Raw genomic sequence first — 57671 nt, 5'->3', positions numbered from 1 at the left:
AGCAGCACAAAGGTGTAGAAATTTGTCTGGAACGTAAATCTGGAACCTAAAGTTGAACAGCTATTGCTACTGTAAGCAAAACCAGCAGCTGACGGCAATCAATCATACACAAAATAATAATCAAGGGGACCGCCGTGGAACGCGAATCAATGGAGTTTGACGTTGTAATTGTTGGGGCCGGACCGTCAGGCCTATCGGCAGCGATCCGTCTGATGCAGCAAGCAAAATCTGCTAATTCCGAATTAACAGTATGTGTAGTAGAAAAAGGCTCGGAAGTTGGCGCCCATATTTTATCCGGCGCGGTATTTGAAACCAAAGCATTAAACGAGTTGCTACCGGACTGGCAAGAGCTTGGTGCCCCATTGGGTACAGCAGTCAGCCACGATGATATCTATTATCTGCAATCTGATTCGCAGGCACGCAAAGTCCCGAATATGCTGGTACCAAAAACCATGCATAACAGCGGTAACTATATTGTTTCCATGGGTAACGTCTGCCGTTGGCTGGCCACCCAGGCTGAAAATCTCGGTGTAGAAATTTTCCCGGGGTTTAGCGCTGCCAGTCTGATCATTGAAGACAATGTGGTAAAAGGCATTGTTACCGGCGATATGGGCCTGGATAAACACGGTCAGCAAAAAAGCAGTTTTACCCCAGGCATGGAGCTTCGCGCTAAATACACCTTGTTCGCTGAAGGTTGTCGTGGCCATTTGGGTAAAGAGCTGATTAACCATTATCAGCTGGATGCCGGTAAATCGCCGCAGCATTATGCCATTGGTTTTAAAGAAATCTGGGACATTGACCCGAACAAACATCAGCCTGGTTTAGTGTTGCACTCGGCCGGCTGGCCGCTACAAAGTGACACCAGTGGCGGCGGTTATCTGTATCACGCTGAAAACAATCAGGTTGTGGTAGGCCTCATCATCGATTTAAACTACAGCAACCCCTATTTAAGCCCGTTTGATGAGTTCCAGCGTTACAAACATCACCCGGTGATCAGCCAGTATTTAACCGGCGGCAAAAGGGTTTGTTATGGTGCGCGTGCCATCGCCAAAGGTGGCCTGAATAGCTTGCCAAAAATGAGTTTCCCTGGCGGTTTATTGATTGGCTGTGATGCCGGTACATTAAATTTTGCCAAAATCAAAGGCAACCACACTGCGATGAAATCGGGCATGTTGGCTGCTGAAGCCGTATTTGCCAAACTCGCTGCGGATCAACAAGGTGGCAGCGATTTAACCTCTTTCCAAAGCTTATTTGAACAAAGCTGGTTATATGACGAATTATACCGTTCGCGTAACTTTGGCCCTGCGATGCATAAATTTGGCTCTTTGCTTGGTGGCGCTTTTAATACCCTGGATCAAAATTTGTTTGGTGGGAAATTACCTTTTACCCTCAAAGACAACACTTTTGACCATGCCAGCCTGAAACTGGCGGCGGACAGCGTGCAGCTGCAATACGCTAAACCTGACAATGTGCTGAGTTTTGATAAGCTGACATCCGTGTTTTTATCCAACACCAACCACGAAGAAGAACAGCCGTGCCATTTGCAGTTACTGGACGCCAGCATTCCAATTGCAGTGAATTACGCTAAATACGCGGAGCCAGCGCAGCGTTATTGCCCGGCCGGTGTCTATGAAGTAGTGGGCATTGAGACTAATGAACCCAGGTTTCAAATTAATGCGCAAAACTGCGTGCACTGTAAAACCTGTGACATTAAAGACCCGAGCCAGAATATTCGCTGGGTGACGCCAGAAGGCGCTGGTGGCCCTAATTATCCGAATATGTAATGACGACTGATATTTGAACTCTTCAGGCAGCCAAGTGCTGCCTGAATTTTTAGTCAGATGCTGCTGGCTGCAAAAAACATTCAGCGCACGACCACTCCAGTTAATCCCGACAAGCATTGTAATTTAGCAAAATGGCATTATCATCTGCGTTTTAGTTGCGTAGCTTTTTCCAGAGCTATTTGCAGAGTTCGTTGCATTGAGGTGTTCATGTCTATTGTTTCCCACACTTTCCCCGGCAAAATTAGCCTTGCCAGTTTACTGCTCCTTGGTTTGAGCGCTTGCCAGACCACTGTTCCTTCGAGTGCATCGAACCAGGTACAAGAGCAGCCTGCCGCACACAATAATTTTAACAGCGTATTGTGGTATCAAACTTCCGCAGAGTTTCGCGCTAACAGCATTCAGACCTATCGTCAGGCGACAGATTTATTAAGCAAAGCCAAAAATGACAATCAATGGACCGTATGGCCGCAAGCCAATGCCGCGAATTTACCGCCAGCCATTATCGTCGATATCGACGAAACCATTCTGGATAACTCACCTGCTGCTGCACAGGATATTTTAACCAATGCCGCTTTTAGTGATGCCAGTTGGGATCGCTGGGTGAGTCTGGCTAAAGCCGATGCAGTGCCGGGCGCAGTGGCTTTTGTGAATGCGGCTGAAGCCATGGGCATTAAAGTTTTGTACATCAGCAATCGGGCTTGTAGCAAACGTGCAAACACCCCTAGCGCGTGTCCGCAAAAAGATGACACGTTGAAAAATCTGCAAGCTGTTGGTATTCAACAAATTAGCGCGGCTCAACTCTGGCTGAAAGCCGAACAGCCAGACTGGAGCAGTGAAAAAGAAAGCCGTCGTCAGCTCGCGATGCAAAGCTATCGGGTGATTATGTCAGTAGGCGATGATTTTGGTGATTTTCTGCCAAATGTGAAGAAGAACATCACACCAGCGCAACGCGCAGCGTTAGTTGATCAATATCAGGCACATTGGGGCACTAAGTTTTTTATGCTGCCAAACCCAACTTACGGTTCTTGGGACACCATTTTAGACCAGCCAAAACAGCAATATCTGCGCGGTTTCTGATCATTTGTTAACTGTGGGGTCAGAGTCAATTATTAACATATCTGTTGTTAACAATTGACTCTGACCCCGGAATTAACATTTATTATGGTAACGGTTGGCCTCTGCTTGCTACATAAAGCGCATACCAATGCTCACGGCTGAGTTGAACATTTCTTGCCTCTGCACATGCTTTGATACGCATCGGATTGGTGGTGCCAATCACCGGTTGAATGCCGGCAGGATGGCGCATCAACCATCCCAGCACTATTGCTTCCGGTGAACACTGATACAGTGCCGCCAACTTTAATACCAAATCAGCAGTCTGCTGCTGAGCTGGAGTTTGAGGTGCTTTACCCCCGGTAAACAAACCTTGCGCCAAACTGCCCCAGGCCTGAATTTGCACCTGATGTTGCTGACAATATTCGACAGTGCCGTAGCCAAAAAAGTGGGCAGCGCCCTGCGTCATGCCCGTTAACACGTTTTGTTCCAGCCAATCGATTTTCGCCAGACTCATTTCCAGCTGATTGACCAGCAGCGGCTGCGACATGGCTGATTGCAGTAATTGCAACTGTGGCACGCCAAAATTGGAAACACCGACATTGCGAATTTTGCCTTCCAGCTGCAACGCCTGCAGTACCGCGGCAACTTCATGCACGTCCATCAACGGATCCGGCCGGTGCAACAACAACAAATCAATATACCCGCACTGCAACTGACGTAACGACAGTTCTACTTGCTGGCGAATGTAGCTTGCAGAAAAATCATAACGGCCAACCGCCTCATCGTCTTTAAAGCGAATGGCGCATTTGGTTTGGATCAGAATTTTTTCCCGTAAGCCCGGATGCATTGCCAGGTAGTCGCCGAATACTTGCTCAGCTTTGCCGCGGGTGTAAATGTCGGCATGGTCAAACAGGGTGAAGTTTTGCGCCAAGGCGCTATCAAGTGCCTGATACGACAAGCGGCGGGCTTCCGCACTAATGTCTGGCACATTCCAGTCACCGCCAAGCCCCATACAGCCAAATACCATGGTGCCGGCTGTTGGATAGGTTGTTAAAAGTGGTTGCATCAAAAATACCAGTTAAGATAAACAAAACAGCAGTGTAGCGAAAACAGCGAATCAGCCTCAAATATTTTTGGCATTTTGAAAGTTGTAAAGCTGCCGGGCAGATTTCGACTGAATGACACCCACATTAACAACAGGATTGCGGATTATATAAATCAACATTCTAAAAGTCGTTACAAAGCATAAATTTGTATCAAAACTTGCGGTAAAGTAGCGTCTGGAATTTGCGTCATCATTGGCGATGGCACTTAAATCTGGCAACTATGGAATTCAGATGAAAATTAACAGTTATTACCTGTTACTGGCCGGACCGGCGTTATTAATATTTACCTTGCTCACCGCCCCGCCGCTCGCCGGTATGTCTGCGCCTGCCTGGCATGTCACCGGTTTAATGCTATGGATGATCCTGTGGTGGATCAGCGAAGTGATGCCGATCCCGGTCACCTCCATTTTACCGATGATTTTTATTCCGCTGCTTGGCATCGACAAAATGGACGCCGCTACTGCGCCTTATGCCCATCCGTTGATCTTTTTATTTTTTGGTGGGTTCTTTTTATCGATAGCGATGGAAAAAACCGGTCTGCACCAACGCATTGCGTTAAAAGCCTTGCAGTTCACCGGCCAGAAGCCAGCGGCGCAAGTGGCGGGTTTAATGGCCGTAACAGCGTTTTTATCGATGTGGATGTCCAATACCGCAACGGCCGTGATGATGCTGCCAATTGGTTTATCGATGATTAAAATGGCGCATGCCAGTAATCAGGATGATTTTGGCAAAGCAGTGTTGCTGGCGATTGCCTATAGCGCCAGTATCGGCGGCATTGCCACCTTAATTGGCACACCACCCAATGCGCTGCTGGCGGCCTATTTAAGTAAAAGTTATCAAATTCAGATCAGTTTTGCTGATTGGATGCTCGTTGGTGTCCCCCTGGCACTGGTGATGTTGGCTGTATGCTGGATCTGGTTGTGTAAGTTTCACTTTAAATTACCAGCCAGCAGCGACGGGCAGCATAATTTTAAGCAGGAACTGGCAGCGCTGGGCCCGTTACGGCGTTCAGAAGCATTGGTGTTATTGGTATTCACCCTGGCGGCTGTGAGCTGGATCAGCCAGCAATGGTTGGTGAAATGGACAGGTTTGCCGCTGAGTGACACCATGATTGCGCTAATAGCCGCAACAGTATTATTTGTGTTGCCCGGGGAGCAACAACAACGCCTCTTAGTGTGGAAAGACAGCCAACAGGTCCCCTGGGGTGTATTGTTACTGTTTGGTGGAGGTCTTAGCATGGCCGATCAAATTCAGAAAACAGGCGTTTCTGAATTGCTGGCACAACAATTAAGTTTGCTGCAGGGCATTCCGCCGGTATTTATTCTACTGACCGTCACCACGCTGATTATTTTCTTAACCGAAGTAACCAGCAACACAGCCACGGCAGCAGCGTTTTTACCTTTACTTGGGCCTGTAGCGGTTTCGATGGACTTGTCACCACTGTATCTGGTGGTGCCAGCAGCATTGGCTGCCAGCTTTGCATTTATGCTGCCGGTAGCGACACCACCAAATGCGATTGTATTTGCCAGTGGCAAATTACAAATTAAGGATATGGTGAAAGCCGGTTTGGTGCTGAATTTAGTCGGGATTGTGGCGATTAGTATCGCCAGTAGTTGGCTGGGACCGATGTTGCAGTAAACTGCATTTAGTAACCAACATTTAATAAACAAAAAGCGGGATCAATGCGCGGCACTGATCCCGTTTCTATCACGAGGGTGAATTCTCGGCTTTGCGATCTTGCTTCAGATAACCATAAAGCCCAATCAGCGATGCCACAATCCAGAAGATTTCGATGACAAAACTGGCAAGATTAAAGTTAATACAAAGACTAAACAGCAAAAATAACGCGCCGGACAAATTCATCAGGTTATATAACAAACCTTTTGGCGACACTTTATTCAGTTGAAGTAAAAAGAACGCGCCAACGACCAGGCAGGTACCTGCCATGCCGACGATGTCTGCAATGATATTAAGCATAATGAGTAAATCCAGAACAAGCTGAAGTCGTCCAAAACAGGCTGGCCCTTTCCTTGGGAAGGACGGTTCTCAAAATCCATGAGACAGCTTGATTATGCCCTTCATCCTTGAAGCTGTAGGGGTGTTGCCTTCGCGCGTTCTCCCCAGTCACATAGAACTGCTATGCTCCTGGGGTTTCACTCGCTCGTCGCCTACCTACAACTTCAATGATTTTGGGCATCCCCTTCATCCTTGAAGTTGCGGGGGTGTTGGCCGCCTTTGCTTGCTGGGGCCTTTCTGCGACTTCAATGATGTTGGGATCAGGCAGCAATTATGCTGCTTCGTGCAAAAACAAAACGCCGCGATTAAGCGGCGTTTTGTTTATTCTTTTGTTCACCGAAGTCACAGCAAACTGCGATTCGATAAAGCCATTTTGGAGCGGGCAACGAGACTCGAACTCGTGACCTCGACCTTGGCAAGGTAGCGCTCTACCAACTGAGCTATGCCCGCATAAAACTTTTAGTAAATCTTCTTAATTTGCTGTTGCGCATTTACTTCTGCTTTGCAGGTCAGTAAATGGTGCCCGGGGCCGGACTTGAACCGGCACGCCCTTTCGAGCGAGGGATTTTAAATCCCTTGTGTCTACCGATTTCACCACCCGGGCAGACAACTTTCTTTACTCTTTTTTTGGCTGCTTCAAACAGCTTTTACAACATGGAGGCGGGTCCCGGAGTCGAACCGAGGTGGACGGATTTGCAATCCGCTGCATGGCCATTCTGCCAACCCGCCTGCGCTTTCTTGTCGTAAATTAGTGATTTGGAGCGGGCAACGAGACTCGAACTCGTGACCTCGACCTTGGCAAGGTAGCGCTCTACCAACTGAGCTATGCCCGCATCCAGAAAGGCTTACGCCCTAACACGAGACGCATTCTACTGAGTTTAATCAATCCGTCAACCAGAAACTTGCAGATTGCAAATCGTTTGCTCAATTTTTAACAGGCTTGCCGGATAAAGCAGCAAGCTGTTGATTATTGTTTTAAATCTTGCCAGGCCGCGCGTAAATAAACCACCATCGACCACAGCGTCAACACAGTTGCGAAATACAACAATGCCATGCCTAAATCAGTGATCCATGTGATCGGTTGCCAGATGAGGCCGATCAGAGCCAGCATCTGTACCGCAGTTTTCCATTTGCCCATGTCCGATACTTTGACCTGAGCACTGCGCCCTACTGCCGCCATCCACTCGCGCAAACCTGAAATAATAATTTCGCGGCTAATCATCAGAAAGGCCGGCACGGTCACCAACAAAGTTTGCATATCAACGGCAATCAACACCAGTGCAGCAGCCACCATAGTTTTGTCGGCAACCGGGTCAAGGAAAGCGCCAAAAGCAGTGGATTGTTGTAACTTCCGGGCAAGATAGCCGTCAAGCGCGTCGGTAATCGCCGCTAGCCAAAACACAAAAGCAGCCAGGAAACGGGCATGTTCATGGGTAGAATAAAAGCAAAAAACAAAAACCGGGATTAAAAAAATTCGAAACAAAGTGAGTATATTCGGCACATTCCACATCAACGGGCTCTCAGATATTTTTTAATTCTTATTATGACAAGCCGAGTATATAACTTCGGCCTGCACTTTGGAAATGCCGGGAACGGTCGCCAGTTCCTGAACTGTCGCTTTCATTACGCCTTGCAAACCGCCGAGGTATTGTAACAAAGCTTGTCGGCGTTTCTCACCTATGCCAGCAATATTTTCTAACGGGCTTTGCAGCAACTTTTTACCGCGTTTATTACGATGGCCGGTAATGGCGTACCGATGCGCTTCATCGCGGATTTGTTGGATAAGATGCAGCGCTGGTGCATCAGGCGGCAAACTCATTTCTTTCCCACCTGGTAAAATGAGCGTTTCTAGCCCTGGCTTACGACTGGTGCCTTTGGCAACGCCCAGTAACAATGGCTTTTTATGCAAGGGAAAGGTTTCAAAAAAGCTCACTGCCTGATTAAGCTGACCCAAACCACCGTCAATCAACACAATGTCAGGTACCCTGCTTTCGTCCTGCAATTTGCCATAACGTTTATTCATCGCAAACTGCATCGCGGCGTAATCATCACCGGGCGTAATACCTTCGACATTAAACCGTCGATATTCACTTTTATCCGGCCCTTCGCCATTAAACACTACACAAGAAGCAATGGTTTGTTGCCCCATGGTATGGCTGATATCAAAACACTCCATCCGCTGAATATCATCGAGTTGCAGCAACTTCTTCAACTGTGAATATCGCACCGCCATCTGCAAACCAAAGGATAACTTGCTATCACAGGCTGTTTTGGCATTTTTTTCGGCCAACGACAAATAACGGGCTTTTTCACCGCGTTTTACCGCCAGCAAGTTCACCTTGCGCTCGGCCAACTGCCCAATCGCATTGGCAATCGCTTCGGCATCCGGCAGCTCTTGTCCCAACACAATATCGCGCGGAATCGTCTGGCCACTGATGCCGTTTAAATAAAACTGTAGGATAAACGCCGGCAGAATTTCATCAGGATCGGTATCGGCAGGAACTTTCGGATGATAGGTTTTACTGCCCAGAATTTTCCGATCCCGCACAAACAGCACATGCACCGCCGCCACGCCGTGCGAATAGTGGTAACCAATGACGTCCATTTCATCCTGATCGCCACTGACCGTTTGCTGCTCCTGCACTTTTCGCAGCGCCGCAATTTGGTCGCGTAACTGCGCTGCCTGTTCAAACTCCAGGCCCTGGCTGGCTTTGTCCATTAAGGCGACCAAATCATCAATCACTAACTGATTTTTTCCGCTTAAAAACAGCCGGGTTAAACGCACTTGTTCGGCATATGCCTCATCACTGATTTTTCCAACACATGGCGCCGAGCAGAGTTTCAGCTGATATTGCAAACATGGTCGGGTTCTGGCGCGATAAAACCCATCTTCACATTGGCGCACCGGAAAGATTTTCTGTAATAGTTTCAGGCTTTCCCAAACCGCACCGGCACTTGGATATGGCCCAAAATACTGGCCGGCATTTTTACGCGGGCCACGATGCGACGTCAGTCTGGGGTGTTTATGATCGGTCAGCAGAATAAATGGGTAGGATTTATCATCACGCAGCAGCACATTGTATTTGGGCATGAACTGCTTGATCAGATTGTTTTCTAAAATCAGCGCTTCAGTTTCGCTGTGCGTGACAATCAGTTCAACGGCGGCAATCTGGCTGACTAAGGCTCGGGTTTTCACACCAGGTACATTGCTACGGAAATAGCTGGCCAGCCGCTTTTTTAAATCTTTGGCTTTGCCTACATAAATCACCACTTCTTGCTTATTCAACATCCGGTAAACCCCGGGTTGTTGCGGCGCGGTGGCTAAAAAAGCTTTGGCATCAAATGTGGTCATAGCAAAAACAACAACTTAAACACGCTTATATTAGACAATATCGATCATGCCGTGGCGCAGCGCGAGATGCGTCAGCTCGACATCACCGCTGATGCCGAGTTTTTCAAACATCCGGTAGCGATAAGAGTTTACGGTTTTAGCGCTGACGTTTAGCTGATCGGCAATATCATTGACCTTACCGCCTTTGGTGATCATCAACATAATTTGCAATTCACGTTCTGATAATTCATCAAACGGGTTTTGGCTGTTGGACTGGATTTTACTAAGCGCCATTTTTTGCGCTACTTCGTCCGAAATATAACGCTGCCCTGCTGCAACTTTGCGGATGGCATCAATCATTTCTTTTGGCGCCGCATTTTTTGAAATAAAACCAGCAGCGCCCATTTGCATCACTTTGGTGGGCACCGGCTCTTCAAACGACACCGATAGCGCCAGAATTTTAATATCCGGGCAATAATGCAAAATGCGTTTAGTTGCCGCCATACCGCCAATACCGGGCATATTCATATCCATCAGCACGACATCAGGTGGGATCACATCGGTGGTTTCGTTGCGACAATATTGCACGGCTTGCTCGCCGGAACTGGCTTCCGCCACGACCCGCAGGCCACGTTCATCTTTTAAAATGCGGCTGATCCCGGTTCGGACCAACTCATGATCATCAACCAACAAAATGTTAATCAATTGCAATACCACCGAAAGGGTCGAAGAAACGCAGTGAATCAATTGCGGCTAGCATAGCTGAGCAAACTACAGATTGCTATGGCAAAGTAGCACCGTGGAATATAGTAGCGGAGGAAGTAAAGGTTGTATCTTGCGGCTCGCATTTATTGAAATTCAACCGCCCAGGAACGACAAAACCACCCGAAGGTGGTTGAGTAGGAAGTGGCGGAGAGAAAGAGATTCGAACTCTTGAAGGGCTACTAACCCTCGCCGGTTTTCAAGACCGGTGCATTAAACCACTCTGCCATCTCTCCGCGATGGACGGCATAATAAAAACTCTGACAAAACTTGTAAAGCGCTTTTTATGACAACAACGTCTGTTTGCTCAGCTTTTCACCAGAGCGGGCTTAATTGGTGCTAAAAGCAGCGGATTACATCTCTGCTGCAGGAGAAAGCCAGTTTCGTGGTGGGAATGCCTGCGTGCATCAACCCGAAGGTGACTTTTCAAAAACTGTGCTGATGCTATTGTCGCTCATGATTTTGCTTACTAACCGGCCATTGCCATCATAGCTGTAGGTCGCGTTGCCGCTTTGCGCCAACTGGTCGCCTTGTGTGTAGCTGGCACTTTGGTTGTTAATCCCCCGCAGCAGGCTGCTAAAACCAATCCGGTTGCCATTGGCATCAAACTGATAAGCTTCCGTCACAGTGCCATTTTGTTTGACTTCGGTTAAACGGTATCGGTCGTCGTATGTGTAGTCAGACACCAGCGCGCGGCCATCTAACACACGCTCGGTTTTACGAACAATTTGCCCTACGCTGTTGTATTCAAGCTGATAGCCGGTACTTGCCAGGTTATCCAGCTGATACTGCACGCTGGTCGCTTCACCATAGCCATTCTACAACCAGCTTTGGCTGAGTTTGCCGTCCTTCAGCAGCGATGGCAGGCCGTTGTCGGCGCGGTAGCTAAAGCAAAAATCATGTCAACGAAACAAATCATTGTTTATTTTTAAAACGTCTATGTTGGACTTTTTCGCTCCTATTTTTAGACCCAGCCCAAGGTTTCCAATCTCCTCGAGCCTCTGTATTGGCCTGCTTTGTAAATTGTCCCTGCTTAAATCTCGCCATACAAAAAAATACATACATGAGGGCGATGAAAAATGATGGAACTTTTATTAGCAAAGCCAGGAAAAAAACAAAAGCACTCGCTGCACCAGCATCATATTGAACATACTTAGCTGATCTCAGTTGCATTATTTCTCCGAAACATAGCACCATGTAAAAATCAAACGAAAGAAACGCCACCAGAAATATACTTACAAACAAGAAAAATAATGAAGGTTTTCCAAAGATACCAATTAGATTTAGTTGCATGATGACATACCATCGTAGAAGTCCGAAGCGGTCTCTTTCATGTTAACGTCAAACAGATCAAGCCATGCGGCAACACCGGCCCCACCAGTCAGATCCCAAATTACTCCGCTAATAATTGGCCTATATTGACCTGCATTGGCAATTTTTTTGGCTCTGGTTTTTCTTGCAGTTTTACTATTTGTTCGCCATGCGTACGCTTTTTTTCTCGCGTGGTAAGTCAAATAGCCAGACCTTGCTGCCCCCGCCAAACTTACTCCCGAAGCATACCCCTCACCAACTTTTTTCGATGATTTATAATGAGAAGAATTTTTATTTACGGAACCATCAGTACCAAATTTTTCTCTTACAGTTCCTAAATCAACTAGGTCAAGAGTTACAGCTGACACAATCCCATCACCAAACCCCGCTGCAGCATCCACAGCACCTTGTGGTAGGGTTGCGCCGCCAGTTGCATTGTAGATTGCTCCCCACAGCCAATCCATCCCAGCCATGCCGCCTCGGTCCATGAAATTAACCGGATCCCCAAGCACATACCCATAAAGATTAGTATCCCCACCGGCAAAACCTATCGGGTCGCGGGCGGTCCAGCGTCCTGTCTCAGGGTCGTAATCGCGATAACCAAAACGAATCAGTTTGGTATCCGCATCAACCAAACCACCGGCAAAACCGAACGGCAGATTAAACGCCGGATGGCTGTCGCTAATGACGTTACCGTAGCTATCGTAGCGGATGGCTTTGACCACGACGCCACTGCTATTGCTGATAACCCGTGGGCTGCCTAAATGGTCGGTTTGAATGTAATAACGCTGGCCACTTTGGGTAAAACTGACCGGGGTGTGGCCTAAACCGTATTCAAACCGTTGTTTGACAGAGTCATCCGGGTTATACACCGCCAGCAGTGTGGTTAAATCCTGCCACAGGTATTTTTCCACGACGACGCCTTTGACCAGTTTGGCTACACGCTGACCCAGCGCATTGTGCCGGTAGGTGATGGCTTTCTCCGGGGTGGTCACTGCCAATAACCGGCCGCTGCTGCTGTACTGGTATTGGGTTGCTTTGCTGATGCTATTTTCAGTTGTGGTTTTACTGGCTAACCGGCCATTGCCATCATAGCTGTAGGTTGCATTGCCACTTTGCGCCAACTGGTCGCCATGTGTGTAGCTGGCACTTTGATTGTTAACACCCCGTAGCAGGCTGCTAAAACCAATCCGGTTGCCATTGGCATCAAACTGATAAGCTTCCGTCACAGTGCCGTTTTGTTTCACTTCGGTTAAACGGTATCTGTCATCGTATGTGTAATCAGACACCAGCGCGCTGCCATCTAACTCGCGCTCGGTCTTGCGAACAATTTGCCCTACGCTGTTGTATTCAAGCTGATAGCCGGTACTTGCCAGGTTATCCAGCTGATACTGCACGCTGGTCGCTTCTCCATAGCCATTCCACAACCAGCTTTGGCTGAGCTTGCCGTCCTTTAGTAGCTCGGGCAGGCCGTTGTCAGCGCGGTAGCTGATAGCAAAGCCATGAATGCCGGTCACCAGGCCGTCTTTATCGTAACTCAGGCTGGTGCTGCCACCGGCGTAACTTAAACTATTAACCTGTAAATCATTGTTGTAACCGTAGCTCAGGCTACTATTTAGCTCGCCGCTGTATTGCATCGATGTCAGCAGGCTGCCGTCGTAGCTGTAGTTGACCTTCTCAGTGCCTTCCTTTACTTCCTTCAACTGGTCGCCCTGCTGATACAGATACTCGCTGGTTCCCTCCGGCATTTGTGTACTGGCCAGACGGCCATTCTGATAGCCGTACTCAATCCGGTCACCCGCTGGCAGCTCAATTGCCGTCAGTTGCTTATCACGGTTGTAGACATAACGTGTGGTGCTGTTCACCGGCCGCGTTTCGCTGGCAGTGTTGCCAACGCCATTCACGGTAAAATCATGCTGCTCCAGGCTTGGTACTATCACCGCGACGGCGTTGCCATTGGCATCATACTGCGTTTGCGTGCTATGACCGTCCGGGTAAGTCACCCGGGTGATCCGCCCTAAGTCGTCATACTGATAGCTGGTTACCTTGCCGTCGGCTGCAGTGACCTTAAACACAAAGCCTTCATTTAGTGAAGGCTTTTGCAAAAACCAAGCTGAATTGACTACAGATCCTTTTACGAGAATCTGCTCTGACGTTTCCTCATCAATTTCGCCTAATTTGACTATTGCCAACGCTCTTTAACTTGCCGTGCTCGAAGTTAAATCGAGTGTCATGAAACCAAATGACATTCTCTTCCTTTGTAATGACAATCATCTCCGTCGGATGACGCTCTGCGTCGGCATGCAACTTCTCGAGCACCGCTTGCTCCGGCATGTCGATCCAAGCGTCGCCTAATAGCCTTTCCATCCTTCGCATCGCAGCGATCTCGACATCAGCACTCTGCCGCGCGTAGCTCAGCGATATAGAACGGTCAATCCACAGGTATGCAAGCACCACACATCCAACCAGTAATACAATTAACGTAAAAGTCATCATTTTAGTCTTCATAATTCCTCACTCACATTCCTGCATTAAAGGCGTCTTTAGCAAAGGTTCGACAGTGGTTTGCGCTCCATGGCTTCCAGTTATATTGGGGCCGACTTTCGCTTTCGGCAAAGCGCATTACATGTTCGTATACCTTATTTTGATTGACTGTGACATTACAACTCAGTTCAGCCTTCGTCCCCTTACCTGCGTCCCGCGACAACGCTGCCCGCAACATATCCATTGACTTAGATGTCGGTCGACCATCTTTACCTATTACAAGATTCGGCATAGGCACTCGACGGACGTTTCCGAGGTCAGCCGCCAAACCAACTCCAACAACTCCTGGCATATTTGGGTTGTAGCGGCCAAACTCGTAATACTTCGTTACACCTGATAAGTCATAGCCCACGACGCCTCCATGCCCACCTAGCCAAGTGCTTGTTTTTCCATCGATATATTCAATCGGGTAATCTGGAAAAAGAACTTTACATGCAGCCAATCCTTCAGGGTCAATCGAATTAACCGGATCCCCCAACACATACCCATAAAGGTTAGTATCGCCACCGGCAAAGCCTATCGGGTCGCGGGCGGTCCAGCGTCCTGTTTCCGGGTCATAATCGCGATAACCAAATCGAATCAGCTTGGTATCCGCATCATACAAACCACCGGCAAAACCGAACGGTATTCCAAACGCTGGATGGCTGTCGCTAATGACGTTACCGTAGCTGTCGTAGCGGATGGCTTTGACCACGGAGCCATTGACGCTACTGATAACCCTTGGGCTACCTAAATGGTCGGTCTGAATATAATACCGCTGACCACTTTGGGTAAAACTGACCGGGGTGTGGCCTAAACCGTATTCAAACCGTTGTTTGACAGAGTCATCCGGGTTATACACCGCCAGCAGTGTGGTTAAATCCTGCCACAGGTATTTTTCAGTAACAGCGCCATTGACCAGTTTCGCCACCCGTTGGCCCAGCGCATTGTGCCGGTAAGTGATGGCTTTCTCCGGCGTGGTCACTGCCAATAACCGGCCGCTGCTGCTGTACTGATATTGGGTGGCTGTGCTGATGCTATTTTCAGTTGTGGTTTTACTGGCTAACCGACCATTGCCATCATAGGTGTAGGTTGCATTGCCGCTTTGCGCCAACTGGTCGCCTTGTGCATAGCTGGCACTTTGGTTGTTAATCCCCCGCAGCAGGCTGCTAAAACCAACCCGGTTGCCATTGGCATCAAACTGATAAGCTTCCGTCACAGTGCCGTTTTGTTTGACTTCGGTTAAACGGTATCTGTCATCATAGGTATAATCAAACACCCGCTCGCTGCCATCGAACTCACGCTCGGTTTTACGAACGATTTGTCCAACTCGGTTGTATTCAAGCTGATAGCCGCTGCTGGCCTGGTTATCTAACTGATACTGCACGCTGGTCGCTTCGCCATAGCCATTCCACAACCAGCTTTGGCTGAGCTTGCCGTCCGAGAGCAGCTCTGGCAGGCCGTTGTCGGCGCGGTAACTGATTTCAAAGCCATGAATGCCAGTCACCAGGCCGTCTTTATCGTAACTCAGACTGGTGCTGCCACCGGCGTAACTTAAGCTATTAACCTGTAAATCATTGTTGTAACCGTAGCTAAGGCTACTATTTAGCTCGCCGCTATATTGCATCGACGTCAGCAAGCTGCCGTCGTAGCTGTAGTTGACCTTCTCAGTGCCTTCCTTTACTTCCTGCAGCTGGTCACCCTGCTGATACAGATACTCGCTGGTTCCTTCCGGCATTTGTGTACTGACCAGACGGCCATTCTGATAGCCGTACTCAATCCGCTCACCCGATGGCAACTCAATTGCCGTCAGTTGCTTGTCACGGTTGTACACATAACGCGTGGTGCTGTTCACCGGCCGCGTTTCGCTGGCGGTATTGCCAATGCCATTCACGGTAAAATCATGCTGCTCCAGGCTTGGCACTATCACCGCGACGGCGTTGCCATTGGCATCATACTGCGTTTGGGTGCTATGCCCATCCGGGTATGTCACCCGGGTGACCCGGCCTAAGTCGTCATACTGGTAGCTGGTTACCTTGCCATCGGCTGCGGTGACACTGCTGACCTGGCCGCGCGCTGCAGTGTCGTAGCTGTATAGCACCTGCCGCTCGCCAGTCGTGCTTTGCTTCAGACGGCCCCGGCTGTCATAGCTAAAGGTGCTGTCAAACAAGCTCGTCACACTTTGCTTGCTCAGCAGCAAGGTTTGCAGATCAAGATAGCTGGTGCTGGTTCGCCCTTCGGGTGATGTACTTTGTGTGATACCAGTACGGGCGTTAACTTCGGCGGTGCTGGTTTTGCCATTGCTTTGCGCCGTCAGGGTATAAATAGCGGTGTCAGCACCATTTTCTGCATAGGTTTTGCTAATACTGCTGGTATTGCTTAAACCACTGGGAAAAGTAGTGACTATCGTCTTCGGCATTGGCCGCAACGTTTTACTATCCAGCACATTCTTAACTAACGTCACCACGCCATAACTGGTGCTGCTTTCCGTCAGTTCGTCGGCACTTTGCACATACACCGTCTGGCCGCCACTTTCGCTGGTGGTACTGGTTTGAATGTCCCGGTTGGCAAGCACCTGTCGAATACTCTGGTAGGCATTGCCTTCAGCGGTCTGGTAACCATATCTGTTGACACCACGAGCGTCACGGTGATCAAAGAATTGCCAACTAGCGCCTTCAGGTGCAGTCACCTGCTCTACTCGTCCGGCAGCGTTATATAACCGCCCAAATACATATTCATTCGGATCGGTTTTTTCCTTTAACAAGCCTCTTTCGTTGTAGAAGAACTGGAAATCACTGCCATCTTCATACTTAACCTCGGTCAAGAAATTATTCTGATCGATCAATAACTGGGTTCGCTGGCCGTCTGGCGCGATAATCGCGGTGACACGGCCGGTACTATCACGTTCAATATTCAGCGTATTGCTAAAGCTGTCACTGATCTGGCTCAGTTTTCCGGCAACATTGTATTGGTAAAGGGTTAAGTCTTTACCTGCTGTACTATCAAAGGTAGCAACATGCTGGCCTTTGCTGTTAAAGCGAAATGGCATGCGTGACGAGGTGTTGTCCTGACGCACACAGCGCACATGATATATATCCGTTTTTTTGAAATTTTCACTGTTAAAGCTGTTGCTTTCAACCGCCCAGGCCTGGTCATCAACCTGTAAATTAGTGGTGCTGGTCCAGTAGGGGTTACGATGCGGCGCTTGAGGGTTCCATGACACACCCACTGGCAGAGTGGTGTAATGCTGGAACACTGCATTTGGCAAAGTGTAAAATAGCTCGTTCACGTTCGGCAGGCGCCAGTCATCAAAACCTGCATGCTCTGACGCTTCACAATGCGCAATGCTACCCTGCCAATCCCTTTTTACACTGGTGTTGTCTGCACTGTCTTGCCACATCAGACCGCTGTTTTTATCCACTACAACGTCCAGACTGGCATTACGGGTTAAGCCGGTAATGGTGCTGACATCCAAATCTTCACCACGGACACAGACTGCTGCAATAGGCCTGTTGGTTTCGTTCAGGGTATTCTGATGCCACATATCCCTTGCCTGAGTAATGCTGTAGATGATCTGGGTGTTGTTCGCCCCGGATTTATCAATGGTGTAGCCTACTTCTTTTGGTGTGGGTAAACGCCATCGCAAAGTGGTCTTAGTCGGCAAGGCTGCACAATATGCGGCTGCTTGTTCTTTGAACCGGAATCGCTCCGGTAACCGAGGATTCTGCCATTCAAGGCCGGTCACTCTATCGATAATGGTATTGTCACTGCTAATGGTGTAATCGATGTTGCGCCCGCCTGCCTGATAATGGCCGTCGTCTCCCACAACATGGCTATAAGTCTGACCGGTTCGCAAGATCAGTGATGAGGTTGCGACATCAGCTACAGTACCGCTACCTAAATAGACTTTACCTTTAGGGTCAAACTCGTGCACATTTGACAGTGACCAACCTTCAGCCAGTTGGCTGTCAAAGGTATTTTTAATACTGACACCACGCTGCTGCCAGGCAATCACATTTTGCCGACCTGGCACTTGCGTCACCACATCACTCAGTGTCGCCCAGGCTACCGGAAAGCTGGACAACGGTTGTCCGCTGGTGGCGGCATTACCTGAACTTAAATATACCGTTGGATATTCAAAACCGATGCTGACACGGCCGCTGACAATGCCTTCGGCACGCTTGCCATCAGGATGTGTACCATCCCAGATAAACTCGGCTTCCACATTTGGTGCCGGGTTAAATTCCTGCTCAAACACCCGACCGGCTATTTCAAAGCGGGCAATCATTTTCTCCAACGACGGTGGTATGTTATCGCCGCTGACCGCAACATGGATTTTATGTTGATAACCAAAGGTTCGCTGACTGGAATAATGCAGCCGTAAGTCGGTACCAGCGATTGCGATATCTTCGTGGAATGACTGTTGGTAAGGGTTGGCAAAAGACCCCGTCTTTGCATTCTCACAGTTCTTTTCATCTTCCTCGCCGGTATCCCCCTCAAGCAATTCAATAGCTTCCGGCCCTTCCGCATCGGCAGCCGACCAGTTCAAATCATAAGGTGTCATATGTTTAAACGCAGCGCGCCACAGCGTATCACCAGCGCGGTAACCTGCCAGGCCAATCGCTTCATCCGTGGAACTGCCATTGTTATTTACATCATCGGCATTGCCATCGTCGTTGTAGTCAATCCCATCAACAACACCGTCGCTGTTTTTGTCGAGCAGCTTAACCACCACACCATTGGGTGAGGCAATCCATTTGGACAGGTTGCGGTCGAAATATCCGACTGGCACTATTTCTCCCACCGGGAACTGCAGGAAATTGTCTAAATACAGCACCACATCAGCGTTGTAATGCACAGAGTCGGTGTAATGTGTGCCGGCAACATGTAAGTCGGAAGCCCAGGTAAAGGCAGTTTCTACCGGTAGCTCACCGGGCATTGATGCCGGAGTTTCAAATTCGGTTGCGCTAAAAGCAAACTGCTGCACCGGGCGTCTTGAGCCATCTTTGGAACGGATTTCGGCTGAGGTGATACCGTTAAAGACCACAGTGGCACGGCGTTCACCAAATTCATCACTGATCAGTGTCGACTGATGTACTTGCGGGGTGCCGGATGTCAGGTCGATAAAGCTTTGTTTGCTGTCTCGCTCCAGTAACATCACATCAGGCAAAGCCGCCCATTGACTGCTGGTTGCAATAACAGAGCGCTGCAGCACCAGATGATTTGTTTTCTGATACACCACCGTTTGCGCACCAGCGGGGCCCGCCAGCATAAAACGACCATCGGCGTTGGTTTTGACCGAACCGTAGTCTGCAGCCAGCAATAAACTAACATCCACATCAGGCAGCGGTCGGCCATCCCGGTCAGTCACTAAGCCACTAAAGACCGCCAGCGCCATTGGGTTGAGGTTTTGTACCGTGGCATTGTCGGCAATATATTCACTCAATGGTGCCGCAGCAGTGCCCGCCAATACGGAAGTGTCCGTCGCTTCACCCACGGTAATATAAAGCCGGTTCGACTCAATAGCACCGGCTTTGGCAAATAGCGTGGTTGTTCCGCTACGCTCAGCATAGACATGACTATTTTTTACTGAGGCAACGGAATAAGTGTCGGCTTCAAATTGCACCAAAGCGCTTAAATCCCGCTGACTACCATCTTGGTAAATGCCGGTGACGGTAAGTGCTGAAGATTGGCCAACCACTAAATGTAAATTTGCCGGGGTAACCGTGAGTTGTTTCAGACCCGTCAGCTGTGGATCATCAGCCGGTAAATCCAGTTGATTGACCAGACAGCCTTGCGCCTGACTGACATCCACTTTACCGATACGGGATTCGTCCCAATTCGGACCCTGATCGATGGTGTTAAAAACGATGAGTGTGCTTTGTTCCGTGGGCGGTGTTACTCCAGGCTGATAAAATGAGTGTCGCGTAGCTAAACCTATAACGCCTTCGCTTTTGTCATCGCCATGATTGTCGTTTAATCCGGTTTGCAATAAATGGTCCCGATGTCCCCATGGTTGTCCTGTAATGCCGAAATCAGCAAACCAGTCTTTATCTTCATACAACCATGCATAGACAGAACTAGCCATCGGATAATGAACACCATCACCAACATGATCTGGGACGTATGAAATTGATTCAGCCATGCGAATAAAACGATCAGCAAAGTTTGTAATGTCAACATGCGCCAACAGACGCTCTAGTGGCGTACGTCCATCATTATGGTGACCAATTACTTGGTTACGATCTTGAATATATTTAGCGTAGTTCCATGCGACTTTGCGCACAGCAGCGTCATAACCTGAATAAGGTTTTATGCCTCTGGCGACTCGTTCGGCATTTATCAGATACAAGCCTTGTTGCTCCTCACTCATTGAATTCCACACGGCTTGAGTTGGCATCAACAGATATTGGTGAACAGAAGGGTCCTTAGCGCGGGCATGATTAAAAGCCCGGGCGATGTCCTCTACCTTAGGAGCATAGCCACCTGTCCAAGGAATGTTATCTTTCGGATACATTGCTTTATACGATCGATCATCTGCTACAGGTGTGGCTGGACACACAGTAAACTTATGGACAAGAGCAGGTTTCACTTCGATTTTAATGTTCGGTTTGTATTGAGCAGATACGCCATTGGCATCCCAAATCGTCAGCTTCAGCTCAACCATCCCAACAGTCGAGAACTTAGTACGTAAGATGGCCTGGTCACCCAATACAGCTTTTGTCTTCACATTCAGCCATTGAAAACGTTCAATATGTCCGTTTGGTACGCTACTAGCACTCGCATCCAACAATAGTTCCTGCCCCACACGAATTGACGTTTGGTAGGGGGCTACTGCAGGAATGCCTGGCACATGTACAAAACTTCGAACACAACGAGGAGAGCCATTACTACCCGACTTCTGGTGGTTTATACCATCCAATGTGTTTAATTCATGGCTGCCATGATCGCGATATCTGAAAACAGTATCTGGGGTTGAAGGCAACCATTGAGAGCCTGCATAAGTAGGTACAAAATTAAAGGCTGTTGGCATGCGACGAGTGCCGTCGGTGTTCTTCCCGCCGTAAACATCAAACTCCAGCAGCAAGGTGTGCGATTCATTAATATTTGGTAAGCGCCAGTCGTCAAAACCGGCATAATTCAGATTTTCACAATATGCAGCGGCGTCCTGCCAGAGTATTCTTTCGCGATCGATTTGAGGACCGTCTTCCCACATTAGATTGTTCGTTTTATCAATAGTCACAGCCAAGGGTTCCAGCCGTTGAAAATCCGGCTGAAATTGCTCCAGACCGCTGACACATCTCACATGCTCTTCAAAATCTGGATTGATGGCTCGTAAACGCTGAGTTGCGAATTCGACTCTGTTTTCAATAGAATTGAAATACGAACCAAACATCGGCCCCTCAAGAGCAAGGGTTACGTAATCTTCATAATACTGCCAGTCCCCTGCCAAGTGTTTAAACGCAAAGTCAATAGGACGCATCAATGGCCCAGTTACTTTGCGATCGCGATTTTGAGTTAACAGATACAACATTTCAAGCCGTGAAGGCAAACGCCAATCGGTAATCCCGCCCAATTCAAGATTATTGCAATAATTAACACCAGCCTCTGGGCTTCTCTTGATTGTTTCAACAGCGGCATCATCTTGCCAAATCAATCCATTGACTTTATCTACCACCACTTCCCGCAGATCATCCCGTTCGAAAACCCGCTCGGTGCCCAGCTGAGTGGCCCCATCTTCCCAGGGATTTTCAAACGTACTAATACCTGTTTTGGGAATTTTCGAATGTCCTGGCGGCAGAGACGCCAAGGTGTGGAATTCTTTTACTTCAATACTGTAGGAAAGCTCCGCAGACTTGCCATAACGATCTTCAACCCGGATAACCACTTGATGTTGACCAACTTGTTCCGATGACGGCGTCCATTTGATATGAGTTTTTTGATGATCTTCATCAGCATGTAAAGTTAACCCTAGTGGCGCTTGCAGCAGGCTAAAGCTTGCAGGATCACTGTAATTGTCATAGTCGTAAATCACCACCAGATCTCTGAACGCGACTTCTTTAAAGGCAAGAGTACGTGGTTGATGTTCGAATTTTGGCGGCCGGTTTTCATAATTAAACACCAAAGTAAACACCGCCGAAGCCTGGCTCATTGCGTCTGTTATCACTTTGACTTCAATTGGCTGGTTTTTGGGGTCGCCATATTGTGGTTTCCAGCCCATTGCCCCTGTATCCGCAATCATTTGCATATTGGATGGTGGATTGACCAGACTAAAACAATAAAGATGGTTGGTTCTGGCTGACGCGCTGAAATCAAATTCTGCCCATTCGTTGACGCGGTCAGCGATTAATTCCGATGATTGAATAACAATATTGCTGTCGCCGGCAATTTTTAGCTGAGGGTTGTTCTGATAATACGAATTTAAACTTTCGCAATTGAGGAACACCGCACCGGCCGCCGCAATCTTAAAATCTGCTGTTGCAACAGGTTCAGTCGCTGCAAACAGTTCAAAAATTTCTGCTTTATCTATGAATCCATCTTTCAATACAACCGAAGTAAGATTGTTTTTGCGGCTAAAGAATTGTGGGATCCGAACCTCATCGGTTTTGGAACTAGTCGGTACGATTAAATCGTCGCCAGAGCGAGTGAGCTTACTTAAAGTTTGAGCTCGTGTGAGTCCGGAGCGGATCCATAACAACACCGTTGTAAATTGGTCGCCTTGTGGATATAGAATGTCTTTACCATTGCTACTTTCAATTTCAATTTGAATTTCGCGTGTCCGTTCCGACTCATAGATATTCGTGTAGACTGGTCCAAAACCCTGAACAACAATAATATCGTTGCCTGCGAGGCCCTTGATGTGCTCGACACCCATCCGGTTGACCAGCAAATCTGGCCCCGTCGTACCTGTCAGCACATTTTTTGTCTTGTCACCGAATGCTGGTTTTCTGCTCAACATACTGGCTGTAGGGGGTGTTGCATTTAACGCCTGAAATAATTCCAGCCTGGTTAATGATTCTCCATTGAGAAACTTAATCACTTCTAAGGTATTGAGCAGGGTGAAAAATTGCTGAACTCTGATTGTTTGTGCTCCAAGATTTAAGCTGAGTACAAGATCCTCTCCGACACGGCTCAATCCAGCCAGCACATTCGCTTTGGCGATACCATCACCAAACAACAGTTCATTTTTGCCTTCAGTATCAACGATAAGATCATGTCCGTGACCGGCATAAATACGGTAACGATCATCACCTTTGCCGCCCAGCATCACATCGTTGCCAAGACCCGGGTTAAACAAGGTTTTATCCAGATTTGCGATCAACAAATCGTCGGTTTCTGTGCTTTGTACTTTGGAGAAATCACCGTCATTCCCGATATCACAATTTATTCCAGAGCAAGGATCTGGATTTTCTCCTCCTGTCACAGGTTCATTTAGGTCAAACTGCTGTGTGGGTGCAACCATGTAAAATCGGTCATTTTTTGTTGCTGGAGTAAGACTGAAATACGCAAAAATTTGATTTGCTGAAAGTTCACCACCGCTTTCGAACCGAATACTGCTGAGGGTATGACTACGGATGAAGAACTCGAAAACTACAATTTCGCTTTGAGTTTTAGCATTGACGATGATTAAATCATTGCCGACTTTCTGCAAACTTTCAGCAATATCAGCTAAAACAACATCTGGTTTAAATTGAATGACGTTATTTCCCTCATAAGCCACAATCAACTTTTGGGTACTACTTCCATCAAATGGCATCACTACACCTGGTCCTCGGGGAACCAAAATATCTGCGCCCGCTAAACTGTTAAATTGAGTTGTGCCATAACGGGCAATGAGAATGTCGGCTTTATCGGTTCCAACAAGCGTTGGCACACCCGAAGTGCCTGGTTTAAGCGCCAATGATGCCGCTGTCTTTGTTGGCGCTTTCACTCCAAAAAGCGGAAAAATTTGTGCTTTGGTCAGCTTTTGGCCATTTTTAAATTGGAGTTCGTCGATGGTATTGGCAATAGAAAAAAACGAGCGGATTGTTAACATTTGTTCGCTGAAGCCGAACCGAATCACCAGATCATTGCCGGATCTTAGTAACCCTTTATGGACTTCGGAGTAGAAGATCCCTTCGCCGAATGCAACCTTGTTACTTCCAACGCTGTCATGAATGACATCGCGGCCATCTCCTTTTTCGATGACATAGATCTGTGCGCCAGTGCCACTGACCATAAAATCATCGCCCTTGCTGGCGACAATTCGGGTATGAGTGCTACCTGCAACAATAAAATCACGACCTACGGTCCCATCTATTTGTGTTGACTGCGTAGTTACCTGTGTCGCATTCGATTCAGTGGGCAATTGTAACAATTCGAGAGAAAAAGCGGTTTGATGCGAAAACAGGGTAAACAGCGCAATAACGGCCAATGATTGAACACGGTTCTTAATGGAGCGATGATCCATGCTGATTAAATTCCTTTTTATCGTCGAAATAGCATTGGGTTTGTTGGCGAGCCCTCGCCGCTCAGCTATTAAAGCCTAAAATTAAAACAATAGACAACATTTAAAATTATTAAATTAACAAAATATAAATTAAACAGTTAAATTCGCTCTATTTCTGACTAAGCCCATGCAAGTTAACGTGACACCGCTGTGCCATTTCATATGCATACTTTTAATCCGACAAAAATCGCTTTTCATCTCTGCTGCACCAACCAACCTGACAAAGCGCTAAGTTAGGGTTTACAATAGAAAAAAACATGAGCCTTACCCTGATGTCAGCAAAACGTATTTATGTCGCTTATACCGGCGGCACCATTGGTATGCAAAAATCCGATCATGGTTATATTCCGGTACCGGGATTTTTGTCCGACACCGTGAAAAGTATGCCGGAATTCTATCGCCCTGAAATGCCGGAATTTGATATTCATGAATATCATCCGGTAATTGATTCATCCGACATGACCCCGGCGCATTGGCTGGAAATCGCCATGGATATCCGCGAGCATTACGACGATTACGATGGTTTTGTAGTGTTGCACGGTACCGATACCATGGCCTATACCGCTTCAGCCTTGTCTTTTATGCTGGAAAACCTGACAAAACCGGTGATCGTTACCGGCTCGCAAATTCCGCTGGCGCAATTGCGATCTGATGGTCAGGTTAATTTACTGAATTCGCTGTATCTGGCGGCCTATTATCCAATTGCCGAAGTGGCTTTGTATTTTAACAATCAGCTGTTTCGTGGCAATCGTGCCACCAAAGCCGATGCCGATGGCTTTAATGCCTTCGCCTCGCCTAACTTTCCGGCGCTGCTGCAAGCCGGTATTCATATTGAAATGCTAGCGGGTCAGCTTTCGCAGCATCAAAGTCATGTGCCGTTACAAGTCGCACAAATCACCCCGCAGCCGATCAGCGTGGTGACTTTGTATCCTGGGATCAGCGTTGACGTGATCCGCAATATGGCGGCAGCGCCGGTACGAGCGTTAATTATCAAATCTTATGGTGTCGGCAACGCGCCGCAAGCTGAGCCATTGCTGGCAGCACTGCGAGAAGCATCAGAGCGTGGCACCGTGATAGTCAACTGTACCCAGTGTTTTAAAGGCAAGGTCAATATGGACGGTTACGCCACGGGTAACGCCCTTAAAAACAGTGGTGTGATTAGTGGTTTTGATATGACGCTCGAAGCGACGTTGACCAAGCTGCACTATTTGCTGAGTCAGCCGCTACAACCAGCAGAAATTCGCAACCTAATGCAACGTAATTTAAGAGGTGAATTAACTTCGTAACATTCGGGGTCAGAGTCAATTGTTAACAGAAATCTGTTAACAATTGACTCTGACCCCGGAGTTAACAATTCACTCTTAGTCTGGGAGATACAAGGCCCGAACGCGCTGTAATAACGCAGTTTCGTCTGCCGTAACCGGTCCAAATTGTAACCAGCGGGCCAGCAGTTGTTCCTGATTAATCGACTCGCCACTATTGTGCTTATCCGTTAATAACAACATTTGTACCTGCTGGCGCCGGCTTGATTCTGCGGCCGGTGACGCCTGGCCTGCAGACCATTCCAATGCCAGAGTTAAATCGGCACGGCTGAGTGTTTTTTCTTGTTGCTGATTAAACACCAACCGATAAATGGGTGGTAATTCAGCAGGCTGTGGCTCGTTCGCTGCGAGGGCATCGAACAACTGACGATAAACCAAGTGCACCGATGCAGCCTGCACATCAGCAATTTTCTGTTCGGTTTGTTGCTGCAGCTGCCGTTTTTTCGCCAGTAACTCTTTATCTTCGCTGACATACAGCTGATTCAGTTCAGTCAGTACTTGTTGTAAAGCGCCTTGACTACTGGCATCAACAAGCAAGGTGCTTATTGAGGTCAGCTGTTCTTGTTGCTGTACTTTAAGCAGCGCCTGAGCCGATTGTTGTTGTTGCTTCGCCGCTTCGCGATTGGCAAACCATTGATCACACACTGCTCTGAATTGCTGCCATAACTGCTGATCCTGAATACGTCCGGCAAAACCAATGTTTTTCCATTGTTGCTGTAATACTTTTAGCTGTGCACCAACCTGCTCGCTATTTTCACCGCTGCATAACTGCGTTGCCATAGTCACCAGTTGTTGCTTGGCTTCGGCATTTTGTTGTTGCTCAGTTTTTTGTTGCTGCTTGAGCTGATTCACCAGTTGCGAAAACCTTGGTTGTAACTGCTCGAACTGCGCTTTTTCAACCGAACCGGTCTGTTGCCAGTCTTTCAGACTTTGCTGTAACAAACTATCCAGTGCTTTGCCGGTTACACCGGTGGCAATTTGCTGTTCAAGTTGTTCAATCACTGCCAGTTTTACTGCAGCATTTTGCAGTCGCAGTGCATCCTGTTCAGCGAAATATTCGCGGCACGGTGCAAAAGCCTGTTCACAAGCCAGATTAAACGCCTCGTTTAATGGCTCGTCCAGTGCAGCTTCCGCCCGACCTAAGGTATTCCATAGCGCCCGGCTTTGCTTCACTTGTGCCGCCCGGTCTGCTGGCGTGACGTCTGTCGCTTCGGCCAATTGTTGCATCAGAGCAACCAACTCCTGCTTGCGTGGTGTAGCGATATAAGCCTGCAAGTCAGCCAGATCGTTAACTTGCTTGCTGATTTGCTCAAACTCAGTGGCAAGCTGTTGCTGGCTCTGAGCAGTTAAAGTTTGATAATCGCGGGCAATACCTTTAAACAGACCAAACAACACATTGTATTTGCCTGCCTGATGTAACCGCTTAAATTCGGCCAGTTTACTTTTAAACTGCCGCTGCATTTTTTCCTGCTGTCCCAACAAAGGTTCACAGTGCTGCTGCCATTGTTTCGACAACTGCTGATAGCTGTCACTGAAGCTTTGTGGCATCAGCTGTTTCAGCACCTTAACCTGACGCTGCCATTGCTGTTGCCATTGTTTAAACTGCTGATAGGCGGCATTGATATCTTGATCGGTAGCCGGTAACCCGATGGCCGCCTGCTCCGCCAATAACCGGGCGGTCAGGGCTAAGGCTTCAGCTAATTGCGGCAATTGATCAAGTTGGTGTTGCAACGCTTTGTGCGAAAGCACTAGTGGCTGACGCTGTGATTGGGTTAAGTCTGCAGTTTCAATGGCCGTGGCTAACGAAGCTACCTGCTGCGACTGTGCAGAAACTGCATCCAGATCACCGCTGGCTAAATCGGTGGCAATTTGGGTTGCAACTTGTGTCAATTGCGCGGCAAGTTCCTGATAACGTTGTTGTGACGCGGCTGCAGCGGCTTGTTGCTGCTGGATCAGAGCAAGCTCAGCCAGTCTTGGTGCAAAAGCATTTTCGGTCAACAAACAAACTTTTTGATATTTGGCAGAAAATTCAGCAACGTCAGTTAAACACAACAAATCATCGGCTAGGTCAGCCCATTGTTGTTGATACAACGCCAGTTTTTGTTGTGCTTGTGCAATATCGCTGCTCTCGCGCACTGAATTCAGTTTCGCCAGTAACAACACCACTTGCTTGCGAACCCGCTCTGGTTTTTGTTTTTGCTCCAGGCGCATGGCGATTTTCTGCTGCACTGCAGTCAGTAATTCACCGCTGACCTGCCGACTTAGTTTTTCCAGCAGTTTATCGTCATTGATCAGCTGCAATAACTCCAGCCGTTGACTCAGCGTTAAGCCTTCATCCAACACGCCACTCAGGTATAAATCAACCCGCGCTAAGCGCTGGATTAACGCAAATTTGATATTGGCGTCCGCTTCGGTATGCGCCAGTTTTTCCAGAATACTACTGCGATGGCACTCGGCAATAAATTGCTGTTTCAGCTGCGCTGACACCTGATTATTCAGCAACATCGCTACTAATTGCTGCTCCGCGAACTGTTTTAACCGATCAGCAGATTCATGCTTGCTGGCCTGCCACCACAGTGAAAATTCATTCAGCCGTTCTAAAGCCGTTTTCCGAACCGCTTCAGCACCGTCGTTAAATGCCAACTCATGCAGAATTTCTTTGTGTTCGTTACTGCTTTGGTCCAGTTCAGCAATCGCCAACTGGCGGATAGCGGCATTTTCATGTTGCCATTTTGGCTTAAACCAACGTTTAAAGATCATCGTGTGCGAACCTTGCGATAGTCACTGCAGCCTGGTCATCGGACACGGATGCTGTCTGGGGAACGGCCTTTGGAAGAACAGGTGCCGCGTCGAGTTGTAGTTTCATTTCTGCTTTGGATTTCACCACCATCTGACCGTCAGTGCCGATGGTAAAAGGCTCGTCCGAGCGCAAAATTTTAGCCTGATAGGCCATCACCAATTGCATGCTATGGGCATGTTGTTGATCAGAAAGTAAGGTACCGTCGGCCCAGCGTTTGGTCGCAACCGCTTCAACCAGGTTTTGATAGGTGTCAGCAGACATCGCGCTGACCAACGAGAAAAAATCCATATTACTTTCTCTTGTAAAGAACGATCCGCACTTTAGTGACCAAATACCAGGCGCACCCGATAAACATTGCACTCTGCACGCCATACAGTTCTAACGACGCTGTCTCTGGCTGCCGTTGGTAATACCAGGCAAAACTGCCCAGGAAAAGCACTAACGACATCATGGCTTGATTGTTCAGATTGCGGCCTTCCGCCATTTTTTTATCACGTTGCAAGCGGCTTAACTCTTCGGCAGTCATTTCGCCTAACTTGCCACCACAACTTCCACAAGCCGCTGATTTATCAGAAGCTTTTTTTCCGCAAAACGGACAATTTATTATCGCCATCAACAGCACCTCTTTTAACCTGCGCACTATAAAGGAAAAGCAACGGCTTGCAAACCTGCCGGCAGGAACACCGCCTTACGTTACCCCAAATATTACCAAAAAGTTTTACCAAAAAAATGGCACCCGCAGGTGCCAGATCGGGCTGTACTAATCAGAGTTGATCAACCACCGCTCGTACTGCAATCAGTGTGTCTTGCCCTAATTTCATTGACCGGACATCTGACCAGCCAAATTGTTCGTCCGGCAAATTCGCATTGTCTTTAAACGGCATTTCAAAAGTGTAAGCAAGGCATTTAAATTGCTCGGCGACCCAGGTCGACGCAATCGTCAGATTGGCCTGGCCCGGAGCATCCAGCTCATAACCAAATTTGGTTTGGAACTCTGGCGTCACCAGCAATAATGCCTGTTTAAAGTTGGTTTCCAGCGCAGCCATTTTGGCATTGTAAGAAGGAACACCTTCAGCGCCTGCGACAAAGTTGTAAGGCAGATTTTCATCACCGTGGATATCGAGGAACATGTCGACACCCACTTCCAGCATTTTTTGCCGAACTAAAAACACTTCAGGGCTTTTTTCCAGCGATGGCGTCTGCCACTCGCGGTTTAAATTCACCCCAGCAGCGTTGGTTCTTAAATGGCCACGCACACTGCCATCCGGGTTCATGTTCGGCACTATGTAGAACACCGCTTTATCGAGTAACTCGCGGGCAACGCCGTCGTCTTCGTCTAATAACCGGTCCAGCAAGCCTTCAACAAACCATTCGGCCATGGTTTCGCCCGGGTGTTGACGGGCCGTGATCCAGATTTTCTTTTTGCCGGCTTCATACTCGCCAACAACTAATAAACTCATATCGCGACCGTCAATGGTTTCACCAAGGTCGACCAGCTGCACCCAATCACTATTTTGTGATTGTCCCAGCAAATCCTGATGGCGCTCGTAACTGTAAGGCGCAAAATAAGCAAAATAACAGGACTGCGCTTCCGGATAATGATGAATAGTCAGTTCTTTGCCATCATATTCAGTAGGTACCCGAAACCAGATTTCACGATCGTAAGAAGCCACTGCCTGATAATCAGCCCAGCCTTTTGGATAGGCGGAAGTCGCAACGTTGGTAATTTTAATGGTATGGGGTTCGAAACTATTGCTATGCAAACGGAAATGGAACCACTGATAAAAATCGGAATTGTGGTCTTTACGGATCGCCAGCTGAATATTGTCGATGCTGTCAGCCTGAATAACGTCGATATTACCGCTGTCAAAATTACAGGTAATTTTCATGAGCAAGAATTCCAAACTAGTAAAAAAAGCCGAGGTTAACACAATCCTTGTACGCTGAAAACGTGAACACTGGTTCAACAGCGGGTTAAACGGGACAGATCCATCTGCCCTTAAAATGATAAAGCCGCATGATGCGGCTTTATCATTACCAAATGGTATTAACGCGCCAATGGCAGAGTCGGATAAGCGATACCGGCCATTTCGTTCATCACCCGAATAACCTGAGTGCTGTAACCAAACTCGTTATCATACCAAACGTACAACACACAACGATCACCTTCAGCAATAGTGGCTTGTGAGTCAACCACACCGGCATAACGTGAGCCGACTAAATCGCTGGAAACGATTTCGGTTGAATTGGTGTAGTCGATTTGATCCTGTAATTCAGAGAACAACGACACTTTTTGCAAATAAGCATTCAGTTCTTCGCGATTGGTCTCTTTATTCAGGTTCAACGACAGAATGGCCATTGATACGTTTGGCGTTGGTACACGAATCGCGTTGCCGGTTAATTTGCCTTTCAGCTCTGGTAATGCTTTGGCCACTGCCGAAGCCGCGCCCGTTGAAGTGATCACCATATTTAACGGTGCAGCACGACCACGACGTTCAGCGGTATGGTAGTTATCAATCAGGTTTTGATCGTTGGTATAAGAATGCACGGTTTCAACGTGGCCGTTGCGAATGCCGTACTCATCATTCAGCGCTTTTAACACCGGTGTGATGGCATTGGTGGTGCAACTAGCAGCAGAGACAATCTTGTCATCTTTGCTGATCATTTTATGGTTGACGCCATAAACCACGTTTTTCACGTCGCCTTTGGCTGGTGCTGTTAGCAGAACTTTCGCAGCGCCTTTGGCTTTAAAGTGAATTGACAACTCTTGGTCGTCTTTCCAAATGCCTGTGTTATCAACCACTAAGGCGTTATTGATGCCATATTGGGTGTAATCAACCTGCTCGGGAGAATCGGCATAAATGACTTTAATAAAGGTGCCGTTGGCTTTGATGCCGCCGTTTTCCTGATCAACAGTAATGCTACCGTTAAATGGGCCGTGGATAGAGTCGCGACGTAATAAACTGGCGCGTTTTTCCAAATCGCCTTTACGGCCACCACGAACAACCACAGCACGTAAGCGAAGTTTGGCGCTTGGGCCGGCACGCTCGATCATCAGGCGGGCTAACAACCGGCCAATCCGGCCAAAGCCGTACAACACGACATCTGTCGGAACAATGTTGTCGTCGTGATCTAACAGATCAGCCAGTTCACGCTCAAGGTATTGTTGCAGGCTCAAATCACCGGCAGCATTTTTATAAGTGTAGGCAAACGCCAGTTTACCCAGGTCAATCCGGCCTGGAGCCAGATTCAGCTGGCTAATCACTTCCAGCACGGGGAAGCTTTCACGTAACCGCAGTTTTTGCTGTTCAAAACGTTCCACAGTTTTGTGCGCTTTGATGATATCAATGGTTGTGGCGTTAACCAGCGGCTTGCCATACACCACCAGCTCTACCGCTTTATTGCGATATAACCGGCCGATGATGGGTTGCATGTTTTCAGCAATTTCCTGGCGTTCTTGCCAGCTGCGTTGATACTGTTCTTCGTGCGATAAGGTCATGAGTTTGCCTTTTACGTCGTAAGTTGGATCTGGTGATTTGTAGGGTGCCTGATGATAAGGCGGCTTATTGTAATTGAATTGGTAATACTACAACAACAATTACAAAAGATTTTTTCCGTGAAATTGTTTATCCTCAATACAGCCAATTTGGAGAGCACTAATGAAAATAGTCTGGTTAAGTTTAGCCCTGCTGCTGTTGGCGGGTTGTGGGGAAGAGCAGCAAACAGTCGCCCAGATTTGTAAAGACAAGCCTGCGGTCTGTAATGACTTAAACGAAGATTCACATTGTAATATTCAACGGGCCGATGTCATTTTTGACCGGTTTGCGGAAGGTAAACTGCCGTCCGACAAAAACAAATACAAGCTTTTGATATCATTTGAAAAATACTCAAAGTGCATCGAGCTCGCTTCGGGCATCGAGCACATTAAATTGAAAGAAAAAACGACCTCCCGCGTAAATGGATTTTTAACCAGTCTGAAAGAAATTAAACGCTTAACCGAAGAAACCGTCAGTTCTGATGATCCAAATTTACTGCAATACCACTGGTCACGCCATCAGAGCCAGTCGCATCTGGATAAATTTTTGCTGGCTGAAAAAGAAAAACAGCTGGAGACGCCAGAGCTGCAAATTGCACTAGCCAGTTATTACATGAAACGTGATGTGAACAAAACCATTGATATTCTGCATCATGCGTTGAGTTTATATCCGGCAGACGCAGTTGTTGATCCGGAGATATACACAGCACTGACCACCATCTATTACAAACAACGCAATTATCAGCTGTCGTATTTATGGGCGTTAATTGCAGAAGAAGCCGGAATTGAGCGAATTGAATTTGCCCGGATTAAAACCGAACTCGCAGAATCAAAAATTGATACCGACGCAATTGAACCTGTCGCAGAAACAACACTGGACAGTATCAAGCAAGGTCGTTTTCAGGTCCCAGCCTTATAAAGCGAAATGCAGCAGCGGCAAGCTTAGACTGTAGTGTCCAATCTTGCCGCAGTTTTTTTAAAGAAAAGAAGTTTAGTGCTGACGGTTTTGAGACGACCAGCGGCCGATCTTAACCACTTTCGCCTGGCGTAAATTGCAATGACACCGAATTCACGCAATAACGCTGCCCTTGCGGCAACGGACCATCTTCAAATACATGTCCCAGATGCGCGTCACATTGCGCACACAAAATTTCAGTGCGCCGCATACCGTGGCTCAGGTCTGGCTGATACTTCACCTGATCCGGCAGCGATTGGCTAAACGATGGCCAACCACAACCTGAATCAAACTTCGCACTAGAGTCAAACAATGGCGCAGCACAACAAGTACAATGGTAAAACCCAGTGGCTTCGTTGTGCAATAAGGTGCCACTAAATGGACGTTCGGTGCCTTTTTCGCGGGTGATCCGAAACTGCTCTGCTGTCAAACGCTCACGCCATTGTTGTTCAGTCAGTTTCATCATCCCATCCTTTTTATTGCGTAAAATTGCTGAATAAATACGATTATTTCACTTTGACCATAGTGCGCGAAGCAGAGCTCCAGTCAACATGGAAAGTTTTGCCTTTGCTCTTGTCAGTACGCTCAAAAGTATGGGCGCCAAAATAATCACGCTGGCCCTGCAATAAATTCGCTGGTAACACCGCGGTTCGATAAGAATCGTAGTAGCTCAAGGCTGAACTTAATGCAGCTACCGGCACCCCGAGTAGCGTGGCATCAGCGACAGACCGACGCCAGTTCATCTGATAGACCGAAATCTGTTTCGAAAAAAACGGGTCTACCAACAAATTGGCAAGATCGTCATTCCGCTCATAGGCATCAGTGATCGATTGCAAAAATACCGCGCGGATAATACAGCCGGCACGCCAGATTTTGGCAATTTCAGCAAAGTTCAGCTGCCAACCGTGTTCGGCGCCAGCCGTTTTCATCAGATCAAAACCCTGCGCATAAACGCAAATTTTGGCGCAGTACAATGCGTCATGCAGTTGTTTAATTACTTGTTCGCGTTTGGCTTCGGTTGGTTTTTCCTGCACTGGCCCTGCCAGCAAGGTTGAAGCAGCCACTCGTTGCTCTTTTAAGGTCGATATTGAACGGGCAAATACCGCTTCAGCGATCGTTGGCGACGGGCAACCCAATTCCAGACTACTTACGGCAGTCCACAAGCCAGTGCCTTTTTGGCCAGCTTTATCCAGAATGACATCAACCAGCGGTAATCCGGTTTCAGAATCTTTGGTCGCTAATACTTCAGCGCTGATTTCCATCAGGTAGCTGTTTAAAATACCCTGATTCCATTCTTTAAATACTGCAGCAACTTGCAAAGCGGTCATGCCTAATGCATCACGCATCACCTGATATGCTTCACAAATCAATTGCATATCAGCGTATTCAATGCCGTTGTGGACCATTTTGACATAATGACCAGAGCCACCCGGGCCAATGTAAGTGGCACAAGGTTCACCTTCTTTCACTGGATTACCAGGTTCAAACCGCTCAATTGGGCGGCCCGTGACCGGATCAACTTTTGCAGCGATAGCGCGCCACACCGGTTCGATACGGGTCCAGGCGTAGGGATCGCCACTTGGCATTAACGATGGGCCGAAGCGCGCACCAACTTCACCACCAGATACTGCAGTGCTGAAGAAAATAAACTTACCTTCGTAAACTTTTTCACGGCGTACCGTGTCGGTCCACAGGCTATTGCCGGTGTCGACAATAATGTCGTCGGCATTGATGCCGGCATCAATCAGTTTGGAACAAACATCGTCCACCGGGCGACCGGCGGGAACAGACAGGATAATTAAATGCGGGGAGGATAATTTTGCTAATAACTCGGTGTAAGAACTACAGGCGATAACACGACCAGTTTTGCCACCATTCTCGGCCTGATCTTGTTGAATGACCGACTCGAGCTTTTTGTGGTCCAGATCAAATGCCGCTACGCGGTAACCATGATCGGCCAGGTTGAGAATTAAATTTTTTCCCATCACCCCTGCGCCGACAAAACCAATATCACATTGTACAGTTAGATCTGTCATTCAAGCTTTCTCCGAAACACCGGTACGGCAAAATGCCGATGATTATACTGGAAAAGGCTAAGCGAAAGCAGCACTACCGGCAAAAGAGTTTGCTGTTCAGACCATTGTTGAAACAGGCGGTGCAGCTTGCTTAAAAATAAAGCTGTACCGCTCTATTCAATACGACGTTAATAAGCGCCCTGCTCCAGCCAAATTGACAAAGAACCAGGCTGTTGAAGGTACCTTTGGCTGCGATCATGCAGTACCGAAGTTAGTCCTTGTTCAATCGCCGTATCCATCACACATTGCCATTGATTGGACGGCAAAGTGATGGCAATTTCAGTGCCACCGGCATTGATACTGACCAACAACTGATGATGGGTACTGGTATTGCGGATGATAAAAATGCAGTGTCCGACTGAAGTGTCATACCAGTCAGCTTCAGTTTTGACCTTGCCATTGGGCAAATACCATTCGATCTGATGTTTATCACCATGGCTCTGGTACTGATCGTCGAGCAATGACAACTGCTGCAAACAACTATATTGCTGCCGTAGCTGAATCATTTGTTTGACGAAATTCAGGAACTGTGTGGCGTGATAATCCAGGTGCCAATGCAGCCAGGTCAGTTCGTTGTCCTGACAATAGGCATTGTTATTGCCTTGTTGACTGTGACTGAGCTCATCGCCGCCAAGCCAATGGATCATGCCTTGACTAAGCATCAGACATGCCACCAGATTCCGTTTGTGCAAAAACCGTTTTGCCAGGACCTCGGCCGAACTGGTTGGCCCTTCCACACCATAATTGACCGTTAAATTATGATCATGTCCATCACGGTTTTGCTCGCCATTGAGCCAGTTATGTTTGTGCTGATAACTGACGGCGTCTTGTAAAGTGAAACCATCGTGATAAGTCAGATAGTTCACCGAACAACAGGCTGGTTTATGATGTTTCTGGAAAATATCACGTGATCCCAGCAACCTGGTGGTAAATTCCGCCAGGGTTCCCATATCACCACGCCAGAAACTGCGCATCGAATCACGGAATTTATCGTTTAGTTCCGACCACATCGCCGGAAATTGCCCAAGTTGATACCCATAAGGCCCAACATCCCAGGGCTCAGCGATGAGCTTGGTGGTGGATAGCACCGGATCCTGCGCCACGATTTGCAGAAAAGTAGCGTACGGATTAAACCTTTTATGCTCGCGCGCCAAGGTAACCGCGAGATCAAAACGAAAGCCGTCGACCTGCATTTCTGTCACCCAATAACGCAAGGCGTCCAGCACCAGTTTTTGCGTCATCGGCTGCGCTACATTCAGTGTATTGCCACAACCACTGTAATTGGTGTATTGCTGAAAATCAGTGACATCGGCATGGTTTTCAAACAGATAATATTGGCGGTTGGCAAGGCCGCGAAAACTCAAATGATAACCACCGGCTTCCGCGCTGTGGTTAAATACCACGTCCAGAATCACTTCCAAACCGTGCTGATGGTAAGTTCGGACCAGCTGTTTAAATTCCAGCACAGCGTCTTCCACCTGATAGCGTGGATCAGGTGCAAAAAAATTCACCGGGTTATAACCCCAGTAGTTACTGAGTTTCAGCTTTTCTAAACGCGGCTCGCTCATAAACGCTGCCACCGGCAACAGCTGTACCGTGGTAATACCAAGCTCCAGCAAATGTTGCACCACACTGGGGTGCGCCATACCAACATAGGTACCGCGTTGATGCAGCGGCACATCCGGATGGAGCGCGGTCATGCCTTTGACATGGGCTTCATAAATAATGGTTTTTTCGCGTGGAATAGCTGGTTTTACTGTGCCTTGCCAGTCAAAATCCAATGGTTTCAGCACACCTTTCGCCATCATGTAATGGCTGCGGCTATGATAAAGCCGTTCGTTAAACACCTGGGCGCGGTTGAGTTGGCGACAATAAGGGTCGATGACTAACCGGTCGGCTTCAAACACCATACCTTGCTCTGGGAACTGCGGCCCCTGGGCTTTTAATCCGTACAAGGTGCCATCGCTGATACCGGAAACCAATAAATGCCAGATTTCGCCGGTCCGGCCAACAAAGGGTAATTCCGCCAGCAACTCTTCCGTATCCGGGCAATACAAACATAACCACAGCTCAGTCGCATCTGGGGCAAACACTGCAAAATTCCACTGATGTCGGCCGGTAAGCTGCGGACCCAATGGCTGTGCTGCACCGACCTGACTCAGATATTTGCTACTGGTAGCCTCAGTAGTTCCAAACATCGCAGGCACCGTCGCAGCAGCACTGTTGGAATTGACCGTCGAACCTGTACTCATGCCTGGACACGCCTTCTCAGGTACAACGTTGATAATGGCGGCAAATCGAGCTGCAACAGCCAGCTACCCTGGCTATTATGCTGCTGAGCCGCCATCGCCATACCCACGTCAAAATTACTGCCCCAGTAGTATGTACTATCGGTATTTAAAATAATTTCGTAATCGCCGGCCTGTTCAACCGCCAGCATAAAGCCGTTACGTGGCACCGGGGTAAAATTGCTGACCACGTAAATGACTTCACCCTGTAGATCATATCGTTTAAACGACAAGGTACTGTGGTCAGCATCCTGATGGTCAATCCAGCGAAAACCAGCCGGATCGTGATCCAGCTGGTGTAACGGCGTACATTTGCGATAGGTATGGTTTAAATCGCGGAACAATTGTTGAATACCCCGATGCTTTTCAAAATCCAGCAAAAACCACGGCAACGCCTGATTGTGATTCCACTCGGTACCCTGACCAAACTCGTTACCCATAAAATTCAGCTTTTTGCCCGGGTGAGCAAACATAAAAGCGTAATAAGCACGCAGATTGGCCGCTTGTTGCCATTCATCGCCGGGCATTTTATTCAGAATACTGCCTTTGCCGTGTACCACTTCATCATGCGACAACGGCAATATAAAATTCTCGTTAAAGGCATACACCATCGAGAACGTCAGATCATTGTGATGAAACTTGCGATAAGCCGGATCTTTACTGAAATAACGCAGGCTGTCGTTCATCCAGCCCATATTCCACTTAAAGCCAAAACCCAGGCCACCGGCATCAATCGGCCGGCTAACACCGTTAAAGGAGGTCGATTCTTCGGCAATCATCATGGCTTTTGGAAACTGTGCGTACACTTCCTGATTCAGCCATTTTAATAAACTAATTGCTTCATAATTATGATTGCCACCGTCAACATTCGGGATCCACTCGCCGTGTTCGCGCGAATAATCTAAATACAGCATCGACGCCACGGCATCAACGCGTAAACCATCGATATGAAAATGATCGAGCCAAAACAACGCACTAGCGACTAAAAACTGCCGCACATAGTCTTTGCCATAATCGTAAATGCAGGAATTCCAGTCCGGATGCCAGCCACGGCGTGGATCGGCGTATTCGTATAAATGGCCGCCGTCAAAACGCGCCAGACCATGACCATCTTCCGGGAAATGTGCCGGCACCCAATCGAGGATCACGCCAATCCCGGCCTGATGGCAGGCATCGACAAAGGCTTTAAACTGATCGGGCGTGCCATAACGGGACGTCGCCGCAAACAACCCCAAAGGCTGATAACCCCAGGAACCGCTATACGGATGTTCCATCACGGGTAACAGTTCGATATGGGTGTAACCCATGTCTTTGATGTACGGAATAAGTTGTTCAGCAAGTTCCGGATACGTCAGCGGCGAGCCGTCGGCGTGGGTGCGCCAGCAACCGGCATGCAGCTCGTAGATGCTCATGGCGCTGCGATAAGGCTGATGCACACGCTGCGACCAGGCGCTGTCCTGCCATTGATATTTACTATGGTCAAACACTAACGAAGCATGGGAAGGAAACTGTTCAGCCGCAAAGGCAAGTGGATCTGCTTTGTGCGGCAGTAAATGCCCGGTGGCGTCTTTAATTTCAAACTTATAACGCACGCCGGCGGCTATTTGCGGTACCACTAACACCCAATGGCCGCATTCGGTGCGTTCCATCGGATGGCAACGGCCGTCCCATTCGTTCATATCGCCAATCAAACTGACGCTGCTGGCGTGTGGTGCGTACACGGCAAAGCGGGTTGCTTTCAGTTGCGTTTTCCCAACCTGCAAACTGACAATTTGTGCACCAAGTTGTTGATACAGGTTTTCCGGACGAAGATTAACGTAATGCACGGCGTAAAATGCTTCATCTTTAAACAGATAAGGATCAATCAGCTCGAACTGATAATGGCCATGATTCACTTGCAGTTTATAAGCTTCGGTTTTGCGTTTACGCGGTAACTGTAATTCAAATACACCCGGGATCTCGGGATGAGCCTCCATCGTTCCCATCGGCAGGCCATCGGCGAAAGTAAAAACTTCTACAGCTGTAGCTTTGGGCAGATACACCCGAATCAGCAAGCCTTTATCGGCTTTTTGCCAACCTAACCACGAAAATGGATGGGCACAACGGACTTCAGGCAATAACGCAAGACTCATAACATATCCTTTGAACTGTATCGTTGCAGTAACGCGGCAAGAAAAACTGGCAGTTGTGAGAAAATTTTACTGCCAGTTTATTTTTGGTAATTAAGAATATAAGCCAGATCGCCGGTTGGCTGTCAAATTTTGCAGATGTTGATTGATGTGCGGTTGTACTTCGAGCTGCTCCAAAGTCATGCTGAGCTTGCGCCGCCAGTTTGGATATTCATCACTGGTGCCTGGTACATTCACTGGCTCTGTCATTTCCATCCAGTCTTCCAACTGCAGACACAACAACTGGCAGCTGCCTTTAGCCAAATGTTGTTGCATGGCAAAACTTAAGGTCCGCGACATGCCCATGCTGTCAATCTCACGGCCAAAATCGGCCGGTAACGCCTGGTGTCCATGTAAAGAATCCAGAATTTTCTGTTTGGCTTTGTGCCGGTCCTGATACAAGCCAGGCAAAATCTGTTCAGTGTACAAGCCAATATCCAGACCGAGTTTTAAGTCCGAACAATGCCAAAAGCCGATCAGCGTTGGCATATCGTGGGTGGTTAACGCAGACATTGCCTGCACCGGATAATGCGCCGGCGAAATAAAACCGCCATCTTCGGCTTGTTCAAAAAAGAAAATCCGGTACGAATACATACCAAATTGTTGCAGTAATTCAAAAATGCCGTCTGGCACTGTGCCCAAGTCTTCACCAATCACCACCGCCTGCTGGCGCTGACTTTCCAGCGCCAGAATGCCGAGTAAATCCATGATCGGATAATACATATAAGCACCTTCGCCGGCCGATTTAGCCCCTTTCGGTACCCACCACAACCGCAGCAACGCCATCACGTGGTCGATACGCAGCGCGCCGGAGTCCTGCATATTGGCGCGAAACAGTTCGATCATTGGCCGGTAAGCCTGACGGAACAACTGATACGGCAACATCGGAGGCAAACCCCAGTTTTGACCTTTTGGCCCCAGAATATCCGGTGGCGCGCCAACACTGGCGTTACGGCAATACAGATCCGGATTGGCCCAAATTTCGGTGGAAGCTTCGCTGACACCCACTGCTAAATCGCGATACAAGCCCAGCAACATGCCGCTGTCTTTGGCCTGTTGTTGCACGGTAGCCAGTTGTTGCTGCGCGCAAAATTGCAGGTAACTGAAAAATTCGATGTCGTCCTGATGTTCAGCAGCAAAAGCTTTTACCGCTTCGCTAACAGCACTGCGATATTGCTCAGGCCAGTTTGGCCAGCCCCAGGCATCCGGGTTCTGTGCAATCAAGTGCAAATGCAATGCGTCATACAAAGCCAGCTGACGCAGACTATCACCGCCCTGCTGTTTAAAGTTTTCAAATGCAGTAACAAGTTCCGGTACTTGCTGCTGATGTTCACTAAACCAGTGAAACAGCGTTTTCAGCACCGGTAACTTCAGCTGCATCACGCCACTGTAATCAACCCAGTCTTTCGCACGCTGCGCTGCCAGTTTTTCTACAAAACCAGGTGCTTGCACCAAATGCGCCGTTTGCTGACACTGACCAAAACCAGGCAGCAGCGGCACACTTAAATAAATCAGATTGAGCCAACGCCGAGACGATGGGCTATACGGGCTGGCCGATTCCGGCATCGCAGGATACAAAGCATGGATTGGGTTTAAGCCAACAAAATCTGCACCTTGTTTGGCTAAATGGCTAACCAGACGCGCGAGGTCAGCGAAATCACCAATACCCCAGTTGGTTTCAGATTTGACACCGTACAGCTGAACTGAGACGCCCCACTGTTTTTGCTGATTAAAATCTGCCGGCTGAAAACATTTATCCGGGGTGATGATCAAAGATTGTTCATACACATCTTCATCCCCAGCCACCGCTAGTTGCAGTTTGTGGTAGCCAAGGGGTAAATCAGCCTGAAATGACCAATCATATTGTTGAATTTCAGTGCCACTTTGTTCGTGATCTAAGGCGCCGTCCAGCACTGTTACACCGCTGAGCTCAGCATCAATGGCGCTAAAGGTAAATTGATGTGCTTCACCTTGTTCAGTGGTGATAGTGACGGTGAGCACTGCATGCACTTCGTCAATCGGTAACCGCACCTGCAGGTTGTATTGTCCGGGTCCATTTAGTGACGATTGGCTTTGCACCGACACCGGGTCAATCGGCTCCAGCCAGTGTAACTTCTGGCGCTCTTCCAGCTGACTTTGCGCCAAGGCTTCGTCTTCGACATCAAACCCCAGCGCTTTGAGTAATTTAATCTGATCCTGCTCCGCCACCGTGGTTGGGTTGCCCCAGGCGTCGGTGAAAGCCGTTTCAATGCCATTAAACCGGATTAAATCAGCGAGAAGTGTTTTGTCCATAAAGGCTCCGTATCAGGTGCGTCATATTGTCGTTACCGGTTATTTATTAGAGCGTGTTGACCTATGGTGTGTGTTTTTGCAGCAGTTTGGCTGGCTTTTCTACAAGGCAGAGCCCGCGCTGTGTAGTTATTCTACATGAGCGGGCGATAACGCCGTAGAAAGGTCAGCCAAACGCTGCCCGCAGGGTTCAACCGGGGGACGCCAGCCCTTTGTCACTCGCCACTCGCTTAGATCACTAAGCTTCGCGACTCCTTTCGCGGGCTGGCGGCTCCCGATTGAACAAAATTCACACACCAAAGGCCAACACGCTCTCGTGTGTTAATGGCACAGTCCGGCTCTGAAACAGCAGTATACGACTTAAAAAATTAGTTACGATGGCTAAATGCGGCTTTATGTCATTAAATTACATAAATACGATTGCATAAGGTTTTTATGCTTGAAAAATGGCAAAAAACATGTAAGTTTACTACACAATTTGCAAACATCCGGGGTGAGTCATGACAATTCGTGTCGCAATCAATGGTTTTGGCCGCATTGGCCGCAATGTTTTACGCGCTTTATATGAAAGCAAGAAGTCATACGACATTAAAATTGTCGCTATTAATGACTTAGGCGATGCCGCCATCAATGCTCACTTACTGAAGTACGATACTGCACATGGTATTTTCGCGGCTGAAGTAGAACATTCTGACAAAGCAATTTTCGTCAATGGCGACGAAATCCGCACTTTAAGTGAACGTAGCCCGGCCAACTTGCCATGGGCAGAATTACAGGTTGATGTGGTGCTGGAATGTACTGGCCTGTTCACCGACCGTCCAAGTGCCGGTGCCCACTTAACTGCCGGTGCGAAAAAAGTCATTATTTCTGCTCCAGCCAGCGGCGTTGACGCGACTGTGGTGTACGGTGTGAACCACGATGTAATCACCCCGGAAATGACCATCATTTCCAATGCTTCATGCACCACCAACTGTTTATCGCCAATTGCCAAGCCGCTGAACGACGTACTTGGCATCGAATCCGGCCTGATGACGACTATTCACGCTTACACCAATGATCAACGTTTAAGTGATGTGTACCACACAGATGTGCGTCGTGCCCGTGCGGCGGCAATGTCGATGATCCCTACCAAAACTGGCGCAGCAGCTGCAGTTGGTTTGGTGGTTCCTGAGCTGAAGGGTAAATTTGATGGTTTAGCGGTGCGTGTTCCGGTACTGAACGTGTCATTGGTCGATTTAACCTTCGTCGCTGGTCGTAACACCACTGTTGAAGAAGTAAACAGTATCATTCGTAAAGCCGCTGCCGAATTCCCGATGAATCAGGTTCTCGCTGTCAACGATTTACCGCTGGTCTCTGTTGATTTTAATCACAATCCAATGTCGTCGATTTTTGACGCCACCGAAACCCGCGTCAACGGTCGATTAGTCAAAGTACTGGCCTGGTACGACAATGAATGGGGTTTCAGCAACCGGATGCTGGATAACACAGTGCAGATGATGAAAAACAGCTAAGCGGCTATTTCTCGGTTAAATTTCACCTGTGAACATTTTACCTTCGAACATTTTACCTTCGAACAAAGGCGACTTCTGTCGCCTTTGTTGATCTAAAAAACCACGGCTAATGATAAGCTTGTGCACTCTAACATGATTTTTTCGCTGAGCGACGACCAAATGACCTCTTCAATCACCCAAATCAGCGGCTTTGGCCATTTCACCGATTTACCTTGCTGGCAAATTTGCCACGCTGGCGCCACAGTCGTCGTTAGCAGTTATGGCGCTCATGTGTTGCATTACGCAGCTGCTGAGCAACAACCTGCGGTGTTGTGGCTATCGCCCAAAGCGGTCTGGCAGAATCAGCAACCGATTCGTGGCGGTGTGCCTATTTGCTGGCCCTGGTTTGGTAAAGTTGATGCACGGTTGCTCGCCGATATCGAACCAGCCGCTTTAACCAGCCTAAAACTACCCAATCACGGTTTAGTCCGCACCAGGTTTTGGCAAAAGACCAACCAGCAGATCACTGCGGATGCGGTGATGATTGAATTTAGTATCAGTGTTAGTGATATTCCCTGGACGAGCGAAACCGTCACTTTGCGTTATCAGGTAAAGCTTGATCAGCAATTAACACTAACCTTGAGTTGCGACACTCATATTGCCCAACAAGCTGCACTGCATAGTTATTTTACCGTTGCCGATAGCAGACAGACGCAAGTGCAACCGTTGCCATTGGAGTTTTACGACAAAGTCAGCGACGCTCAGCAACATAGCAACAGCGATGTGTTGCACTTTGTTGGCGAAATCGACCGGGTCTATCCGTCAACGGCCGATTCGTTGATGCTTATTGATAACAATACAACATTACGAATTTCCCAACATGGCCATGATGCGTCGGTGTTGTGGAATCCGGCCGCCGCAAAAGCCGCTACTTCGGCCGATATTCCCGCCGATCAATGGTCTGATTTTGTCTGTGTGGAATCGGCAAAATTGTCCGTCACGGCGACACCGTTAGCACTGGTGCAAATCATCCAGCCTGGGTATTAAAAGGGTTAACGCCAGCTAGACTGCACTTCAGTCGACAGCTGGCGGACATTGCCACTGCTATCGGTTAATTGCAGCTTTAATTGCCAAATCATCTGTGGATCCGAACAAGCACCTAACATAAAGTCACTGACCCACAATCCGGTGGCAGCGTCGAAGGTGAAACGCAGTGGAATTCTCCCCATATACATACTGACCCCCGTCATTTCGGCCGACACCTTTTGTAATGGCTGTTCACTGCGTAGTTGCAACCGCAAAAGTCTTTCCACCGGAATTTGACCGGGGCTGATACTGAGCTGAATACTGTGCTGAAGATCACCAAGTGCAGTTTGCCAATCAGCGACCTCTGCAGCAGGTTCTTTTTTGTCTTCACAGCCGCAGATACCAACAACAAACAGCAGTATGGCGACAACCGAAAAACATCTCATTAACAAACCACTTTCCTTCCTGTTGTATAGGTTGCGGTACCTTTCTGCACAAAACGCGGCACTCTGCTTAAAAACTGCGCAGCAACCTTGTTCTACATCATAAAACCGGTGAGTCCGCCTATCTTTTCAGGGGCAAAACTCGTATTATCGCGCCCAAAGATTGATAGCTAAGACAAGGTCATATCAGAAAAACCTTGCTAAACTTTCGGTCTATTATAAGAAGGGTCACCCCCAAGGGTGTAATTTTTACTAACTTGCAAAAAACTGCAGCGGAACTCAACATGAGCCAGACCAAATCGTTAAATGTTGACTACAACTACACGGTTGTCCGCCTCTTTGCTCTCACAACGGTGTTGTGGGGTATAGTTGGCATGAGCGTGGGTGTTTTACTAGCGGCACAATTATATTGGCCCGCTCTGAACTTTGATACTGCCTGGCTGACTTATAGCCGTCTTCGTCCTCTTCACACCAATGCGGTTATTTTCGCTTTTGGTACCAGTGCGTTATTCGCGACCTCTTATTACGTAGTTCAGCGTACCTGTCAGGTCCGGCTCTACGCTGAAAAACTGGCGATGTTTACCTTTATCGGCTGGCAAGTGGTGATTATCGCCGCTGCGATTACGTTACCGCAGGGTATCAGCCAGAGTAAAGAATATGCTGAACTGGAATGGCCTATCGACGTGCTGATTGCCATCGTCTGGATCAGCTACGCTGTAGTGTTCTTCGGTACCATGATTAAACGTACGACCAGCCACATCTATGTAGCGAACTGGTTCTACGGCGGTTTTATTATCACTGTTGCTGCACTGCATATCGTTAACAGCATGGTGATCCCGGTATCCTTGACCAAATCTTATTCTATTTACGGCGGTGCCGTGGATGCGATGGTGCAGTGGTGGTATGGCCACAACGCCGTTGGTTTCCTGTTAACCGCTGGTTTCCTCGGGATGATGTATTACTTCGTTCCTAAACAAGCTGGTCGTCCGGTGTATTCGTACCGTTTGTCGGTTGTACACTTCTGGGCTCTGATTGCGTTGTACATTTGGGCCGGTTCGCACCACTTACACTACACTGCCCTGCCAGACTGGACCCAGTCCGTTGGTATGGTGATGTCAGTGATTCTGTTTGTGCCAAGCTGGGGCGGTATGATCAACGGTATCATGACGTTATCCGGTGCCTGGCATAAGCTGAAAACTGACCCGATTTTACGTTTCCTGATTGTGTCTTTGTCGTTCTACGGTATGTCGACCTTCGAAGGCCCGATGATGGCAATCAAGTCAGTAAATGCGCTGTCGCATTACACCGACTGGACTGTTGGTCACGTGCACTCTGGTGCTTTAGGCTGGGTTGCGATGGTTTCAATCGGTGCTTTGTACCACATGATTCCTATCCTGTTTGGTCAAGGCCGGATGTATAGTCTGAAACTGGTCAATACACACTTCTGGTTACATACCACCGGTGTCGTACTGTACATCGTGGCCATGTGGATCAGCGGTATTATGCAGGGCATGATGTGGCGTGCAGTGAATACTGACGGCACCCTGACTTACAGCTTTGTTCAGTCGCTGGAAGCCTCTTATCCGTTTTACTTAATGCGCTTTATTGGTGGCTGTTTTGTGGTGACCGGTATGCTGGTGATGGCATACAACGTGATCAAAACTGTCCGGGCGAAAGAAGGCGTGTTAGAGCCGGTAGCAGAAGCGGCATAAGGAGCTTATCGTGTCTAAGAATTACCATGAAAAAATTGAAAAAAGCGCTGGCTGGCTGGCAATCCTGACGGTTGTCGCCATTAGCTTCGGTACCCTGGTAGAAATCACGCCGTTGATGTTTATCAAAGACACCACCACTCCGGTGGATGGTCTGAAGCCATACACTGCGCTGCAGATGGAAGGCCGTGATATCTTCATTCGCGAAGGTTGTACCAACTGCCACAGCCAGATGATCCGTCCATTCCGCCATGAAGTTGAGCGTTATGGTCACTATTCGGTTGCCGGAGAAAGTATCTGGGAACACCCATTTTTATGGGGTTCCAAGCGTACAGGCCCTGATTTAGCCCGGGTTGGCGGTCGTTACAGCGATGACTGGCACTTTGCCCACTTAATGGATCCACGTTCTGTTGTACCGCAATCTAATATGCCAGGTTACCCATGGCTGGATGAAAACGTATTAGATGGCAAGTTAACGGCGAAAAAGCTCGAAATTTTCCGTTCTTTTGGCGTGCCTTACACTGACGATGATATCGCTGGTGCCGAAGCTGCCGTGAAAGGGAAAAAAGAAATCGAAGCCCTGATTGCATACCTGCAATCACTCGGCACAGCGTTGAAGTAAGCCTTATGGACTTTGCAACCATTCATAGCTTTTACACCGTGATTATTTTTGCGGCTTTTATCGGCCTGCTGATCTGGTTGTTTGTGATTAAACGCAAACCAGATTTTGACCAGGCCGCCAACGCGATTTTCGCGGATGAACAAAAGCCCAAACAAAAACAACAACAGGAGTCGGATCATGAGTAGCTTTTGGAGTGCTTGGATCATTATTTTAACCATCGCATGTATTGTACTGTGTACGGTGTTATTAACCTGGAACCTGAAAAACCACGTTGGTGTGCCTGAAGGCGAACCAACTGGCCACGAATTTGATGGCATCGAAGAAATGAATAATCCACTGCCAAAATGGTGGACCATCATGTTCTACGCCACCATCGTCTGGTCAGTGTTCTACTTTGCGGCCTACCCTGGCCTCGGCAACTGGAAAGGCTTGTTAGGCTGGACCAGTTCGAATCAGGGCATTACGTCGCTGGCGGAATCAAAAGCTGCAATTGAAGCGCAAAAAGCTGCTGGTACGCCGTCGCAGCTGGATCGTGAATACCTGCATGCCAACGAAACTTTTGCCAAAGAGTTTGCCAAATACACCAGCCGTCCAATTGAAGAGCTGGCGTATGACACTCAGGCATTAAAAGTGGGTCAACGGTTGTTCCTGCAAAACTGCGCGCAGTGCCATGGCTCTGATGCCCGTGGTCAACGTGGTTTCCCGAATCTGACTGACAACGACTGGCTGTATGGCGGTACTGTCGACAAGATTAAAGAAACACTGTTATACGGACGTAAAGCCGCAATGCCAGCCTGGGGCGAAGCTTTAGGTGAGCAAGGCGTGAAAGAAATGACCGCTTATGTGTTAAGTCTGTCTGGCCGTAAGGTCAACGACAATGACGCAGCGGCGGGTAAAGCCAAGTTTGGCATGTGTGCGGCATGTCACGGCGCAGACGGTAAAGGCAGTCTTGCCCATAACCTGCCATTTGGTGCACCAAACCTGACTGACAACACCTGGTTATATGGCGGTTCTGCCGGCACTATCGAGCAATCATTGCTCAAAGGTCGTAATGGTCAGATGCCAGCATTTAAAGATACTTTAGGTGAAGATAAAATCCACGTGATTGCCGCGTACGTCTACCGGTTGTCACGTCCGGACGATACGAAATAATCATCTGAACGAGCTGGTGCAATTCAGCTGAATTGTACCGGTGCAGTACGCTGAAATAAGCCCCGCCAGCGGGGCTTATTGTTATCAGCTGTGTTAGCAGACAGAGGAACACCATGTTAGTCAAACCCTGGTATAAACAAGTCTGGCCCTGGATCCTGATCGCCATTCCGGTCGTCACCATGTTCAAAGCGGTGCACTCCATTTATCTGATGAATCAACAAAGCCCGGATCTGGTAGTTGACGATTATTATGCCGAAGGTAAAGCCATTAATATGAATCTGGCAAAATACCGCGAGGCCGCCAGTCGTAACCTGCAGGCAAGTATTTTAATTGCCGCCAATAAAGCCATCGTCAAATTCGAGTCCAACCCGATTCTCGACGCCAAGCTGAAACTACGTTTTGTACATAACACCGTTGCGGCCCAGGATTTTGAAGTACAGGCCGAGCGTAGCGGTGAAAATTTATATATCGCTGAACTGCCGTTGACACTGACCGGCAAATGGAATCTTTTGGTTGACGACCCAACCGAACAATGGAAATTGCGCGCGACCTTCATTCTGCCTCAGGCAGAAGCCATCAAACTAACCTATTGACAGGTCTGCATGTTAAATCGTTGTTTTCATTGCGCTGAAGCGGTGCCAGAAGGCAGCAACTTTGTGTTGTCGTTTGAGGGCTCGCCCCGCAACTTTTGCTGCCCGGGCTGTGTCGCCGTTGCTGATACGATTATCAGCCAGGGTCTGGGCGATTATTACCGTTTTCGTACTGCCCCTGCCGCCAAGGCTTCGTTGATACCGGAACAACTGCAAAGTCAGACCAGCTATGACAACGACGAAGTTCTAAGCGATCTGTCCGCCAAAATTGATGGCTTACAACAAATCGAATTATCCATTACCGGCATGAGCTGCGCCGCTTGCGCCTGGTTAATTGAAAAACAACTGAAACAACATCCGGCAATTGCCAAAGTGTCAGTGAATTCCGGCACCTCGCGCTGCGTGGTCAGCTGGGATCCGGCGCAAGCCAAACTCAGTGATTTACTGCAAAAAATTAGCAAGCTCGGCTATCAGGCTAGTCCTTTTATTACCGACAGCGAAGAGCATAGTTATCAGAGTGAAATGCGTGCTTATTTAAGACGCCTCGCCGTGTCCGGCATTATGAGTATGCAGGTGATGATGCTGGCGTTTGGTCTGTATTTTGGTGATTACACCGGTATTGAACAACAATACGAAGGTTACCTGCGTTGGGTCAGTTTACTGCTGACGTTGCCGGTGATGATCTATGCCGCAGCTCCTTTTTCAAAAAGTGCCTGGCGCGCGCTGCAGAGCCGGCAGCTGAATATGGATGTGCCGATTGTACTGGCGCTGTATTACACCTTTTTGGCGTCAACCTACGCCACCATCAGCCACAGTGGTGAGGTGTATTTTGAATCGGTTTGTATGTTTGTATTTTTACTGCAACTGGGCAAATTTTTTGAATTCCGCGCCCGCAAACAAGCCCGTGATGCCACCAGTAACTTATTAAAAATTATGCCGGTCACTGCCTGGTTATGGGATGGCGAACAAGCAACCGCTACTTCAGCGCGCAGATTACAGGCCGGTGATTTAATCCTGGTCAAAGCCGGTGAAACCATACCAGCTGATGGCGTGATACAAAGTGGCAGCAGCAGCGTTGATGAGTCGATGCTGACCGGTGAATACCGTGCTGTCGCCAGACAAACCGGTGATACGGTACTGGCCGGTTCCGTCAACCATGACGGTGTGTTGATAGTTGCGGTGAATAAAGGACTTACCCAATCCAGACTTGGCCAAATTATCAGTCTGCAGCAGCAAACCTTGCATCAAAAACCGCAGCTGCTGGAAAAAACTGACAAAATCGCCCGCTTTTTTGTGCAGCGGTTACTAGTGGTGGCAACAGGGACATTTGCCATCTGGTATTTTTACGTTGATGCCGATCGCGCGTTTTGGGTGACGTTATCGGTGCTGGTGGCCACCTGCCCTTGCGCCTTGAGCCTGGCAACACCCACTGCCATCACCTGTGCGCTCGCCCGGTTAAACCGCAAAGGTATTTTGATTAAAAATCAGCAAGTGCTGGAATTTTTACCGAATTTAACCAAAGTATTTTTTGATAAAACCGGTACTCTGACCCATGGTAAATTTAGTGTCCGCCAGCTCGACTTACCGCCGTCGAACTTTAGCGAAAGCCAGGTACTGGATTTAATTGCCAATATCGAAGCCTATTCCGAACATCCAATCGCCAAGGCTTTTGCGGATTATCGTCAAAGCCAGCAAGCATTGTCTGAAGTGAGGTTGCAGATTGGTGCGGGCATCAGTGCCATTTGGCACTATCAACAGCAGCCGTTATTGGTGCGTGTTGGCAACGCCGCTTTTTGCGAAGTAACGGCCGATGCCAACTGGCAGGTATTTTGTACCATCGACGACCAGCATGTGGCGAGCATTGCGCTTGCCGACGAAATCCGGCCAGAAATATCCCAGCTGATGCCACAGTTGCAGGCGCTTGGTATTAGTTTTGGCATTCTGACCGGTGACAGCTCGAATCAGGCCAATGACATCGCCAGCCAGTTTGGCATCGAATCTTTGCATAAATCCTGTACGCCGGAAGATAAGGTACAGTTTATCCAACAGGCGGTCGACAGCGGTGATATTGTACTGATGGTTGGTGATGGCATTAACGACAGCCCTAGTTTTCATGCCGCGCATGTGTCGGTTGCGCTCGATAGCGGCACTGACTTATCGAAAAACCAGGCGGATGTGGTGCTGCTGCACAACGATTTATCAATGCTGGCAGAACTTATCGCCGGCGCACAACTGGCGAAAAAAGTAGTACGACAGAATTTGCTATGGGCCGTTGGTTATAATCTGGTGATTATTCCACTGGCGGTTTGTGGTTTTGTGTCGCCTTATGTGGCGGTGATTGGCATGTCGTTCAGCTCATTATTGGTGGTTTCTAATTCTCTTAGGTTATTAAAAGCATGAGCATTATTTTTGTATTAATCCCGATTGCGGTGTTGTTTGTGCTGATTGGCCTTGGGGTGTTTTTCTGGGCGGTACGTTCGCGCCAGTTTGATGATCTGGACAAAGAAGCCTACAGCATTTTGTTTGATAACCAAACCAAGCCTGCTCCGGCGGCAGATCCAGCTCCTGCTTCCGTCGGGTTTCCGGCGGATGGCGACACGAATACTGCTAGCGATGCCGATGCTAACGGCTGCATCAACACCACTTCTTCAAAAAATCACTAACGGTTGCCGCTGATGGAGATGCTGGCAGCAGTGCTTATCGGATTAACGGGCAGCGGTCATTGCCTGGTGATGTGCGGAGGTATCGCCAGCGCCTTGCAGATGATGCTGCCTGAGCAAAGCCGCTGGCAACGCTTACGATTCCAGCTGGCATTAAGTGCCGGTCGGATCTGCAGTTATGCCTTGCTTGGCGGCCTGGTCGGCTGGTTAGGTTTTCAGGCCATGGGCTTTGGCGGCATCGCCCGGCAGGCACTACAACTGCTGGCCGGTCTGATGTTGATCCTGATGGCGCTTTACATCGCGAAACTGTCCAGTGTGTTAACCGGCCTCGAACAGCTTGGTTCACGCTTATGGCGGCATATTCAGCCGTTAACCAAGCGCCTGTTACCGCTCAATACCTTGCCCAAAGCCTTTGCTTACGGTTGGGGCTGGGGCTATTTGCCCTGTGGTCTGGTCTATTCCAGTCTGAGCTGGAGTCTGGCCAGCGGTTCCGCTTTGGACGGTGCGCTGTGGATGTTGGCTTTTGGGGTCGGAACTTTACCGGCATTGCTGGTCGCCGGTCAGGCCGCTTCAACATTAACACGCTGGAAAAACCAGCCTTGGGTGCGTTATAGCGCCGCTTTGTTGTTGCTCGCTTATGGTTGCCACACAATATCCCTTGCACTATTAAGGTTATTTTTTTAAGCTGATGGCCTGCATTTTGGCCACAAACTGGAAACTTCCCCTATGAGTGCTTCCGCTATTAATTGTCAGGACTGTGGTTTCAGCCAACTGTGCCTGCCGTTCTCTTTAAACACGGCCGAACTGGATCAACTGGACGACATTATTCAGCGTAAACGCCCGTCGCATAAAGGTGATCACCTGTTTGAAGCTGGCAAACCATTGCATGCGTTGTATGCCGTGCGGACCGGATCTTTTAAAACCTACACCCTGACCGAGCAAGGTGAAGAACAAATTACCGGTTTTCATCTGCCGGGCGATGTCATTGGTTTTGACGCCATCGGCAATCAACAGCATCCAAGCTACGCGCAGGCGCTGGAAACGGCGATGGTGTGCGAAATTCCCTATCATACGCTGGAACCACTACTGGATCAGTTACCGAAACTGCGGCAACAACTGATGCGGCTGATGAGTCAGGATATCTCCGGCGACCAACAAATGATGTTGTGGTTGAATCGTAAAACCGCTGAACAAAAACTGGCGGCGTTTTTAACCAATCTGGCGCAACGGTTTGGCAATCGGGGTTTTTCGAAAAAAGAATTCCGGTTGACGATGACCCGTGGCGAAATTGGCAATTACCTTGGCTTAACTGTAGAAACCATCAGCCGTTTGCTCGGCCGTTTTCACAAAGATGAGCTGATCCATGTTGACGGTAAATTGATTGTGATCAGTGATTTTGCCGGCCTGAGCAAAGTCGCGGGCATGACCAATGTTGCGGCTGTTAGCCCTTGATCTGAAGTTGCTTCCTGACTCAAGCCATCATCACCGTGCCGATAGTGTCAAAAAACAGGGTCGGTTAGCTGTTTAACCTCGATTTGATCCAAAACAAGGATTGCAGAAGCAGATAGTTTTAAGTTGTCTACACTTAAGGCACACAACTGGCCTTAGCAAGGAGACAACGATGGCAACTTATCAGGACGTGCTGGTGGTGCTCGACCCCAGCCAACCCATTCAAAAAGCATTAGATCGCGCCTTTGAACTGGCGGAACATACCGCTTGCCGACTCACCGCCTTTTTATCCATCTACGATTTTTCCTACGAAATGACCACCATGTTATCCGGTGAAGAGCGTGAATCGATGCGTCAGGCCGTGATTACTGATCGCGAAATCTGGATCAACGAATTAGTCGAACCAGCGCGCGCCAAAGGCATCAATGTGCATGTCAAAGTGGTCTGGCACAATCGCCCCTTTGAAGCTGTGGTCAAAGCTGTCATCGATGATGGTTATGATTTAGTGATTAAAGGCACCCATAACCATGATGTCCTCAAATCAATGATTTTCACTCCCACTGACTGGCATATTCTGCGTAAATGCCCTTGTCAGGTACTGTTGGTGAAAGAACATGCCTGGCCTTCCAAAGGCAATATTTTGGCGGCAGTCAACGCCGGTAGTAGCCAGCCGCACCATCAGGCGCTGAACAATCGAATCATCCGTCAGGCGAAAGCGCTGGCGTCGATGTTACAAGCTGATGTGCATCTGGTGAATGCTTACCCCGGTACACCTATTCATGTGGCGATTGAAATTCCAGAATTTAATCCGGCTGATTACAACGACAGTATGCGAAGCCATCATGAAGATGCAGCGATGGTATTAGCCACCGAATTCGGCATCAACAGTAGCTGTGTGCATGTGATTGAAGGGATGCCTGAAGATGTGATCCCGCGTGTTGCCGGGCAAATTGACGCCGAAATGGTGGTCATCGGCACTATTGGTCGCACCGGTTTATCCGCAGCAATCATCGGCAACACCGCCGAACACGTGATAGACCGGCTCGATTGTGATGTACTGGCGCTCAAACCCGACAGCAGTATTGCTATTCCATAACAATTTAAATAGTGGCCAGCTCAGCCGATCATGGATGTTGATTGGCAAAGCTGGCCAATGAGCTATAATGTGCGCCATTTTTTAGGTAATCTGGTGTTGTTGGTATGTCACACGCTCTGCAAGCAAAAGCTCAATATAATCTGAACAAACTGCACAAACGCTTACGGCGTGGCGTGGGACAAGCAATCGCTGATTTTTCGATGATCGAACAAGGCGATAAAATCATGGTCTGTTTGTCAGGTGGTAAAGACAGCTACACCATGCTCGACATCCTGCTGAATCTGCAACAATCCGCCCCGATTGATTTTTCGATCATTGCGGTGAACCTGGACCAAAAACAACCTGGCTTTCCAGCCGATGTGTTACCCCGTTATCTGACTGAACTCGGCGTCGAATATCTGATCGTCACCGAAGATACCTACTCTATCGTTAAAGACAAAATCCCGGAAGGCAAAACCACTTGTTCATTATGTTCAAGATTGCGCCGTGGCATTTTGTACCGCACCGCTAAAGAGCTTGGCGCCACTAAAATTGCGCTGGGCCATCACCGTGACGACATGATTGAAACGATGTTTCTGAATATGTTCTACGGTGGCAAAATGAAATCAATGCCGCCAAAACTGCAAAGTGATAACGGCGAACATATCGTGATCCGGCCTTTGGCTTATTGTCGCGAAAAAGATATTGAAAAATACTCAACCGCCAAAGGTTTCCCCATCATCCCTTGTAACCTCTGTGGCTCACAGGACGGCTTGCAACGCCAGGTGGTGAAAGAAATGCTGCAGGACTGGGATAAACGCTTTCCAGGTCGTATCGAAACCATGTTCCAGGCCATGCAGAACATCGTGCCTTCGCACATGATTGATAAAAACCTGTTTGATTTTGCGGCCGTTAGCCACTACACACCAATTGCCGAAGGTGATACCGCCTTTGATAAAGTGGCAGTGCCAAAGGTTCCGGTGGGTTATATTGCGGAAGATGATGATAATGCCGAGCTGACGAGCCCGCAAACACAGCAACCGCATGTGCAGACTTTAGAATTGGTTTGATTGATGGCGCACTACCGCTGTCGCGGTGAGTGTCGCCCTACAATTTACACATACAATCAATATTTTGCGTAGGGCGTTACTCGCCGCGACAGCGGCAGTACGCCGAACTAACACCGGGTCCTATTAACCAAACAACGCCTTAAACCAGCTCCAAATCCCCAGCGAAAAACCGTCGAATAAATCAATACCAAGCGCCGATTTCACCAGATAAAGTACCAGCAAGCCAACGCCGGCGGATAATATCAGTAACATCGACATTATCATCGCCAGCATCAGCCTGGAAAGCTGCTGCTGTGAACGCTGGCCGTCCCGTATGTTGCGCCCTGCAACAAACACATAATAATAACGCCAGTGGAAAATCCGCAGCGTACCGCGAAAATCGAGCTGATGTTTGCCCCACTGCCTGGCACCCAAGGCAATTCGTAAATGTGAAAGCTGTTGCTCGGTAAAACTTGCGCCGACCTCGGCTGGCATCCGGCTCAGCAATTTCTGTAAACCCGGATCCTGGCGAATATCGGCGGTGGTTGGTAGCACGGGCTTAGCGTTATGCTCGGTCATCGGAGTTACCGGTTTTGACAAAAATCACGTTGTAGTCGCTGCTGCGCCAGCTCAGAGTATGGTTTATCTGCAGATTGCCGAGCCTGCAAATAAATGCAACCAAGGCGCTGCATCTGATGTTGTTTTACCAACAGAATCACCGGGTTATACAAACGTGGGCTCGCACCAATACTGCGTGCCAGCACCTGATAACCCAAAGCCTTTTGCGTGGCGTTTAAATGTGGCCACTGCGAATAGACCACTGCCAAAGTCCGTTGCAGCACCTGGGGCATATAAGGCCCATATTGATCAGCCAGCGCCAGTTGCTCAAAGGCCTCAGTCAGTCGGAACTGCACTGTACTCTGGTACCAGGCATAATCGGCGTAGGCGTTTGGCCACTGCGGCCTTAATTGAATAGCTTGCTGATAATAACGCTCCACCACCGCCATTTCTGAGGCTGGTCTTAAACCTTTATACCAGCCCCACTCCAGCACTTTGGCCATACTCAGCAAATAATGTGGATGATCCGGATCTTTGGACAACGTGACTTCCATCAGCTGTAACGCTTGCGCGTAACGCTCTGGTGTCAGATTGTCACTGTTTTTGTCCCACTCATTGAGCAGAAACTGCACCCGGAAAAAGTTGGCACTGGCCATGCCTGCCTGCCACACTGGTGCCAGCAGCACCAGGGTGCTAAGTGCCAACACCACAGCGATGACTCGCCGGATTAACAAAGACCGCTGTTGACCTTTTACGAAAGTCTGCTCAGCTACTGCCGACAAAGTTGCGTCCGCGGTCCCAGGCACAGTATTGCTCATAGGGCATGCTCCTGGCTAAGCGCGCCGTTAAAATCAAGCGCTGCAGTGATTAACTGCGGATGAAGTTGTACCAAATCTAACGCATATTGCTCGTCGGTCAGCCGACTGACTTCGACTTTGGCAGCGGCTAATTTTGGCGGCCGGCGCAGCAAATTGTGGCTATCCGTTGCCATCACCGTAAATAACTTTTGTTGCAGTAACAACCTGGCACATTCCTGATGACGCTCGCCCAAATCACCAAGCAATGAAGAAGCAGTCAGCTGAAATAAACAGCCGGCACGGATCAGTGGCGCCAGAACTTTTGGGTCGTTTTGCACATCCCGATTGCGCTCAGGATGCGCAATCATCGGCAACACCCCACGCTGCTGCAACCATTTCATCAGTTTATCACTGCCAGCCGGAATATGACTGTGTGGAAACTCCAGCAGTAATACTTGTTGGCCCTGCCAATGCCCCAAAATTGGCAATTGCCCTTGCTCAAAAGCCGGCATGAGATCGGCGGTCACCCGAATTTCGGCGGCAGCAGCAATCTGTATGGCGATGTTTTGTTGGGTCAAAGCCTGGCGTAACAGCGTTAATGCCTGATGGATAGTGAGTTTGGTGTTATCGAAATAACCGGGATTAATATGCGGCGTTGCCACCATCTGCGTGATGCCATCAGCCACCGCCAGCTGCAACAACGCCAGTGATTCAGTTAAATCACTGGCGCCATCGTCAATGCCAGGCAGAATATGGCAATGCAGATCAATCATGATGATTCAGATTTTTCAGCATAATATTGATAATAACCGTATGAACCGTAATATTTCTCCGCCTTTTTCAGGTCTAAATCGTTCAGCACCACACCAAAGACTTTGGCGTGGGCATGCACCAATTTCGACAACGAATGTTGAATTAACCCAGAGCGGGTTTGGTCGGCTTTGACCACCATCAACACCGCATCAGCAAAGCGTGAAATTACCAACGCGTCGCTGACCGCATGTACCGGCGGCGTATCTATCACAATTTTCTGATACCGGCTTTTCAGCTCAACCAACAAGGCTTCGAACCTTGGATGCGACAGCAGTTCCAGCGGATTCAGCGGGATGGTGCCAGCAGTCAGAATATCAATACCGGTGGCTTCATCGTGCACAATGCACTCATCCAGGCTTTCGGTTTCCGACAGATAATTCGCCAACCCAGGCTGAAAGGCCGGTAAGGCAAAACGTTTGGCGATGGTT

Annotated in this window: 43 protein-coding genes and 5 tRNA genes (1 of these 48 only partly in view); 18 read left to right on the top strand and 30 right to left on the bottom strand. The window is 48.5% G+C overall.

What is annotated here, in order from left to right; translation table 11 throughout:
* The first annotated feature begins 149 nt into the window (after positions 1-149).
* Both A5320_RS12540 and A5320_RS12535 read left to right on the top strand, forming a co-directional pair.
* Positions 150-1784, top strand: a complete 1635-nt coding sequence (locus A5320_RS12540) for an electron transfer flavoprotein-ubiquinone oxidoreductase (protein ID WP_197490141.1) — start codon at positions 150-152, stop codon at positions 1782-1784.
* Positions 1785-1991: 207 nt separating this feature from the next.
* Complete coding sequence (locus A5320_RS12535) at positions 1992-2861, top strand: 5'-nucleotidase, lipoprotein e(P4) family (RefSeq protein WP_082971807.1); 870 nt, start codon at positions 1992-1994, stop codon at positions 2859-2861.
* An 82-nt stretch (positions 2862-2943) separates the two neighbouring features.
* Here A5320_RS12535 and A5320_RS12530 read toward each other — a convergent pair whose 3' ends face one another.
* Complete coding sequence (locus A5320_RS12530; protein ID WP_068065206.1) at positions 2944-3906, bottom strand: aldo/keto reductase; 963 nt, start codon at positions 3904-3906, stop codon at positions 2944-2946.
* Positions 3907-4177: 271 nt separating this feature from the next.
* On the opposite strand from A5320_RS12530, the gene A5320_RS12525 reads away from it, so the two are divergent.
* On the top strand, positions 4178-5584 hold the full coding sequence (locus A5320_RS12525) for an SLC13 family permease (RefSeq protein WP_197490105.1): 1407 nt from the start codon (positions 4178-4180) through the stop codon (positions 5582-5584).
* 69 nt (positions 5585-5653) lie between these two features.
* Here the strand turns inward: A5320_RS12525 and A5320_RS12520 are convergent, their stop codons facing one another.
* The 14 genes from A5320_RS12520 to A5320_RS12455 form a co-directional block, all read right to left on the bottom strand.
* Positions 5654-5923, bottom strand: coding sequence for a CBU_0592 family membrane protein (locus A5320_RS12520; RefSeq protein WP_068065200.1), 270 nt, complete (start codon positions 5921-5923; stop codon positions 5654-5656).
* A gap of 413 nt (positions 5924-6336) precedes the next feature.
* Positions 6337-6412 (bottom strand) — tRNA-Gly (locus A5320_RS12515).
* Positions 6413-6479: 67 nt separating this feature from the next.
* A tRNA-Leu gene (locus A5320_RS12510) sits at positions 6480-6566 on the bottom strand.
* A gap of 51 nt (positions 6567-6617) precedes the next feature.
* A tRNA-Cys gene (locus A5320_RS12505) sits at positions 6618-6691 on the bottom strand.
* A gap of 28 nt (positions 6692-6719) precedes the next feature.
* A tRNA-Gly gene (locus A5320_RS12500) sits at positions 6720-6795 on the bottom strand.
* Positions 6796-6929: 134 nt separating this feature from the next.
* Complete coding sequence (gene pgsA / locus A5320_RS12495) at positions 6930-7472, bottom strand: CDP-diacylglycerol--glycerol-3-phosphate 3-phosphatidyltransferase (protein WP_068065197.1); 543 nt, start codon at positions 7470-7472, stop codon at positions 6930-6932.
* 21 nt (positions 7473-7493) lie between these two features.
* Complete coding sequence (gene uvrC, locus A5320_RS12490; RefSeq protein WP_068065194.1) at positions 7494-9314, bottom strand: excinuclease ABC subunit UvrC; 1821 nt, start codon at positions 9312-9314, stop codon at positions 7494-7496.
* A gap of 30 nt (positions 9315-9344) precedes the next feature.
* On the bottom strand, positions 9345-9998 hold the full coding sequence (gene uvrY / locus A5320_RS12485; protein WP_068066700.1) for a UvrY/SirA/GacA family response regulator transcription factor: 654 nt from the start codon (positions 9996-9998) through the stop codon (positions 9345-9347).
* 202 nt (positions 9999-10200) lie between these two features.
* Positions 10201-10291, bottom strand: a tRNA-Ser gene (locus tag A5320_RS12480).
* Positions 10292-10462: 171 nt separating this feature from the next.
* Positions 10463-10849, bottom strand: a complete 387-nt coding sequence (locus A5320_RS12475) for a hypothetical protein (protein WP_068065190.1) — start codon at positions 10847-10849, stop codon at positions 10463-10465.
* A gap of 121 nt (positions 10850-10970) precedes the next feature.
* Positions 10971-11348, bottom strand: a complete 378-nt coding sequence (locus tag A5320_RS12470) for a hypothetical protein (protein WP_068065188.1) — start codon at positions 11346-11348, stop codon at positions 10971-10973.
* Complete coding sequence (locus A5320_RS12465) at positions 11339-13441, bottom strand: RHS repeat domain-containing protein (protein WP_197490104.1); 2103 nt, start codon at positions 13439-13441, stop codon at positions 11339-11341. Before A5320_RS12465 ends, A5320_RS12470 begins: the two co-directional genes overlap by 10 nt.
* An 88-nt stretch (positions 13442-13529) precedes the next feature.
* On the bottom strand, positions 13530-13862 hold the full coding sequence (locus tag A5320_RS12460) for an Imm58 family immunity protein (protein ID WP_197490103.1): 333 nt from the start codon (positions 13860-13862) through the stop codon (positions 13530-13532).
* A gap of 22 nt (positions 13863-13884) precedes the next feature.
* Positions 13885-24339: an Lcl domain-containing protein gene (locus A5320_RS12455; RefSeq protein WP_068065183.1), complete on the bottom strand. Its 10455-nt coding sequence runs from the start codon at positions 24337-24339 to the stop codon at positions 13885-13887.
* A 296-nt stretch (positions 24340-24635) separates the two neighbouring features.
* On the opposite strand from A5320_RS12455, the gene ansA reads away from it, so the two are divergent.
* Positions 24636-25664, top strand: a complete 1029-nt coding sequence (gene ansA / locus A5320_RS12450; protein WP_231916723.1) for an asparaginase — start codon at positions 24636-24638, stop codon at positions 25662-25664.
* Between the two features lie 75 nt (positions 25665-25739).
* Here ansA and A5320_RS12445 read toward each other — a convergent pair whose 3' ends face one another.
* The 5 genes from A5320_RS12445 to A5320_RS12425 all read right to left on the bottom strand — a co-directional run bounded on the left by A5320_RS12445 (position 25740) and on the right by A5320_RS12425 (position 31999).
* Positions 25740-28460, bottom strand: coding sequence for a DUF349 domain-containing protein (locus tag A5320_RS12445; protein ID WP_068065178.1), 2721 nt, complete (start codon positions 28458-28460; stop codon positions 25740-25742).
* Positions 28450-28788: a YeaC family protein gene (locus A5320_RS12440; protein WP_082971744.1), complete on the bottom strand. Its 339-nt coding sequence runs from the start codon at positions 28786-28788 to the stop codon at positions 28450-28452. The genes A5320_RS12445 and A5320_RS12440 overlap by 11 nt, the downstream gene beginning before the upstream one ends.
* Position 28789: 1 nt before the next feature.
* Positions 28790-29113: a hypothetical protein gene (locus A5320_RS12435; RefSeq protein WP_068066697.1), complete on the bottom strand. Its 324-nt coding sequence runs from the start codon at positions 29111-29113 to the stop codon at positions 28790-28792.
* Positions 29114-29264: 151 nt separating this feature from the next.
* Positions 29265-30389 (bottom strand): M14 family metallopeptidase, encoded by a 1125-nt coding sequence (locus tag A5320_RS12430; protein ID WP_068065172.1) that lies wholly within the window; start codon positions 30387-30389, stop codon positions 29265-29267.
* A gap of 158 nt (positions 30390-30547) precedes the next feature.
* Positions 30548-31999: a glyceraldehyde-3-phosphate dehydrogenase gene (locus A5320_RS12425; protein ID WP_068065170.1), complete on the bottom strand. Its 1452-nt coding sequence runs from the start codon at positions 31997-31999 to the stop codon at positions 30548-30550.
* A 160-nt stretch (positions 32000-32159) separates the two neighbouring features.
* On the opposite strand from A5320_RS12425, the gene A5320_RS12420 reads away from it, so the two are divergent.
* Positions 32160-32954 (top strand): DUF2989 domain-containing protein, encoded by a 795-nt coding sequence (locus A5320_RS12420; protein WP_068065167.1) that lies wholly within the window; start codon positions 32160-32162, stop codon positions 32952-32954.
* Between the two features lie 109 nt (positions 32955-33063).
* On the opposite strand, the gene msrB is transcribed toward A5320_RS12420, so the two are convergent.
* The 5 genes from msrB to malQ all read right to left on the bottom strand — a co-directional run bounded on the left by msrB (position 33064) and on the right by malQ (position 41813).
* Positions 33064-33453: a peptide-methionine (R)-S-oxide reductase MsrB gene (msrB, locus tag A5320_RS12415; RefSeq protein WP_068065161.1), complete on the bottom strand. Its 390-nt coding sequence runs from the start codon at positions 33451-33453 to the stop codon at positions 33064-33066.
* 43 nt (positions 33454-33496) lie between these two features.
* Positions 33497-35026, bottom strand: a complete 1530-nt coding sequence (gene gndA, locus A5320_RS12410; RefSeq protein ID WP_068065158.1) for an NADP-dependent phosphogluconate dehydrogenase — start codon at positions 35024-35026, stop codon at positions 33497-33499.
* 167 nt (positions 35027-35193) lie between these two features.
* Positions 35194-37317 (bottom strand): glycogen debranching protein GlgX, encoded by a 2124-nt coding sequence (gene glgX, locus A5320_RS12405; protein WP_231916722.1) that lies wholly within the window; start codon positions 37315-37317, stop codon positions 35194-35196.
* Positions 37314-39485, bottom strand: coding sequence for a 1,4-alpha-glucan branching protein GlgB (gene glgB, locus A5320_RS12400; protein ID WP_068065154.1), 2172 nt, complete (start codon positions 39483-39485; stop codon positions 37314-37316). Before glgB ends, glgX begins: the two co-directional genes overlap by 4 nt.
* 90 nt (positions 39486-39575) lie before the next feature.
* Positions 39576-41813 (bottom strand): 4-alpha-glucanotransferase, encoded by a 2238-nt coding sequence (gene malQ, locus A5320_RS12395; RefSeq protein ID WP_068065151.1) that lies wholly within the window; start codon positions 41811-41813, stop codon positions 39576-39578.
* A 497-nt stretch (positions 41814-42310) separates the two neighbouring features.
* Between malQ and gap the strand changes: the two genes are divergently transcribed.
* Positions 42311-43321 (top strand): type I glyceraldehyde-3-phosphate dehydrogenase, encoded by a 1011-nt coding sequence (gene gap, locus A5320_RS12390; protein WP_068065150.1) that lies wholly within the window; start codon positions 42311-42313, stop codon positions 43319-43321.
* Between the two features lie 132 nt (positions 43322-43453).
* Positions 43454-44347 carry an aldose epimerase family protein gene (locus A5320_RS12385; RefSeq protein WP_082971741.1) on the top strand — a complete coding sequence of 298 codons (894 nt, stop codon included), beginning with the start codon at positions 43454-43456 and terminating at the stop codon, positions 44345-44347.
* Positions 44348-44352: 5 nt separating this feature from the next.
* Here the strand turns inward: A5320_RS12385 and A5320_RS12380 are convergent, their stop codons facing one another.
* Positions 44353-44778, bottom strand: coding sequence for a hypothetical protein (locus A5320_RS12380; RefSeq protein ID WP_157605830.1), 426 nt, complete (start codon positions 44776-44778; stop codon positions 44353-44355).
* A 275-nt stretch (positions 44779-45053) separates the two neighbouring features.
* Between A5320_RS12380 and ccoN the strand changes: the two genes are divergently transcribed.
* From ccoN to ttcA, 11 genes are all read left to right on the top strand, one after another.
* Entirely contained in the window at positions 45054-46481 is a 1428-nt protein-coding gene (ccoN, locus tag A5320_RS12375; protein WP_068065145.1) for a cytochrome-c oxidase, cbb3-type subunit I, read from the top strand.
* 10 nt (positions 46482-46491) lie between these two features.
* Positions 46492-47100, top strand: a complete 609-nt coding sequence (ccoO, locus tag A5320_RS12370) for a cytochrome-c oxidase, cbb3-type subunit II (RefSeq protein ID WP_068065141.1) — start codon at positions 46492-46494, stop codon at positions 47098-47100.
* 5 nt (positions 47101-47105) lie between these two features.
* The gene (locus A5320_RS12365) at positions 47106-47285 is read left to right on the top strand and encodes a cbb3-type cytochrome oxidase subunit 3 (protein WP_068065139.1); all 180 of its coding nucleotides are present in this window, start codon (positions 47106-47108) and stop codon (positions 47283-47285) included.
* Positions 47278-48252, top strand: coding sequence for a cytochrome-c oxidase, cbb3-type subunit III (ccoP, locus tag A5320_RS12360; RefSeq protein ID WP_068065134.1), 975 nt, complete (start codon positions 47278-47280; stop codon positions 48250-48252). Before A5320_RS12365 ends, ccoP begins: the two co-directional genes overlap by 8 nt.
* Before the next feature lie 113 nt (positions 48253-48365).
* Entirely contained in the window at positions 48366-48845 is a 480-nt protein-coding gene (locus A5320_RS12355) for a FixH family protein (RefSeq protein WP_068065131.1), read from the top strand.
* A 9-nt stretch (positions 48846-48854) separates the two neighbouring features.
* On the top strand, positions 48855-51242 hold the full coding sequence (locus tag A5320_RS12350; protein ID WP_068065127.1) for a heavy metal translocating P-type ATPase: 2388 nt from the start codon (positions 48855-48857) through the stop codon (positions 51240-51242).
* Entirely contained in the window at positions 51239-51505 is a 267-nt protein-coding gene (ccoS, locus tag A5320_RS21735) for a cbb3-type cytochrome oxidase assembly protein CcoS (RefSeq protein ID WP_082971740.1), read from the top strand. The genes A5320_RS12350 and ccoS overlap by 4 nt, the downstream gene beginning before the upstream one ends.
* Before the next feature lie 12 nt (positions 51506-51517).
* Positions 51518-52186 carry a sulfite exporter TauE/SafE family protein gene (locus A5320_RS12340; protein WP_068065126.1) on the top strand — a complete coding sequence of 223 codons (669 nt, stop codon included), beginning with the start codon at positions 51518-51520 and terminating at the stop codon, positions 52184-52186.
* A 42-nt stretch (positions 52187-52228) separates the two neighbouring features.
* Positions 52229-52954: a fumarate/nitrate reduction transcriptional regulator Fnr gene (fnr, locus tag A5320_RS12335; RefSeq protein WP_068065125.1), complete on the top strand. Its 726-nt coding sequence runs from the start codon at positions 52229-52231 to the stop codon at positions 52952-52954.
* A gap of 169 nt (positions 52955-53123) precedes the next feature.
* Positions 53124-54047 (top strand): universal stress protein UspE, encoded by a 924-nt coding sequence (gene uspE / locus A5320_RS12330; RefSeq protein ID WP_068065124.1) that lies wholly within the window; start codon positions 53124-53126, stop codon positions 54045-54047.
* Positions 54048-54151: 104 nt separating this feature from the next.
* Positions 54152-55096 (top strand): tRNA 2-thiocytidine(32) synthetase TtcA, encoded by a 945-nt coding sequence (gene ttcA, locus A5320_RS12325; RefSeq protein ID WP_068065122.1) that lies wholly within the window; start codon positions 54152-54154, stop codon positions 55094-55096.
* A gap of 123 nt (positions 55097-55219) precedes the next feature.
* Here the strand turns inward: ttcA and A5320_RS12320 are convergent, their stop codons facing one another.
* The 4 genes in view from A5320_RS12320 to A5320_RS12305 are tightly spaced (at most 5 nt apart) and all read right to left on the bottom strand, a layout consistent with a single transcriptional unit that may run on beyond the window.
* Positions 55220-55654: a 3-phosphoshikimate 1-carboxyvinyltransferase gene (locus A5320_RS12320; RefSeq protein WP_068065119.1), complete on the bottom strand. Its 435-nt coding sequence runs from the start codon at positions 55652-55654 to the stop codon at positions 55220-55222.
* Positions 55655-55659: 5 nt separating this feature from the next.
* The gene (locus A5320_RS12315; protein ID WP_068065118.1) at positions 55660-56451 is read right to left on the bottom strand and encodes a hypothetical protein; all 792 of its coding nucleotides are present in this window, start codon (positions 56449-56451) and stop codon (positions 55660-55662) included.
* Positions 56448-57203: a tyrosine-protein phosphatase gene (locus A5320_RS12310; RefSeq protein ID WP_068065109.1), complete on the bottom strand. Its 756-nt coding sequence runs from the start codon at positions 57201-57203 to the stop codon at positions 56448-56450. The genes A5320_RS12315 and A5320_RS12310 overlap by 4 nt, the downstream gene beginning before the upstream one ends.
* Positions 57200-57671, bottom strand: the 3' end of a protein-coding gene (locus A5320_RS12305) for a GumC family protein (RefSeq protein ID WP_068065106.1). 1724 nt of this gene lie beyond the right edge of the window; only the last 472 of its 2196 coding nucleotides appear in the window; its start codon lies off the right edge, out of view — the gene reads right to left on this strand; the stop codon is at positions 57200-57202. Before A5320_RS12305 ends, A5320_RS12310 begins: the two co-directional genes overlap by 4 nt.

This window comes from Rheinheimera sp. SA_1 (genome assembly GCF_001669775.1).
Taxonomy (GTDB): Bacteria; Pseudomonadota; Gammaproteobacteria; order Enterobacterales; family Alteromonadaceae; genus Pararheinheimera.
This window is presented reverse-complemented; position numbering and strand designations above follow the sequence as displayed.

What these genes read in the sequence shown, in the direction of transcription:
- A5320_RS12540 (WP_197490141.1), top strand. Translation starts at nt 150, where the DNA reads ATGGAGTTTGACGTTGTAATTGTTGGGGCCGGACCGTCAGGCCTATCG.
- A5320_RS12535 (WP_082971807.1), top strand. Translation starts at nt 1,992, where the DNA reads ATGTCTATTGTTTCCCACACTTTCCCCGGCAAAATTAGCCTTGCCAGT.
- A5320_RS12530 (WP_068065206.1), bottom strand. Translation starts at nt 3,906, where the DNA reads ATGCAACCACTTTTAACAACCTATCCAACAGCCGGCACCATGGTATTT.
- A5320_RS12525 (WP_197490105.1), top strand. Translation starts at nt 4,178, where the DNA reads ATGAAAATTAACAGTTATTACCTGTTACTGGCCGGACCGGCGTTATTA.
- A5320_RS12520 (WP_068065200.1), bottom strand. Translation starts at nt 5,923, where the DNA reads ATGCTTAATATCATTGCAGACATCGTCGGCATGGCAGGTACCTGCCTG.
- pgsA (WP_068065197.1), bottom strand. Translation starts at nt 7,472, where the DNA reads ATGTGGAATGTGCCGAATATACTCACTTTGTTTCGAATTTTTTTAATC.
- uvrC (WP_068065194.1), bottom strand. Translation starts at nt 9,314, where the DNA reads ATGACCACATTTGATGCCAAAGCTTTTTTAGCCACCGCGCCGCAACAA.
- A5320_RS12470 (WP_068065188.1), bottom strand. Translation starts at nt 11,348, where the DNA reads ATGCAACTAAATCTAATTGGTATCTTTGGAAAACCTTCATTATTTTTC.
- A5320_RS12460 (WP_197490103.1), bottom strand. Translation starts at nt 13,862, where the DNA reads ATGATGACTTTTACGTTAATTGTATTACTGGTTGGATGTGTGGTGCTT.
- A5320_RS12455 (WP_068065183.1), bottom strand. Translation starts at nt 24,339, where the DNA reads ATGGATCATCGCTCCATTAAGAACCGTGTTCAATCATTGGCCGTTATT.
- ansA (WP_231916723.1), top strand. Translation starts at nt 24,636, where the DNA reads ATGAGCCTTACCCTGATGTCAGCAAAACGTATTTATGTCGCTTATACC.
- A5320_RS12445 (WP_068065178.1), bottom strand. Translation starts at nt 28,460, where the DNA reads ATGATCTTTAAACGTTGGTTTAAGCCAAAATGGCAACATGAAAATGCC.
- A5320_RS12440 (WP_082971744.1), bottom strand. Translation starts at nt 28,788, where the DNA reads ATGGATTTTTTCTCGTTGGTCAGCGCGATGTCTGCTGACACCTATCAA.
- A5320_RS12435 (WP_068066697.1), bottom strand. Translation starts at nt 29,113, where the DNA reads ATGGCGATAATAAATTGTCCGTTTTGCGGAAAAAAAGCTTCTGATAAA.
- A5320_RS12430 (WP_068065172.1), bottom strand. Translation starts at nt 30,389, where the DNA reads ATGAAAATTACCTGTAATTTTGACAGCGGTAATATCGACGTTATTCAG.
- A5320_RS12425 (WP_068065170.1), bottom strand. Translation starts at nt 31,999, where the DNA reads ATGACCTTATCGCACGAAGAACAGTATCAACGCAGCTGGCAAGAACGC.
- A5320_RS12420 (WP_068065167.1), top strand. Translation starts at nt 32,160, where the DNA reads ATGAAAATAGTCTGGTTAAGTTTAGCCCTGCTGCTGTTGGCGGGTTGT.
- msrB (WP_068065161.1), bottom strand. Translation starts at nt 33,453, where the DNA reads ATGAAACTGACTGAACAACAATGGCGTGAGCGTTTGACAGCAGAGCAG.
- gndA (WP_068065158.1), bottom strand. Translation starts at nt 35,026, where the DNA reads ATGACAGATCTAACTGTACAATGTGATATTGGTTTTGTCGGCGCAGGG.
- glgX (WP_231916722.1), bottom strand. Translation starts at nt 37,317, where the DNA reads ATGAGTACAGGTTCGACGGTCAATTCCAACAGTGCTGCTGCGACGGTG.
- glgB (WP_068065154.1), bottom strand. Translation starts at nt 39,485, where the DNA reads ATGAGTCTTGCGTTATTGCCTGAAGTCCGTTGTGCCCATCCATTTTCG.
- malQ (WP_068065151.1), bottom strand. Translation starts at nt 41,813, where the DNA reads ATGGACAAAACACTTCTCGCTGATTTAATCCGGTTTAATGGCATTGAA.
- gap (WP_068065150.1), top strand. Translation starts at nt 42,311, where the DNA reads ATGACAATTCGTGTCGCAATCAATGGTTTTGGCCGCATTGGCCGCAAT.
- A5320_RS12385 (WP_082971741.1), top strand. Translation starts at nt 43,454, where the DNA reads ATGATTTTTTCGCTGAGCGACGACCAAATGACCTCTTCAATCACCCAA.
- ccoN (WP_068065145.1), top strand. Translation starts at nt 45,054, where the DNA reads ATGAGCCAGACCAAATCGTTAAATGTTGACTACAACTACACGGTTGTC.
- A5320_RS12365 (WP_068065139.1), top strand. Translation starts at nt 47,106, where the DNA reads ATGGACTTTGCAACCATTCATAGCTTTTACACCGTGATTATTTTTGCG.
- ccoP (WP_068065134.1), top strand. Translation starts at nt 47,278, where the DNA reads ATGAGTAGCTTTTGGAGTGCTTGGATCATTATTTTAACCATCGCATGT.
- A5320_RS12355 (WP_068065131.1), top strand. Translation starts at nt 48,366, where the DNA reads ATGTTAGTCAAACCCTGGTATAAACAAGTCTGGCCCTGGATCCTGATC.
- A5320_RS12350 (WP_068065127.1), top strand. Translation starts at nt 48,855, where the DNA reads ATGTTAAATCGTTGTTTTCATTGCGCTGAAGCGGTGCCAGAAGGCAGC.
- ccoS (WP_082971740.1), top strand. Translation starts at nt 51,239, where the DNA reads ATGAGCATTATTTTTGTATTAATCCCGATTGCGGTGTTGTTTGTGCTG.
- A5320_RS12340 (WP_068065126.1), top strand. Translation starts at nt 51,518, where the DNA reads ATGGAGATGCTGGCAGCAGTGCTTATCGGATTAACGGGCAGCGGTCAT.
- fnr (WP_068065125.1), top strand. Translation starts at nt 52,229, where the DNA reads ATGAGTGCTTCCGCTATTAATTGTCAGGACTGTGGTTTCAGCCAACTG.
- uspE (WP_068065124.1), top strand. Translation starts at nt 53,124, where the DNA reads ATGGCAACTTATCAGGACGTGCTGGTGGTGCTCGACCCCAGCCAACCC.
- ttcA (WP_068065122.1), top strand. Translation starts at nt 54,152, where the DNA reads ATGTCACACGCTCTGCAAGCAAAAGCTCAATATAATCTGAACAAACTG.
- A5320_RS12320 (WP_068065119.1), bottom strand. Translation starts at nt 55,654, where the DNA reads ATGACCGAGCATAACGCTAAGCCCGTGCTACCAACCACCGCCGATATT.
- A5320_RS12315 (WP_068065118.1), bottom strand. Translation starts at nt 56,451, where the DNA reads ATGAGCAATACTGTGCCTGGGACCGCGGACGCAACTTTGTCGGCAGTA.
- A5320_RS12310 (WP_068065109.1), bottom strand. Translation starts at nt 57,203, where the DNA reads ATGATTGATCTGCATTGCCATATTCTGCCTGGCATTGACGATGGCGCC.